Source organism: Umezawaea sp. (assembly GCF_036375055.1).
Lineage (GTDB): Bacteria > Actinomycetota > Actinomycetes > Mycobacteriales > Pseudonocardiaceae > Umezawaea.
On the sequence record NZ_DASUSQ010000080.1, the window covers coordinates 1 to 45,901 of the forward strand.

The 45,901-nt window shown below is 72.5% G+C and carries 36 protein-coding genes and 1 pseudogene; 26 read left to right on the top strand and 11 right to left on the bottom strand.

Annotated features, from left to right (window positions below; genetic code table 11):
* Positions 1–51: 51 nt before the first annotated feature.
* Positions 52–924 carry an IniB N-terminal domain-containing protein gene (locus tag VFZ92_RS21675; protein ID WP_330877826.1) on the bottom strand — a complete coding sequence of 291 codons (873 nt, stop codon included), beginning with the start codon at positions 922–924 and terminating at the stop codon, positions 52–54.
* Positions 925–1,168: 244 nt separating this feature from the next.
* Here VFZ92_RS21675 and VFZ92_RS21680 point away from each other — a divergent pair, with 244 nt between their 5' ends.
* The 5 genes from VFZ92_RS21680 (at position 1,169) to VFZ92_RS21700 (ending at position 9,683) form a co-directional block, all read left to right on the top strand.
* Entirely contained in the window at positions 1,169–2,464 is a 1,296-nt protein-coding gene (locus tag VFZ92_RS21680) for an Hsp70 family protein (protein WP_330877827.1), read from the top strand.
* The gene (locus tag VFZ92_RS21685; RefSeq protein ID WP_330877828.1) at positions 2,461–4,836 is read left to right on the top strand and encodes a helix-turn-helix transcriptional regulator; all 2,376 of its coding nucleotides are present in this window, start codon (positions 2,461–2,463) and stop codon (positions 4,834–4,836) included. Before VFZ92_RS21680 ends, VFZ92_RS21685 begins: the two co-directional genes overlap by 4 nt.
* 462 nt (positions 4,837–5,298) lie before the next feature.
* The gene (locus tag VFZ92_RS21690; protein WP_330877829.1) at positions 5,299–5,883 is read left to right on the top strand and encodes a TetR/AcrR family transcriptional regulator; all 585 of its coding nucleotides are present in this window, start codon (positions 5,299–5,301) and stop codon (positions 5,881–5,883) included.
* A gap of 63 nt (positions 5,884–5,946) precedes the next feature.
* Positions 5,947–7,431, top strand: a complete 1,485-nt coding sequence (locus VFZ92_RS21695; RefSeq protein WP_330877830.1) for a carboxylesterase/lipase family protein — start codon at positions 5,947–5,949, stop codon at positions 7,429–7,431.
* Between the two features lie 140 nt (positions 7,432–7,571).
* Complete coding sequence (locus tag VFZ92_RS21700; RefSeq protein ID WP_330877831.1) at positions 7,572–9,683, top strand: putative bifunctional diguanylate cyclase/phosphodiesterase; 2,112 nt, start codon at positions 7,572–7,574, stop codon at positions 9,681–9,683.
* 29 nt (positions 9,684–9,712) lie between these two features.
* Here the strand turns inward: VFZ92_RS21700 and VFZ92_RS21705 are convergent, their stop codons facing one another.
* Together VFZ92_RS21705 and VFZ92_RS21710 are read right to left on the bottom strand one after the other, a co-directional pair.
* Complete coding sequence (locus tag VFZ92_RS21705; protein ID WP_330877832.1) at positions 9,713–10,225, bottom strand: DUF2165 domain-containing protein; 513 nt, start codon at positions 10,223–10,225, stop codon at positions 9,713–9,715.
* A gap of 178 nt (positions 10,226–10,403) precedes the next feature.
* Positions 10,404–14,435 carry a WD40 repeat domain-containing protein gene (locus tag VFZ92_RS21710; protein ID WP_330877833.1) on the bottom strand — a complete coding sequence of 1,344 codons (4,032 nt, stop codon included), beginning with the start codon at positions 14,433–14,435 and terminating at the stop codon, positions 10,404–10,406.
* An 853-nt stretch (positions 14,436–15,288) separates the two neighbouring features.
* Here VFZ92_RS21710 and VFZ92_RS21715 point away from each other — a divergent pair.
* The 5 genes from VFZ92_RS21715 (at position 15,289) to VFZ92_RS21735 (ending at position 21,287) form a co-directional block, all read left to right on the top strand.
* Complete coding sequence (locus VFZ92_RS21715; protein WP_330877834.1) at positions 15,289–16,749, top strand: AlkA N-terminal domain-containing protein; 1,461 nt, start codon at positions 15,289–15,291, stop codon at positions 16,747–16,749.
* 14 nt (positions 16,750–16,763) lie between these two features.
* Positions 16,764–17,249, top strand: coding sequence for a methylated-DNA--[protein]-cysteine S-methyltransferase (locus tag VFZ92_RS21720; protein WP_330877835.1), 486 nt, complete (start codon positions 16,764–16,766; stop codon positions 17,247–17,249).
* 111 nt (positions 17,250–17,360) lie between these two features.
* Positions 17,361–19,205, top strand: a complete 1,845-nt coding sequence (locus VFZ92_RS21725) for a sigma-70 family RNA polymerase sigma factor (RefSeq protein ID WP_330877836.1) — start codon at positions 17,361–17,363, stop codon at positions 19,203–19,205.
* Between the two features lie 79 nt (positions 19,206–19,284).
* Entirely contained in the window at positions 19,285–20,730 is a 1,446-nt protein-coding gene (locus VFZ92_RS21730; protein ID WP_330877837.1) for a DUF1996 domain-containing protein, read from the top strand.
* Positions 20,730–21,287, top strand: coding sequence for a DUF305 domain-containing protein (locus tag VFZ92_RS21735; protein ID WP_330877838.1), 558 nt, complete (start codon positions 20,730–20,732; stop codon positions 21,285–21,287). Before VFZ92_RS21730 ends, VFZ92_RS21735 begins: the two co-directional genes overlap by 1 nt.
* Positions 21,288–21,350: 63 nt before the next feature.
* Here VFZ92_RS21735 and VFZ92_RS21740 read toward each other — a convergent pair whose 3' ends face one another.
* Entirely contained in the window at positions 21,351–22,793 is a 1,443-nt protein-coding gene (locus VFZ92_RS21740; protein ID WP_330877839.1) for a phenylacetate--CoA ligase family protein, read from the bottom strand.
* Between the two features lie 23 nt (positions 22,794–22,816).
* Between VFZ92_RS21740 and VFZ92_RS21745 the strand changes: the two genes are divergently transcribed.
* Positions 22,817–23,812 (top strand): hypothetical protein, encoded by a 996-nt coding sequence (locus VFZ92_RS21745; protein WP_330877840.1) that lies wholly within the window; start codon positions 22,817–22,819, stop codon positions 23,810–23,812.
* Here the strand turns inward: VFZ92_RS21745 and VFZ92_RS21750 are convergent.
* The gene (locus VFZ92_RS21750; protein ID WP_330877841.1) at positions 23,797–24,633 is read right to left on the bottom strand and encodes an alpha/beta hydrolase; all 837 of its coding nucleotides are present in this window, start codon (positions 24,631–24,633) and stop codon (positions 23,797–23,799) included. The genes VFZ92_RS21745 and VFZ92_RS21750 overlap by 16 nt on opposite strands.
* Before the next feature lie 74 nt (positions 24,634–24,707).
* Here VFZ92_RS21750 and VFZ92_RS21755 point away from each other — a divergent pair, with 74 nt between their 5' ends.
* Positions 24,708–25,265: a helix-turn-helix domain-containing protein gene (locus VFZ92_RS21755; RefSeq protein ID WP_330877842.1), complete on the top strand. Its 558-nt coding sequence runs from the start codon at positions 24,708–24,710 to the stop codon at positions 25,263–25,265.
* Entirely contained in the window at positions 25,258–26,142 is an 885-nt protein-coding gene (locus VFZ92_RS21760; RefSeq protein WP_330877843.1) for an SRPBCC family protein, read from the top strand. Before VFZ92_RS21755 ends, VFZ92_RS21760 begins: the two co-directional genes overlap by 8 nt.
* 3 nt (positions 26,143–26,145) lie before the next feature.
* Here VFZ92_RS21760 and VFZ92_RS21765 read toward each other — a convergent pair whose 3' ends face one another.
* Both VFZ92_RS21765 and VFZ92_RS21770 read right to left on the bottom strand, forming a co-directional pair.
* Positions 26,146–26,550: a VOC family protein gene (locus tag VFZ92_RS21765; protein ID WP_330877844.1), complete on the bottom strand. Its 405-nt coding sequence runs from the start codon at positions 26,548–26,550 to the stop codon at positions 26,146–26,148.
* Between the two features lie 38 nt (positions 26,551–26,588).
* The gene (locus VFZ92_RS21770; RefSeq protein WP_330877845.1) at positions 26,589–26,981 is read right to left on the bottom strand and encodes a helix-turn-helix transcriptional regulator; all 393 of its coding nucleotides are present in this window, start codon (positions 26,979–26,981) and stop codon (positions 26,589–26,591) included.
* A gap of 64 nt (positions 26,982–27,045) precedes the next feature.
* On the opposite strand from VFZ92_RS21770, the gene VFZ92_RS21775 reads away from it, so the two are divergent.
* Positions 27,046–27,714, top strand: a complete 669-nt coding sequence (locus VFZ92_RS21775; RefSeq protein WP_330877846.1) for a TetR/AcrR family transcriptional regulator — start codon at positions 27,046–27,048, stop codon at positions 27,712–27,714.
* Here the strand turns inward: VFZ92_RS21775 and VFZ92_RS21780 are convergent.
* On the bottom strand, positions 27,683–28,813 hold the full coding sequence (locus VFZ92_RS21780) for a metallophosphoesterase (RefSeq protein WP_330877847.1): 1,131 nt from the start codon (positions 28,811–28,813) through the stop codon (positions 27,683–27,685). The two genes, VFZ92_RS21775 and VFZ92_RS21780, sit on opposite strands and share 32 nt — an antisense overlap.
* Positions 28,814–29,687: 874 nt before the next feature.
* Between VFZ92_RS21780 and VFZ92_RS21785 the strand changes: the two are divergent.
* Positions 29,688–30,053 (top strand): annotated as a pseudogene (locus tag VFZ92_RS21785) (transglycosylase SLT domain-containing protein); the annotation flags it as partial.
* Between the two features lie 124 nt (positions 30,054–30,177).
* Here the strand turns inward: VFZ92_RS21785 and VFZ92_RS21790 are convergent.
* Both VFZ92_RS21790 and VFZ92_RS21795 read right to left on the bottom strand, forming a co-directional pair.
* The gene (locus VFZ92_RS21790) at positions 30,178–30,963 is read right to left on the bottom strand and encodes a hypothetical protein (protein ID WP_330877848.1); all 786 of its coding nucleotides are present in this window, start codon (positions 30,961–30,963) and stop codon (positions 30,178–30,180) included.
* A gap of 170 nt (positions 30,964–31,133) precedes the next feature.
* The gene (locus tag VFZ92_RS21795; RefSeq protein WP_330877849.1) at positions 31,134–31,886 is read right to left on the bottom strand and encodes a GntR family transcriptional regulator; all 753 of its coding nucleotides are present in this window, start codon (positions 31,884–31,886) and stop codon (positions 31,134–31,136) included.
* Positions 31,887–31,975: 89 nt separating this feature from the next.
* Between VFZ92_RS21795 and VFZ92_RS21800 the strand changes: the two genes are divergently transcribed.
* On the top strand, positions 31,976–32,962 hold the full coding sequence (locus tag VFZ92_RS21800; RefSeq protein WP_330877850.1) for a YeiH family protein: 987 nt from the start codon (positions 31,976–31,978) through the stop codon (positions 32,960–32,962).
* Positions 32,963–32,968: 6 nt separating this feature from the next.
* On the opposite strand, the gene VFZ92_RS21805 is transcribed toward VFZ92_RS21800, so the two are convergent.
* Complete coding sequence (locus VFZ92_RS21805) at positions 32,969–35,704, bottom strand: AfsR/SARP family transcriptional regulator (protein ID WP_330877851.1); 2,736 nt, start codon at positions 35,702–35,704, stop codon at positions 32,969–32,971.
* A gap of 155 nt (positions 35,705–35,859) precedes the next feature.
* On the opposite strand from VFZ92_RS21805, the gene VFZ92_RS21810 reads away from it, so the two are divergent.
* The 10 genes from VFZ92_RS21810 to VFZ92_RS21855 all read left to right on the top strand — a co-directional run bounded on the left by VFZ92_RS21810 (position 35,860) and on the right by VFZ92_RS21855 (position 45,889).
* Complete coding sequence (locus tag VFZ92_RS21810) at positions 35,860–36,258, top strand: hypothetical protein (protein WP_330877852.1); 399 nt, start codon at positions 35,860–35,862, stop codon at positions 36,256–36,258.
* A gap of 20 nt (positions 36,259–36,278) precedes the next feature.
* Positions 36,279–38,099: a PPE domain-containing protein gene (locus VFZ92_RS21815; RefSeq protein WP_330877853.1), complete on the top strand. Its 1,821-nt coding sequence runs from the start codon at positions 36,279–36,281 to the stop codon at positions 38,097–38,099.
* Positions 38,096–38,872: an ESX secretion-associated protein EspG gene (locus VFZ92_RS21820; RefSeq protein ID WP_330877854.1), complete on the top strand. Its 777-nt coding sequence runs from the start codon at positions 38,096–38,098 to the stop codon at positions 38,870–38,872. The genes VFZ92_RS21815 and VFZ92_RS21820 overlap by 4 nt, the downstream gene beginning before the upstream one ends.
* A gap of 26 nt (positions 38,873–38,898) precedes the next feature.
* Positions 38,899–39,462: a YbaB/EbfC family nucleoid-associated protein gene (locus tag VFZ92_RS21825; protein WP_330877855.1), complete on the top strand. Its 564-nt coding sequence runs from the start codon at positions 38,899–38,901 to the stop codon at positions 39,460–39,462.
* A gap of 70 nt (positions 39,463–39,532) precedes the next feature.
* Positions 39,533–40,396, top strand: coding sequence for a hypothetical protein (locus tag VFZ92_RS21830; RefSeq protein ID WP_330877856.1), 864 nt, complete (start codon positions 39,533–39,535; stop codon positions 40,394–40,396).
* Between the two features lie 41 nt (positions 40,397–40,437).
* A complete protein-coding gene (locus VFZ92_RS21835; RefSeq protein ID WP_330877857.1) occupies positions 40,438–42,642 on the top strand; it encodes a hypothetical protein in 2,205 nt (734 codons plus the stop codon).
* Positions 42,643–42,721: 79 nt separating this feature from the next.
* On the top strand, positions 42,722–43,318 hold the full coding sequence (locus tag VFZ92_RS21840) for a YbaB/EbfC family nucleoid-associated protein (protein ID WP_330877858.1): 597 nt from the start codon (positions 42,722–42,724) through the stop codon (positions 43,316–43,318).
* Positions 43,319–43,370: 52 nt separating this feature from the next.
* Positions 43,371–43,670: a type VII secretion target gene (locus VFZ92_RS21845; RefSeq protein ID WP_330877859.1), complete on the top strand. Its 300-nt coding sequence runs from the start codon at positions 43,371–43,373 to the stop codon at positions 43,668–43,670.
* 2 nt (positions 43,671–43,672) lie between these two features.
* Entirely contained in the window at positions 43,673–45,283 is a 1,611-nt protein-coding gene (locus VFZ92_RS21850; protein WP_330877860.1) for a hypothetical protein, read from the top strand.
* Between the two features lie 120 nt (positions 45,284–45,403).
* Positions 45,404–45,889: a hypothetical protein gene (locus tag VFZ92_RS21855; RefSeq protein ID WP_330877861.1), complete on the top strand. Its 486-nt coding sequence runs from the start codon at positions 45,404–45,406 to the stop codon at positions 45,887–45,889.
* The last annotated feature ends 12 nt before the right edge of the window (positions 45,890–45,901 follow it).

A 45,901-nucleotide genomic window follows, 5' to 3' on the forward strand; every position in this document is an offset into this window, starting at 1 on the left:
CCGTCTCAGGACGGAACCGACCCTCGGTAGAGCGACGAGATCGAAAAGAGATCAGAACAGCAGGTCGGTGACGCCCAGGAGGTCGCCGCCGGGGAGGTTCGCGTCGTGCACGGTGTCCGTGACGTTGCTCACCACGCCACCGAGTCCGGTGCCCGACACCAGGTCGCCCCCGACGGCGCCCAGGGTGTCGGCGCCGATCGGCGCGGAGGCGGTGAACGCGACGTCGTCGAGACCGCCGATGTCGAGCGTCTTGCCGAGGTCGACGCCCTCGGTGAGGCCACCGGTCACGCCGTCGACGACACCGTGCAGGGTGTCGACCGAACCGAACACGGAGCTGGTCAGGCCTTCCGTGCCCGGCAGCAGCGAGCCGGTGACCTCACCCGCGGTGGCGGTGGCGCCGTGGAGTGCGCCCGTCGCCGAGTCGGCGAGGTCGTCGACCTGGCCGTGCGCGGTGTCCAACGTCCCGTCCAGGGAGCCGGTCACGTCGTTCACCGCGGAGAAGTCACCGGGAAGAGTGATGCCCGCCGCCGCCGACGCGTCCGCCAGTCCCCACGCCGAGAGGCCGGTGAAGGCCTCCAGGCCGTTCTCGTCCGCCGCGATGGCACCCGTGGCGGCGAGGTTGACGTCCGTCGTGCTGACGCCCACGAGCTGGGTGACGGCGTGGAGCTGGCTGATCGCGGCAGCGGGGCCGTCCACGTCGACGTCGAGAGGCAGGTCGTCGAGCACGGAACCGTCGAGAGCGGGCAGGCTCCCGGCGGGCACGTAGTCGAGGACCAGGGGCAGAACCTCCTGGACGTCGAGTGCACTGATGTCGCCCAGTCCGGCCGCGCCGAGGACACCCTCGGCGTCGTTCTGGAAGTCGGCCAGCGCGGTCGGATCGCTGAGCAGACCGAGGACGAATTCGTGCAGCGTGTTCGAGCTCACTGGTGTTCTCCAAGGGTCATGCGGGGTGTCGGGGAGCCGGGTGTACTGCGGGTCCCGGCACTGGGGAGAAACCTACGAGCTGGGGGGCGCTCAGCCATCGGGGATGACTCCCAGTAGAGGGCGTATCCACTATGGGGTGATTTTCGTTCACCCCCTAGGGGATTAGGGGACGCGCTTGTGAGCCAATGACCACCCGTGTACGTACGTAGGACTGGTACGAACAGGTGAGTGAGGAGTCCTGGAGTTGCCCTATGTCCTTGGGGTCGATGTGGGCACCACCCGCACCGCCGCCGCGATCTGCCGCCTCGCCCGCGTGGGCAGGCCGGACGTCGAGGTGGTCGGGCTCGGCGGGCCGGGTGGCGGCGTCGCCTCCGCGGTGCGGATCACCCCGGACGGCGAGTTCGCCGTCGGTGAGGTGGGCGACCCCTGGCTCACCGCGACCGGCTTCGCCAGGCGGATCGGCGACGAGGTCCCGGTCCTGCTGGGCCAGGACTGGGTCGCCCCCGAGGACCTGACCGCGCTGCTGGTCGTCTGGGTCGCCGGTCAGGTGGCCGACCGCGAGGGCGAACCGGCCGCGCACATCGCCGTCACCCACCCGCCGGGGTGGGGTGCGCAGCGCAAGGAGCTGTTCCAGGAGGCGCTGCGCCACGCGGGCCTCACCCGCTGCTCACTGGTCGCCGAACCCCTGGCCGCCGTGGAGAACCACTTCGCCGCAGGCGGCGGCGGCGACGTGCAGGCGGTGTTCAGCCTCGGCAGCCACGCCTTCTCCGCCTCGGTCGTCCGCCGCTCGCTCGACCAGCCGCCCGAGCTGGTCGGCAGCGTCGAGGGCCACGACCACCCGGCGGGCGTCGACTTCGACGACGCCGTCCTCGGCCACGTCCGCACCACCGTGGGCCGGGAGCTGACCGACCTCGACCCGGCCGACCCGTGGGTCGGGCAGGTGCTCGCCAGGCTGCGCTTCGACGGCGAGGCCGCCAAGCGCGCACTGTCCGCACTGGCCGAGGTCGCCGTGCCCGTGCACCTGGTCGACGGCGTCCGCGAGGTCGTCCTCACCCGGCCACGCTTCGAGGACCTGATCCGCCCCGCCGTGGAACTGGCCGTGGACACGCTCGTCCGCACCACCACCGCCCACGGCGACCCCGACGTCGTGCTGCTCGTCGGGGGCAGCGCCCGCGTCCCGCTGGTGGCCGAGGTCGTGTCCGGCGCCCTGCGCGCCCGGATCGCCATCGAGGCCGCGCCGGAGACGTCGGTCGTCAAGGGCGCGGCGCTGCTCGCCCGGCGCGTCGTCGAGGGCCCCGACGCCGAACCCGAGGCGCGGGAGACGTCGGTGCTCCGCCGCTTCGACGACCCGTCGCTCCGCTTCCCGGTCGGCGAACTCGGTCTGCCCGACGACGAGTTCGCCGCCCCACCGCCACGACCTCCGGTGGACATCACCCCGCTCGACCTTCCGCGACGCTCCGTGAAGCGCGTCGTCCGCGGCCTCAAGCCCGCGGGCTCGCGCCGGAGCACCCACACCGCTGACGACGAGGACGGCCGTTGAGCCCCCGATCGACCACGTACCCCACGCTCCTGCCCGACGACGCCACCCGCCAGGTGCTGGCCGACATCGCCGCCGACCCGGCCGCACCGCTGCGGCTGGGGGTCGTCGCGCCCGGCGGCTACGGCAAGTCCGCGATCCTGCGCGAGGTGGAACGGCTCTACCTGGACGCGGGGCAGTCCGTGCGCCTGGTGGACGACGCGCACCTGCTGGACGAACCCCGGCTGCGCGACCTGCTCGACACCGACGAGCCGCGGCTGGTGGTGGCCTACCGGCCGTGGCCCCGGCAGCGGCTGCTGGCCGAGTCCGTGGGGCGCTGGCGGGCGCTGATGCCGCTCGCGTTCACGAAGGAGCAGGTCAAGGAGTTCCTGCCCGCCACGGCGAGCCGGGCCGTCGTCGACTTCGTGCACCAGCAGACCGCAGGTGTGCCCCGGTTCGTCGAACGGCTGGCCGGGATCTCCTCCGCCGAGGTGCCCGCCGACGCCGTGGCCGCGTTCCGCCCGGAGCTGGACTGGCTGGACGCCGACCTCCAGAAGTTCCTGCTGGTCGCGGAAGCGGGGGCCGGGCTGCGGCTGGACCTGCTGGGGGCGTTGCTGGGCAAGGACTTCGACGAGGTCGGCGAGGTGATCGAGGCTGGGCGGGCCACCGGGCTGCTGGCCCAGGACGGGACGCTGGTCCCGTTGGCCCGGCGAGCCGTGGCGCTGCTGAGCAGGGCCGAGCGCCGCATCGCCGTGCGGCAGCGGCTGGCGGAGCTGCAACTCGCGTCGGGCGGGCCCGTGCTCGACCTGGTCCGGCCGCTCATCGGCACCGGCGTCGGCGGCCCCGGCGTGGCCGCCGCGTTCGAGGCCGCCGCCGCGGAAGCCCTGGACACCGACCCCGCGCTGGCCGCCCGGCTGCTGGCCGCCAGCGCGTCCACCGGCACCCCCAGCCCCGAGGTCGCCGCCCGCTGGGCGACGGCGTCGGCCATGGCGGGCGACCTCGACGCGGCGCTGCGGCTGGCCGACCAGGTGATCACCGGGCCCGAGTCGCCGCACCGCGCCACCGCCGCCGAGGTCGCCGCGGTCGCGCTGGCGCACCGCGGGCAGCTGGCCCGCAGCACCGAGCTGTACCGCTGGTCGGCCGCACCGTCCGCCGCGGCGTTCGCCGTGGTCGGCCGGATCGGCACCGGACGAGCCCCGGAGGACGCGCTGCTGCCGACCGCGCCCCCCACGTCGTTCGACGGCGCGGCGGCCCTGATGGCGCAGGGGATGCGGGAGTCCGTCACCGCCGAGCCCATGACGGCGCTGTCCACGCTGGTGCGGGCGTCCGGACTGCTGGAGCCCGTGGGCAAGGCGGCCCTGCTGCCGGACAGCCCCGCCGCGCTGGCGGCGTTGGTGGCGCTGCACTGCGGCGAGTCCGGCGTGGCCGAGTCGGTGCTGGAGCGGGCCGCCACCGCGCGGGTGGGCGGCGCGCTGATGACCATCCGGCACGTGCTGCTGCGCGCGTGGATCGCCATGGTCAGGGGGCACCTGGTCGAGGCCAAGGAATGCCTGGTGGCGTTGAAGAAGACCGGCAAGCGGCTGGAGCCGCGGGACTGGCTGTTCGCGGTCGCGCTGGAGATCGGGGTGGCTCGGCGCAACAGCGACCTGGTCACGGTGAAGCGGACCTGGGAGCAGGCGTGCGAGGCGGTCCTGCGGCACCCCGTGGACCTGTTCACGTTCCTGCCGCTGGGCGAGTTCGCCGCCGCGGCGGCGCGGTTGCGGGACGAGCACCGGTTGGCGCCCCACCTGGCCGCGGCGCGGGAGCTGTTGCGGGAGCTGGGGGATCCGCCGCTGTGGGCCGTGCCGCTGCACTGGGGCGGGCTGCACGCGGCGATCATCGCTGAGCAGACCGGGGTGGCCGAGGAGCACGCCGCCGCGTTGGCCGTCCACCGCGAGCGGTCGCGGTACAACGCGATCGTGTCGGATGCGGCGGAGAGCTGGCTGGACGTCCTGGCCGGGAAGGTGGAGCCGGATCGGGTGGAGGAAGCGGCTCGGGGGTTGCACGCCGCCGGGCAGTGGTGGGACGGGGCCCGGCTCGCCGGGCAGGCCGCCATCCGGACCACCGATCGGCAGGCGATGGTGCGGTTGTTGGACTGTGCTCGGTTGTTGCAGGGGCGGCCTGGTGGGGTGAAGAAGGCTGCTGAGGCATCTCCCGCGGTGGAGGGCGGGCAGTTGAGCGACCGGGAGAGGGAGGTGGCTGAACTGGTCGTCGGGGGAATGACGTACAAGCAGGTTGGGGATCGGTTGTTCATCTCCGCCAAGACTGTTGAGCACCACATGGCTCGGATTCGGCAGAGGTTGGGGTGTGGGAGTCGGGGGGAGTTGTTGGCTCAGTTGAGGGAGATTTTGGGGTGAGGTTCTTGTTCGGCGGGATTGGGGTGGCTGCTGGTCCCGTCGAACTGGGGTAGTTGCTGGTCCGCTGGGGTTGGGGTGGCTGCTGGTCCAGTGGGGGTAGCTGCTGGTCCGGTATGGTCGGGGTGGCTGCTGGTTTCGTGGGGTCGGGGTGGCTGCTGGTTCCAGCGGGGGTGGCCGATTTGACTCGGGGACCCCTCGATTTGACCCTTTGATCGGGCTAAGGGCAGGTGGTAGCTACCTGCCCGATCTACTATTGTAAGGGTCAAATCCCCCGAGTAAAATCGGCCACTGGTTTAGGGAATGCCGTGGGTTCCTGTTTGTTTTTGCCATGGCCGGGATTCTAATTTCTGGTTGTCTGTGCATTCTTGCTTGCTGCTCCTTGCTCGCTGGTCGTGCGTGGGGGTGGGTCCTGGGGCTGTTGGGTTGTCGGTCTGGCTAGCTCAGTCGTGCTATGTTTTGCTCATGCGAGCAAAGTCTGGCTCGGGTGAGCTGACGGTGACGGAGCAGGCGCGGCGGGCGCAGATCGTCGGTGCGGCTATTCGGACCGTGGCGGAGTTGGACTACGCGAGTGCGTCGTTCAAGCAGATCGCGGTGCGGGCCGGGTTGAGCAGCACGGGGTTGATCTCGTACCACTTCGCAGGCAAGCAGGAGCTGGTCGACTCGGTGTTCGAGGAGATCCTGGCCGTGTTCGGCCGGTTCGTGCTGGAGCGGATGAGCGGGGGCGGGACGGCGGCCGAGGAGTTGCGGTTGTTCCTGCTGGCGAACGTCGAGTTCATGCGGAGCCACCCCGACCACCTGGTCGCGCTGGTGCGCCTGCGGGAGCACGCGACCGTCGGGGACGGTGCCGACTCGGACCACCGGGCGCTGGCCGAGCTGCTGCGGTCGGGGCAGCGGCGGGGGGAGTTCCGCTCGTTCGACGTGGACGTGATGGCGCTGTTCATCATGGCCCTGCGCAACGGGATCGTGGCCAGGGCGTCCGAGGTCGACCTGGAGGTCTGCGGGGACGAGTTGGTGGAGGTCGTGGAGAGGGCGACGAAGGGGGACTGAGCCGTGCGTCGGGGGATGGTGGCGTTGGTGGCGTTGGTGCTGGCGAGTTGCGGGGAGGCGACCGTGGGAGCTGAGGTGGTGCGCGTCGAGTCCGGTGACGTGCGGGGTGTGGTGCGGGGTGATCTCCGGGTTTTCCAGGGGATTCCGTACGCCGCGCCGCCGAGGGGGGAGTTGCGCTGGGCCGCGCCCGCCGGGGTGGAGCCGTGGCGGGGGACCAGGGACGCGACTCGGCCGGGGAGCCCGTGCCCGCAGGTTGGATCGTCCTATTCGGACACTCGCAGCACCGACGAGGAGTGCCTGTTCCTCAACGTGACCGCACCTCGCTCCGGGACGGGGAAGCCGGTGCTGGTGTGGATCCACGGTGACGGCGCGATCGGGGCGGGCCACCACTTCGACGCGGCCCGGCTCGTCGAGCGCGGTGACGTCGTGGTGGTGACGGTCAACTACCGCATGGGCGTCTTCGGCGGGTTCGGCCTGCCCGGTCTGGAGGGCTCGGGCGCGTTCGGGCTGATGGACCAGCGGGCGGCGCTGGAGTGGGTGCGGCGCAACGCGGCGGCGTTCGGCGGTGATCCCGGCAACGTGACGCTGTTCGGCGTGTCCTTCGGGGCCACGGCCGTCGCCGCGCACCTCGTGTCGGAGCAGTCGAGGGGTCTGTTCCACCGGGCCGTGATGCACAGCGCGTTCACGCTGGTCGACGTGCCCGCCGGGGCCTGGTTCCCCGACTTGGGGGCGCTGCCGTCACTGGCCTGGCGGCCGGTGGAGGAGCTGGAGGCGCTCGGCGCGGCGGTCGCGCGGGAACTGGGGGCCGAGGACCTCGACGCCCTCCGGAGGCTGCCCGCGGAGGAGCTGCTGGACCACCCGCGGGTGATGAACGTCTTCCAGGCGTTCGGCCACGGCGGCGCGGTGCTGCCGCGGCCACCCGGTGACGCGCTGGCGGCGGGGGACTTCGCGCGCGTGCCGGTGCTCGCGGGCGCGACCCGCGACGAGCACCGCGGCTTCGTGGCGCTGTTCCGCGAACTGGCGGGCAGGCCGGTGACGGCCGAGCAGTACCCGGAGCTGCTGGCGACGGCGTTCGGGGCCGACGCGCCCGCCGTCGAGGCCGAGTACCCGCTGTCGGAGCACCCGTCCGCGAGCGTGGCGTGGGCGACGGTGCTCACCGACCGCGTGTGGGCTCGGGCCACGATCCGGCAGCACCGGCTGCTGGCGGCGCACACCCCGGTCTACGCCTTCGAGTTCGCCGACCGCGACGCCCCGTCCGACTTCTCCGTGCCGTCGCTGCCGATGGGCGCCTCGCACAGCTCGGACGTCGACTACCTGTTCCCGACCGCGGAGTTCGACGCGCGGCTGACCGCGGGGCAGCGGGAGCTGTCCGACGTGATGGTCGACCAGTGGACGCGGTTCGCCCGGACCGGTGACCCGAACGGGGAGGGACTGCCGGAGTGGCGGCCGTTCGGCGACGGCGAGTTCGTGAACTCGTTCGCGCCGGGCGCCGTTCGGGGCGTGGACTACTCAGCCGAGCACCGGCTGGCGTTCTGGGCCTCGCGGTGACCGCCGAGCAGGTGAAATCCACTCACACGGGCGACATCCGTAGGCGGGGAACTCCTCTCGCGAGTAACGTTCCTCGTCGGCTCGAACCTGGTTAGAGACGCGTTCCGCGTCGGAAACGGTTCCCCAGCGGACGAGGTGGGATGAGCGCGGCCTTCCCCGAAGATGAGCGGACCGCTCCCGGCGTCGGTCGGCGGGAGCGGCGGGAGCTCGCCCGGAAGTGGGCGGTGGCCGTCCGGTCGACCGCGTACGTCCCGCTGTCGGCCGAGGAGCTGGAGCACGACCTGCGGCAGCTCGTGCACCGGCTGCACCACGCGGTGGCCTCGGAGCCGTTCACGCCGGAGCAGGCGTCGGTCGTCGGCGCGCGGCTGGTCGACCTGCGCTGCACGGGGTCCGCGAGCCTGCGCAAGTCGTTGGCCCTGCTGGGCGGCGCGCTGCCGGCGTCCGCGGAGCTGCGGCACGTCGAGGGGCTCACCAAGCGGGTCGCGGCGGTGCTCGGGTCGGTCGCGGCGGGCTACGTCGACGCCCTCCAGTCGTTCGTGCTCGACCAGCAGGAGAGCCTCAGCCAGGCGCTGCTCGGCGCGGCGAAGGCCGCCCGGTGGAACCTCGGGGTGAACGAGGCGCTGGCGGACGAGGTGTTCACGTCCTCCACCAGCGGCATCGCCGTGACGGAGCTGGACGGCACCCTCGTGCGCGCCAACACGGCGTTCGGGGGGATCGTCGGCCACCGGAGCCAGGGGCTCGAAGGGCTCGCGCTCCAGTCGTTCCTGCACGAGGCCGACGTGGAGGAGCTGGTGGCGGCGTTCCGCGACCTCCTCGACGGCGTGCACCAGCGGGTGCCGCTGCGGTCGAGGTTCGTCCGCGGTGACGGCGAGGTCGTGTCCGGCACGCTCGCCGTGGCGCTGCTGCGCGACGAGGCTGGTGAGCCGGGGCGGTTCGCCGTGATCGTCGAGGACGTCAGCGAGCTGACGCTGCTCGGCAGCAGGCTCACCCACCAGGCGCTGCACGACGCCCTCACCGGCTTGCCGAACCGGCAGTTCTTCACCACCCGGCTGGAGACCACGCTGCGGGGGGCCGACCCGGACGCGGGCGTGACGCTCTACCACCTCGACCTGGACGTGTTCTCCGTCGTCACGGACGGCCTCGGCCGCCGGGTCGGCGACCAGCTTCTCAAGACGGTCGCGCACCGGCTGAGCGCGGTGTTCGCCGCCGAGAGGGCCATGGTCGCGAGGCTGGACGGCGACGAGTTCGCGGTGCTGGTGGAGAACGGCCCGGAGACGCCGGACGTGGTCACCACGATCGGCCGGATCAACGACGAGCTGGCCGGTCCCGTGTACGTGGACGGCCAGGGGATCGCCGTGTCCGCCAGCATCGGCGTGGTCGACCGGCCCTCACCGGGGTTCGACCCGACCGAGCTGCTGCGCGCCTCGCACATGACGTTGCGCCGGGCCAAGAAGATCGGCCCGAGGCAGTGGGGCCTGTACGACGCCTCCCGCGACGCGGCCGACCGCGCGCGGCTGGCGCTGGCGGCCGTCCTGCCCGGCGCGTGGGAGTCCGGCGAGATCGACGTCGTCTTCCGGCCCGAACGCCGGTTGTCCGACGGCACGGCCACCGGCTTCACGGCGCTGCTGCGCTGGACGCACCCCGAGCGGGGCGTGATCGAGCACGACCGGTGCGTGGAGCTGGCCGAGGAGACCGGGCTGATGCTTCCGCTCGGCACGTGGCTGCTGCGCGGTGCCGCCGAGCGGTTCCGGTGGTGGCTCCAGCGCACGGGCGCGGACCTGCCGCTGTCGGTCGGGCTCCCGGCGAGCCAGGCGACCGACCCCGACCTGGTGGGCAACGTGCTGCGGGTGCTCGCGGACACCGGCCTGCCCGCCGGTTCGCTGCGGCTCGGGATCCCCTCGGCGCTGCTGGTCGCGGACCACGACGACGCGGTGGACAACGTGGCGGTGCTGGCCGACGCGGGGGTGCGGACGGCGATGGACCGCTTCACCGGCGCGGCGGGCGAGTTCGCGTGCCTGGAGGCGCTGCCGGTGCGCGAGATCCGGATCCCGCGGTGGGGCGTGTGCCCGGAGCGGAACCCGATCACGACCCGCGTGCTGGCCGACCTGGTCGCGGTGGCGCACCTGGCGGGCGCGGCGGTGTTCGTCGACGGGGTGGACACGCCGGAGCTGGCCGACTGGTGGCGCACCTCGGGCGCGGACGCCGCGACCGGCGCCCACTTCGGGGCCCCGGCGGCGCTGGTCGACCTGTAGGCCCCCGCCCGGTGGGCGAGGGCTGCGGATCAGGCCTTCTCGCGACTCGTGACGTACACCAGGACCAGGCTGATCCCGGCGATGATGAAGTTCTGGAGCGCGGCCTGGAGGCCGTTCCACGACTTCGACTGCCACATCGCGAACCACTCGCCGCCGATGGCGATGAACCCGCCGCCGAACAGCAGCAGCTGCATCACCAGACCGGTCGACGACAGCTGCCTGGCCGTGGTCGCGTCCCGCCCCTGGAAGATCACCCTGATCCACGCCACGACCCCGGCGAGGAGCACCAGCGCCGTCAGCGCCTCCCACGCGATGATCAGGACGTACGCGATGGTCACGAGCGCGGGCGAGGTGATCGCCCGCCACGTCGTCTCCGGCGAGCCGAACGTGGTGTCCATGGCGAAGACGTGCTCCACGAACGCGCGGTTCGTCCCGTAGTCGGTGATGTTGCCGAACACGACGAGGAGCAGGTAGAGCGCGGTGACGGCGGTGACTACCGCCGCCACGGTGTGCGGGCTGCCGACCCTGGCAAGAAGACGCATGGTCCGGACCCTACGCAGAGGGCTCCAGGCGGACCTCTGTTCGGCCTGAAGTGGCTTCGGCACCCGTTCGGCCCAACACCGTCCCACCACGGGTGATCAACCGTTCGCACGGCGTCGGGGACGACGGACTTCGCGCGGTGGGCGGGGCGCCGTGCACCGGCCGGTCCCGACCACCGCACTACGGGCACGGCGGGTCGTAGTTCAACTGCGGCAGGTACCGGTCCCACAGGTCCTCGGTGAGCACGCCCCTGCTGAGGGCGCAGATCCGGTCGATCGCGTGGCCCGCGTCGAGGTCCCACAGCCGGACCGTGGCGTCGAAGCTGGTGGACGCCAGGCTGCGCCCGTCCGGGCTGAACACGACGCCGCCGACGCCCCCGTCGTGCCCGGTGAGCGACTGGCCGACCGGCGTCGCGCGCGCCGGGTCGCTCACGTCCCACAGCCGGATCGTCTTGTCGTCGCTGGAGGTCGCGAGCCTGGTCCCGTCCGGGCTGAACGTGGCCCCGGCCGCCGACTCGGCGTGCCCGGTGAGCGGCAGACCGATCTGCCTGACGTCGCCCCGGTCGCTGATGTCCCACAGCCGCACGGTCTTGTCGTCGCTGGTCGTGGCGAACGTGCGCCCGTCGGGGGTCATGTCGCCGCCGCGGATCGGGGCGGTGTGGCCGAGCACGACCTGGCCGAGCCTGCGCACCGACAGCGGGTCGCGCACGTCGTAGAGGCGGATGCCCCGGTCGGCGCTGGCGGTCACGAGCGTCTCGCCGTCGGGGGTGAACTCGGCGTACTCGACGTACCCCTCGGGGCCGGTGATCGGCCCGCCCAGCTTCTTCGGCCGCTCGGGGTCGCTGATGTCCCAGAGCTGCATCGACTTGTCGTCGTCGCCGGTGAGCAGCGTGCGCCCGTCCGGGCTGAACGCGACCCGCGCGGTGAACCGGGTCCGCAGCACCAGCGGCTCCCCGACCGCCCTCGGCCGGGTCCGGTCGCTGATGTCCCACAGCCGCACCCTCCGGTCCTCGCCGCCGGACGCGAGCAGCCGCCCGTCGTGGCTGAGGGCGAGCTGCCACACGCCCGCCTCGTGCGCGGCGATCGGCGGCCCCAGCGGACGCGGGTCGGACCGGTCGGTGAGGTCCCACAGCCGGATGGTGCGGTCGTCGCTGCCGGTGATCAGCAGCCGCCCGTCGGCGCTGTAGATCGGGGCGCTGGTCTGGCCGCTGTGCCCGACCAGCACCGACGACGGCAGCGACCACAGCCGCACGGTCTGGTCGGCGCTGCCGGTGGCGAGGCTGCGGCCGTCCGGGCTGAACCCGACGGCGAACACCGTGCCGTTGCGGCCGGTCAGCGGTTCGCCGAGCGCCTGCGGCTGGGCCGGGTCCGTCACGTTCCACACCCTGGCGGTGCTGTCCGCGCCGCTGGTGGCCAGCAACCGCCCGTCCGGGCTGAACGCCACGGACCAGACGCTGCCCTTGTGGTCGGTGAGCGGACGGCCGAGCGGCCGCGGGTCGGCCGGGTCGGCGACGTTCCACAGCCGCACGGTCCGGTCGTCGCTGCCGCTGGCGAGGGTCTTGCCGTCCGGGGAGAACGCGACCGAGTGGATGGTGGAGTCGTAGCCGGTCAGGGTGCCCAGCAGCACGGGGGCGAGCCGGTCGGCGACGTTCCACAGCTCGACCGTCGTGTCGTCACCGCCGACCGCGAGCACCCGTCCCGCCGGGTCCCACGCGATCGAGCGGACCGCGGCGTCGTGCTGCCCGATCGGCCGGCCGAGCGGCTTCGGGTTCTCCCGGTCGCTCACGTCCCACAGCCGGGAGGTCTTGGCCTCGTTGGCCGTGGCGAGCGTCTTGCCGTCCGGGGAGAACGCGAGCAGGTAGACCGTGCCGTCGCCGCCCTCCAGCGGGACGCCCAGCGGTTTCGGGTCGGCGATGTCCGTGACGTCCCACAGCCGCACCGTCTTGTCGTCGCCCGCCGAGGCGAGCGTCTTGCCGTCGGGGGAGAACACCGCGGAGCTGACCCAGCTCCGGTGGCCGACGAGCGGCTCGCCGAGGGGTTTGGGGTGGCGCCGGTCGCTGACGTCCCACAGCCGCACGGTCTTGTCGTAGCTCGCGGTCGCGAGCGTCCGGCCGTCCGGGCTGAACGTCGTCAGGTACACCGCGCCGGTGTGCCCGGTGAGCGGGGTGGCCAGCGGTGACGTCCCGGTCGACACGAGTCGCGTGTAGACGTCCTGGTCGTCCGGCCGCATCCGGTGGGCGACCAGGTCGAGCTGCGCGGACAGCGACGGGTCGGTGTCCTGCAACCGGTTCGCCTCCGCCACGACGCCGCGGAACACGGCCTCGTCCCGCTCCCGCACGGCGAGCACGGCGGCCGTGCCCGCGATCAGGGCGAGCACCACCACCACGGACACGGCCGCGCGGCGCACCCACGTCGACCGCCTGCGCTGCTGGCCGGACACGGCGAGGAACGCGGTCGCGGTCGCGGTCAGCGAGCCCGGCCCCGCGCCGTCGGCCCACTGCCGGGCGGTCTCCAGCCGGGCGCCGCGGTAGAGCAGCGAGGAGTCCCGGTTCTGCGCGGACCACGTGCCCGCGTCCTCCTCCAGGCGCTGCCGCAGCAGCGCGCCCTCGCGGTCCTGGTCGACCCACGTCCGCAGTCGCGGCCACGCCTGGAGCAGCGCCTCGTGGGTGATCTCGACCGACTCCGCGTCCAGCGTCACGAGCCGCGCCCTGGCCAGCACCTCCAGGGCCTCCTCGGCCGCGGACCGGTTGGGCGCCTGCTCCACCAGTTCGTGCCTGGTCGAGCGCCTGCGGGTGTCCTGCGTGTCGTCGCCCACCCGGACCAGCCGCAGCAGCAACGGCCGCGCGGCCCGCTGGGCGGCCGGGTCGAGGTCGGCCCACGCGCGTTCGGCGGTGGCCGCGACCGCGCCCTGGATGCCGCCCGCGGCGCGGTAGCCGCTGATCGTGAGCTTCCCGCCCTGCCTGCGCTGCCACGTGGCGAGCAGCGCGTGCGACAGCAGCGGCAGCGCGCCCGCGTCGTACGCGCCCTGCCTGCCCTGCGGTCTGCCGCCGCGCACGCCGAGGTCGCGCAGCATCAGCTCGATCAGGCCCGGCTCCAGCTGGAGCCCGGCCGCCTTGGCGGGCCGCGACACCGCTTCGCGCAGTTCGGCCGACGTCATCGGTCCCAGCACCATCTGCCGGTCCTGCAACGCGTCGGCCAGCTCGGGGTAGGCGAGGCAGCGGCCGTAGAAGTCGGCGCGCACGCCGAGCACGACCAGCACCGGGGGCGTGCCGCCGGGGATCGCCGGGGTGCACGCGGCGTGCAGCGCCTGCACGAACACCTGGAGCCGGGTCTCGTCGCCGCCGAGCGTGAACGCCTCCTCGAACTGGTCCACGACCAGGACGAGCCGGTCGGCGCCGTGCGCGCGGGCGAACGCCGCGAACGCCGCCCGGATCTGGGTGGCGAAGCGCATGACGCCCATCAGGGTCTGGTTGATGAACGAGTCCAGCCCGGTGTCCGCCTCGTGGCCCAGCCCGTCGTGGTCCAGGGCGAGGTCGAGCGCGTCGCTGAGCTCCGGAACCTGGTGCGCCAATTCTTTGAGCGGATCGGCTCCCGGTGTCATCAGCACCACCGGCCAATTCGCGGAACCCTCGACGCCGAGATCGCCGCGAGCGATTGCCGGAATCATTCCGGCGCGCATGAGAGAGGATTTACCGGCTCCGGAAGCGCCGACCAGCATCACGATACCGCTGGTGTCCGCCGCATTTCCCAGTCGATTGACCAATGAGGCCGTGCTGCGTTCCCTGCCGAAGAACCAACCGGAATCCTCGGGGCGGAAAGCGGCCAGCCCCCGGTAGGGGCAGAGGCCGCCCTCCTCGGTGTGCGACTCCTCGTCGGAGGACTCGACGGCGCCCGCCGGGCTCGCCAGCGCCTCCTCCCACAGCGTCCGCCACGCGGCCACGTCGTAGAGACCCGGCACGGCCGGGGCCGACCGCAGTTTTCGGGCTTCACCGATCAAGATCTCCAGGACGACGGACAACGCCGCGAACCTGGCCGGGACGTTGCGACCCCGGCGCCAGTCGCTGACCCGCTGCGCCGTCGCGCGCACGGGGCGGTCCTTCTCATCGGTGCGGCGGGCCCGCGTGACCGACTCGGTGACCTTCTTCAGGGGCGGGTCGCCCGCCTCGGCGTAGAGCAGGGCGAACCTCTCGGCGAACACCCCGCGCGGTCCCATCCCCGGACCGGAACTGCTCATCCGCTGGCCTGCCATCCGTCGTGGATCCGGACCGGAAAACCCGATTGGTACATGTGATCAGGTCTTTTGTCGGCCGTGGAAACTCTGGGCACTCCAGCCTATCGACTTCCCCTGCCAAGCTGCTCCACGACGTTCCGCTCATCCGCCGCCAGCGTGAAGGAGACCTGATACCCGTGGTTTCGAAGTCGGCAGGCGAATGCCGCGGATCGTTCTCCGCTGAGAGGTCCTGGGGGTCTTCTCAGCGGCCGTGCGTCGAGCGACCAGGTCGCTGGCACGGTGCGGCCACCTGACCGGAGGCCGCTCGGTCCCGCGGCGGTCCTACCCACCGCTGAGGGAGCTCGGGTGTGCCCGGTGCTCCGGCTCGTCCTCGACACGCGGACACGTGGACGGGTCGACATCCCGTTGGCGCGGTTGGCCGCTCTGGTCACCGCGCGCTGAACGCCGGAGCGGTCGCCGCGGGAACCCGGTGGTTCCCGCGGCGGCTCCGGCGTGTCCTGCGCCACCGCGGACGACCGCGGCGATCGGTCGTCCCCGGTCGCCTTTCGGGCTGTCGGGATAACCGCCACCACCGTGCCGCGGCACGGCACGGTCACCGCGGCACGGCCCGTTCGGGATTGGGTCGATCAATCGTCGCGACCAGTTCGGGAACAGTGTTTATGAACTAGGTGCGGCGCTCCGGGACTCGGTGCCGGCGTTGACGAACGGACGCCCGAGGAATCCCCTCCCGTCGATCCGCGCACCGAAAAAGGGGGACCGGACCACCGGTGCGGGCCGCCACCTCCACGTCGTTTTCTCGCGAGCCACCGGGCTCGGCCGCGCGCAGACTGGTCGCATGCACACCGACCGCGAACGTTGCGTCCGCGCCGTCCAGTCCAGGGACGAGCGGTTCGACGGCTGGTTCTTCACGGCCGTGCTGACGACCGGCATCTACTGCCGTCCGAGCTGCCCGGCGGTGCCGCCCAGGGTCGAGAACATGGTGTTCCACCCGAGCGCGGCGTCCGCGCAGCAGGCCGGGTTCCGGGCCTGCAAGCGGTGCCGCCCCGACACGTCGCCGGGGTCGCCGCGGTGGAACGAGCGGGCCGACCTGGTCGCCAGGGCGATGCGGCTGATCGCCGACGGGCTGGTGGACCGCGAGGGCGTGCCGGGGCTCGCGGCGCACCTCGGCTACAGCGTCCGGCAGGTGGAGCGCCAGCTCCTCGCCGAACTCGGCGCCGGTCCGCTGGCCCTCGCGCGGGCCCAGCGGGCGCAGACCGCGCGGCTGCTGATCGAGACCACCGCGCTGCCGATGGCGGACCTGGCGCACGCGGCGGGGTTCGCCAGCGTGAGGACGTTCAACGACACCGTCCGCGAGGTCTACGCGCTGACGCCGACCGAACTCCGCGCACGGGCGGGCACCCCCGGCCCCCGGACGCCCGGCGTGCTCTCGCTGCGGCTGCCGTTCCGCCGCCCCCTATGCCCGGACAACCTGTTCGGGCACCTCGCCGCGACGGCCGTGCCGGGCGTGGAGGAGTGGCGCGACGGCGCGTACCGCCGGACCCTGCGGCTGCCCCACGGCCACGGGATCGCGTCGCTGCGGCCCGCGCCGGAGCACGTCGACTGCACGCTCGCGCTCACCGACCTGCGCGACCTGACCACGGCGATCAACCGGTGCCGCCTGCTGCTCGACCTGGACGCCGACCCGGTGGCCGTGGACGACCAGCTGAGCACCGACCCGGTGCTCGCGCCGCTCGTGCTCAAGGAGCCCGGCAGGCGGGTGCCGAGGACGACCGACCCGGAGGAGTTCGCGATCCGCGCCGTCCTCGGCCAGCAGGTGTCGACCGCCGCCGCCCGCACGCACGCGGCCCGGCTGGTGCGGGCCCACGGCGAGCCGATCACCGACCGCGACGGCGGCCTGACCCACCTGTTCCCGACGACCGAGGCGCTCGCGGACCTCGACCCCGAGGCGCTGGCGATGCCCCGCAGCCGCCGGGCCACGCTGATCGGCCTGGTCGCCGCGCTGCCGGACCTCGACCTGGGTCCCGGCGGCGACTGGGACCGGGCCAGGGCCCACCTCGGCGCGCTGCCCGGCATCGGCCCGTGGACCGTCGAGACCATCGCGATGCGCGCCCTCGGCGACCCGGACGCCTTCCTCGCCACCGACCTCGGGATCAAGGCGGCGGCCGAATCGCTCGGTCTGCCGACCAAGCCCGCCGAACTGGTCCGCCGCTCGGCCTCGTGGTCGCCGTGGCGGGCCTACGCGGTCCAGCACCTGTGGGCGACCGGTGACCACGCGGTCAACCGGCTGCCCGCCTGATCGGGAGAAGACCCTTGCACACCACCATCGACAGCCCGGTGGGTCCGCTGACCCTCGTCTCCACCGACGGGAACCTCAGCGGCCTGTACATGCACGAGCAGCGCCACCGGCCGCCCGCCGAGGCGTTCGGCGAGCCCGACGCCACGCCGTTCACCGCCGCCGTGCGGCAGCTCCGGGAGTACTTCGCGGGCGAGCGCACCGAGTTCGACCTGCCGCTCACCCTGCGCGGCACGCCCTTCCAGCGGTCCGTCTGGGACGAACTGACCAGGATCCCCTACGGCGAGACGATCTCCTACGGCGAGCTGGCCGCGCGCCTGGGCAACCCGGCGGCGTCACGGGCCGTCGGCCTGGCCAACGGCCGCAACCCGGTCGGCGTGATCGTGCCGTGCCACCGGGTGGTCGGGTCCACGGGCGCTCTCACGGGTTACGGTGGCGGCGTCGAGCGCAAGCAGCACCTCCTCGCGTTCGAGCGCACGGTCAGCGGCCTGGCGCCCCGCTGATCGACCGGGCCGGGGGACTCCGGGGAAAAGTCCCCGAGATTTTCTCGTTATCCCCGATCGTCGGGGACATCTCCTGGTCAGAGGACCTGGAACCCGGCGAGTGAGGTGGGCATGGCGGTACCCGTGGAACCCGGAGTCGCGACGGTGGTGGCCGCGCGCGACGGTGACCAGCGCGCCCTGGACGAGCTGGTCGCCGGGTACCTGCCCCTGGTCTACAACATCGTCGGCCACGCGCTGGGCGGTCACGCCGACACCGACGACGTCGTCCAGGAGACGATGCTCCGCGCGGTCAACGGGCTGTCGTCGCTGCGCGACCCGGCGGGCTTCCGCTCGTGGCTCGTGGTGATCGCGATGAACCAGGTCCGCGAACGCCACCGCGCCCACCAGCGCGTCCCCGTCACCGGCGAGGTGCCCGAGGACCTGGCCGACCCCGGCGCCGACTTCGTCGACCTGACGATCATGCGGCTCCAGCTCTCCGGGCAGCGGCGCGAGGTCGTCGCCGCGACCCGGTGGCTCAGCGAGGACGAGCGCGAACTGCTGTCGCTGTGGTGGCTGGAGGCGGCGGGCAGGCTGACCCGCACCGAGGTGGCCGAGGCGCTCAACCTCACCCCGCAGCACACCGCCGTGCGGGTGCAGCGGGTCAAGGGCCAGCTCGACGCGGCCCGGATCGTGGTGCGCGCGCTGGAGAAGCAGCCGCGCTGCCCCGAGCTGGCGGAGGTCGTGGCCGACTGGGACGGCGACCCGAGCGCGCTGTGGCGCAAGCGGATCGCCCGCCACACCAGGGGCTGCCGCCGGTGCGAGCGCGTGATGAGCGACCTCGCCGCCGTGGAGGGCCTGATCGCCCGGCTTCCGCTGGTGCCGCTGCCCGCCGCCCTCGCGTTCTCCCAGCCGCTGCTCACCGCGACCGGCACGTCCGCCGTCCTCACCCAGGTCGGCACCGCACCCGTCGCCACGGGCAAGGTCGCGCTCCTGCTCCAGGGCGCGCTGGCCAAGCCGATCGCCGCCGCTGCCGCCGCCGTGCTCGCCGCGGGTGTCGCCGTGACCGTCGTGCTGCCGTCGGGTGAGGAGCCCGTGGCGCAGGCCGTGTCCGTGACCACCAGCGCGACGCCCACGAGCATCCTGCCGCCGGAGACCGCGCCCTCGCCTGGGTCCAGCTCTTCGGTGCCGCCCACGACGACCACGACGACCGCCCCCGCCCCGCCGCCCGCGGCCGAACCGGTGGTGGCGTCGGCGAAGAAGGGCGTCAGCACGTGGAACTTCGACGGCGTGACCAAGGCCCTCGGCGACGTGCGCGCGGGCTGGTACTACACCTGGGGGTCGACGCCCGAGGGTGTCGTCGCCCCGCCGAACGTGGAGTTCGTCCCGATGGTCTGGGGCGAGAAGTCCATGGACCAGGCCAACCTGGACCGGGCCAAGGCGAACGGGAAGGTGCTGCTCGGGTTCAACGAGCCGGACTTCCCCGAGCAGGCCAACATGACGCCGGAGCGCGCGCTCGACCTGTGGCCCCGGCTCCAGGAGACCGGCCTGCGGCTCGGCGCGCCGAGCGTCGGGCACAGCGGTGACAAGGAAGGCGCGTGGCTCGACCGGTTCATGACCGGTGCCGCCCAGCGCGGACTGCGCGTCGACTTCATCCCGATCCACTGGTACGGCTCGGACTTCAGCGCCGCCGCCGTCGACCACCTCAAGAACTACGTCGAGGCCGTCCACGCCCGCTACGGCAAACCGGTGTGGCTGACCGAGTACGCGCTCATCGACTTCTCGGGCGGCACCCCGCGCTACCCGAGCCAGCAGGAGCTGGCGGCCTTCGCCCGCGGTTCCAGCGCGATGCTGGAGGGCCTCCCGTACGTGGAGAGGTACGCCTGGTTCGCGCTCCCCGCGGACAAGCCCGGCACCGGCCTCTACGCACCCGGTGGCACCCCCAACCAGGCGGGCGAGGCGTACCGCGACGCGGGCTGAGCCCTGCCGCTTCCCCCCTTCCCATCCCCGAAGAACGTCATTCCTCCGGCATTCCCCCGTGCCTGTCGAAAGGACAGCCATGTCCCACGTCCTGCCCCCGTCCACGTTCAAGCGCTGGCGAGGCCGCATCGCCGTGCTCTCCGCCGTCGTCGTCGCGGGTTCCGCCGTGACCGTGAACGCGATCTTCGCCGCGACCGCGCCACCGCCACCGGACCTGCTGTCCAAGGGCGGCGCCGTGACCGCGTCCTCCGTCGAGGGCGGCGCCTTCGCGGCGAACCGCGCCGTCGACGGCGACACCGGCACCCGCTGGTCCAGCGCCTTCCAGGACCCGCAGTGGATCCAGGTCGACCTCGGCTCGGACGCGGCGATCTCGAAGGTCGTGCTGAACTGGGAACACGCCCACGCCGAGGACTTCACGCTCCAGACCTCCAGCGACGGCGTCCGGTGGGCCACCGTCGCGAACGTCGAGGACAGCCGGGGCGGTGTCGAGACCCTCGACCTGTCCGCGACCGGCCGCTACGTGAAGCTGCACGCCACCAAGCGCTCCACCCAGTACGGCGTGTCGCTGTGGGAGTTCGAGGTGTACGGCAAGGCGGGTGCGGTGAGCGGCCCGACCGCGCCGACCGCGCCGCCCGGATCGTCGTCGACCTCCGCCACGCCGACGACGGCCGCGCCCACGACCACGACCACGACGACGGCCACCGCGGCCCCCGGCACCACGACCGGCAGCCCGACGACCCACACGCAGAAGCCGATCCCGCCGAACGCCGTGCGCGTGGCGGAGTTCGTCGCCGAGTGCGGGTTCAGCCACCGGCTGCCCGACGACCCGATCGTCTTCCCGAAGCTCGCGGGTGCCTCGCACCTGCACACGTTCTTCGGCAACACCTCCACCGACGCGCACTCCGACACGGACTCGCTGATGGCGGCCGACACCAAGTGCGACCCGGTCGAGGACAAGACCGCCTACTGGACGCCGACCGTGCTGGTCGACGGCCAGCCGGTCGACCCGCCCACGTCGACGTTCTACTACCTCGGTGAGGGCGTGAACGACGAGGTGACCAAGCAGATCCAGCCGATCCCGGTCGGCCTGCGGATCATCGCGGGCAACGCGAAGGCCACCAGCGCCGAGGGCACCAGGACCCGCTGGGACTGCAACGGCGCGAGCGTGACCCCGTCCAACGACTTCGTGAGCTGCCCGGCTGGCGCGAAGCTCCAGTCCTACCTGGACTTCCCGCAGTGCTGGGACGGCAAGAACCTCGACTCGGCCGACCACAAGTCGCACATGGCCTACCCGGTGCACCCCGGCGTCTGCCCGCCCTCGCACCCGGTGCCGCTGCCCAAGATCCGCCAGGTCGTGAACTTCCCGATCTCCGGGGTCGACGCGTCGCGGATCACGCTCTCCTCCGGGCCCGGCTACACCTACCACATGGACTTCATGAACGGCTGGCCCGCGGCGGAGATGGAGCGGCGGGTGCGCGACTGCATCAACCGCATCGTCAAGTGCGGCCACAACGGGAACCCGTGATGCGGGCGCTGAGCGCGGTGGTGGTGCTCTGCCTGGTCACCGCTGGGTGCGGTGGTGCGCCGGACACCGGCCCGGTGGGCGCGTCGAGCGCCGTCAGCACCCCGCCGTCCGGGGGGCTGACGCCCACCGACGTGGCGTTCGTGGAACTGGCCATCCCGCAGAACGAGTCGGCGCTGGCCGCGGCGGAACTCACGCTGAAGCGGTCCGGGTCGAACCCGGAGCTGGTCGCGCTCGCCGAGCGCGTCGACAGCGGCTACCGGGTCGAGCTGGACCGGCTCAACGGCGTGCTCACCGCCGCCGGGCTGACGAGGAGCGACCAGCACGACGGCCACGACATGCCCGGCATGATCACGGCGCTGGAGCTGGCGGCGCTCGACCAGGCGCAGGGCGCGGCCTTCGACGAGCGGATGCGCGAGGCGTTCCGCGCGCACCTCCGGGAATCGCTGACGGTCGCCCAAGCCGAGCTGTCGTCGGGGACGGCGAAGTCCGTGCTGGAGCTGGGCTCCGACATCGAGCGGACGCGCACTGAGCTGCTGGGGCGGCTCGGGGCTCCGTAGGGACCGGCCGCGGGCGGTCGGGTGCTCGCTCCCCGACCGCCCGCGGTTCCCACCCGCCTGCGGCTACGACGACGAGCGCGTGTAGCGGTGCTTCACGCCCACCGGGAAGTGCTCGGGGTCGCCCGCGGGCTTGAGCACCACCTCGGGCGTCCGCCGCTCGGCGGGGACGTAGTGGGCGAACTCGCTGTTGAGCCGCAGGAGCTGCTCGCGCACCGAGTTCGCCAGCAGCGCCGGGTCACCGGTGCGGCCGGGGGCCAGTTCGACGGTCACCCGCAGCCGGGTGTTCTCGTCGGTGTCGGACACGGTCTCCAGCACGAACTTGCCGGTGACCCAGTCGCTGATCCCCGGCTGCTCCAACCCGACGGTCACGTTCTCCGGGTAGACGTTGGCGCCGAAGAACGACACGGTGAACAGCGACCGCCCGAACACGAAGACGAACGGCAGGTCGTTGTCGACCTCGGGCGCGAAGCCGTTGCGGGAGCAGAAGTCGAGCATCTCCGCCGAGCTGAGCACGCCGCCCTCGTCGGCGATGTGGTAGCGGATCAGGGGAACGCCGTTGTCGCCGGAGAACAGCAGCGTCCCCTCGTGCACCTCGAAGAACCGGCTGTTCGGGTCGTACTGCACGAGGGTCGGCAGGCGGGAGTCGCCGAACAGCTCGCGGGCCAGGTCCGGGCGGCCCGCCAGGAAGCGGCGGATCGAGACCGACAGCGGCGTCTCGTTGCCCAGCACGCCCGCGTCCGCCGTGCCGTAGAGGGACGCGGAATCCCGTGCGGGGTCGGCCATCCCGACCCGGCGCCCGACCAGGTCGCGCCACTGCTCGCTGAACACCTCGCCCGCCAGCACCAGCTTCACCGCGTGCCGCGACCAGTCGAACCCGGCCGCCAGCCCGGTGTCGACGACGTCCTTCACGAACGGCGGGTAGCCCAGCAGCACGACCTGGTCGAAGTGGTCGGCCAGCTCCGGCAGCACGCGCAGGACCTCCGCCTTGTCGTTGCCCGGCGCGACGACGGTGATCGGGTAGCCCTTGGCGGCCAGGTGCCGCGTGCACGCCAGCGTGAACAGGCCCCCGACCCACGTGCCGAGCGGGAAGCACACCACCGCGAGGGTGCTGCGCTCGTGGGCGCGGAAGCCGTCGCGGAACACCTGGTCGAAGCGGCGCGCGACGGCCAGCTCGTCGACGAGCGAGCGCGGCCACACCGTCGGCCGACCGCTGGAGCCGGACGACACGGCGATCACGTCGCACCCGTCGAGGCGGCCGTCGCGGCAGAGCTCCGGCAGCGGGTAGCGGCGGTGGTAGGTCTCCTTGTCGATCATCGGCAGGGACCGGAAGTCGTCCATCGTGACGACGGTCGCGGGGTCGATCCCGTGCTCGCGCAGGAACTCCCGGTACGCGGGCACGGTCGCCGCCACCCGCTGGAAGAGCTCCAGCACCGACTCCTGGGCGCGGACGTCCGCGAAGAACGCCTCGAACCCCTTGACCACCCGTGTCCCGCGATCGACGTCCACCCGACCACCCTAGGGTGATCCCGGTGTGGCGGCGGATACCGATCGACGACCGGGTGCTCGGCAGACCGAAGCACGTCAGGGGGATCACCAGCAGCCCGCGGTCGCGCGTGTGGTCCGCGGAGTTCGACGGCGTGCCCGCGGTGGTCAAGCAGTCGGTCGGCGGCTCGGACGCGGAACAGCGGTACCGGCGGGAGCTGACGGCGCTGCGGCTCGCCGGGCGCGCCGAACCCCGGCTCGCGCCGCGGGTGCTCGGCACCGACCCCGAGCGGCGGATCGTGGTGCTGGAGCGCCTGCCCGTCCGCAGGCGCACGATGCCGGACTGGGTCGTCTACGCCGAGGGCCTGGCCCGGCTGCACGAGGTCACCACGGCCGCCGACGCCGGTTCGCTGCTCCCGGCGGACGTGCCCACCGACGCCGACCTGGCCGCGTTCCGGGGGCTGTGCGCCGACTTCGGCCTGACCACCCCGGACGACGAGCTCGACCCGTTGCCGCGGCGGCTGTCCGGTGGGCACGACCTGGTCCACGGCGACCCGTGCGTCGGCAACGCGCTGCCGGTCGACGGGCGGACGTGGTTCCTCGACTTCGAGCACGCCGCGCTGGGCAACGGGCTCACGGAGCTGGCCTACCTGCGGATGGGGTTCCCGACGTGCTGGAACCTCAACGTCGTGCCCGCGGACCGGCTCGCCGCGGCGGAGGCCGCGTACCGCGCGCTGCGCCCGGACGCGCCGGGCACCGTCGCCGAGCACTGCGTCGGCTGGCTGGTGCGCGGGGACGCGCTGGTCCAACGCGCCCACCGGGACGGCCGCGACCACCTCGGCAGGCTGCTGCGCGAGGACTGGCGGTGGGGCTTCGTCGGTGCCCGCCAGCGCTTCGCGCACCGGCTGGGCGTGGTCGGGGCGCTGACCGACCCGGCGGTCGCGGGCACGGCCCGGCTCGCGCGGGCGCTGCGGGAGCGCGTGCTCGCGCGGTGGCCGGACGCCGCCCGACCACCGCGCAAGGCGGCTCACACCTCGGAGTGAGCCAGGATCGCGGGCACCACGACGTCCCACGAGGACTTCGGCAGCTCGTGGCCCACGCCGTGCAGCACGACCAGGGAGGCGTTCGGGATCAGCTCCGCCAGCGCCTCCCCGTGGGGCAGCGCGAAGAGCGGGTCGCGGTCGCCGTGCAGGACCAGCGTCGGAGCGGTGACGGCCTCCAACCCGCCCTCCCAGGACGGGCCGCCGTGGAGCAGGTCGTGGTTGGAGGCCGACCGGAAGCTCGACGTCCGGTCGAGGTCGTGCTCGACCCCGGCTCGCACGGCCTCCTCGTCGAACTCGCCGGTGGTGAACCAGCGCTGCACGCCCACGACGTGCTCGACCACCGCCGAGCGGTCCGACCAGTCGGGCTCGGCCAGGGTGGAGAAGTACTCCAGCGCCTCCGGGGACAGCGGTGGGAGGCCCTCCGTGCCGGGCGCGGCGGGGCTGGTCGCGACCAGCGTCAGCGAGGCGACCCGCTCCGGGTGGTCCACGGCCAGCACCTGGGCGATGCCGCCGCCCATCGACAGGCCGACGACGTGCGCGGAGGCCACGTCCAGCGCGTCCAGCACTCCGACGGCGTCCGCGACCAGCTCGGGGAACCCGTAGCCGGGTTCGCCGGGCGGGTAGGTGACCGACCGCCCGGTGTCGCGGTGGTCGTAGCGGATCACGTACCGGCCGGTCAGCCGCGCGCAGAACTCGTCGGGCCAGGACGTCATGGAGCTGTTCGACCCCGCGACCAGCAGCACCGCGGGGTCGGCCGGGGCGCCGAGGGCCTGCACGCACAGCTCGACCCCGTTGACGGGGAGCAGTCGTTCACCGGTCATGGGGCAGAGCCTGGACGACCACCCGGCCGACCGCATTGACAAGACAGATTTTTATGTACAAACTTATTTTTGCGATGAGAGACGTCCTGTACCTGGATCGGATCGAGCAGGCCGAGACCCTGCTCAAGCCGCAGCGCGTGGAGGTGCTGCGGCAGCTCGCCGAGCCGCACTCGTGCGGCGAGGTGGCCGAGCAGCTCGCCCAGACCCCGCAGCGGGTCTACTACCACGTGAAGCGCCTGGTGGACGCCGGTCTGGTGACCCTGGTGTCCGAACGCCGGGTGCGCGGCATCCAGGAGGGCGTCTACCAGGCGGCGGCCCGCTCGTACTGGCTGTCGCCCCGCCTGGTCGGCGTCCTCGGCCCGCGCCGGGCGCAGGACGAGCTGAGCCTCGGGCACCTGCTGACCCTCGTGGAGGAGGTGCAGGCGGACATCGCAGACCTGGACCGGACCGCTCCCGAGTTGCCGTCCATCGGCGTGTCGGGGGAGATCAGGGTCCGGCCTGAGCAGCGCCAGGAGTTCCTGGACGACCTGAAGACCGTGCTGCGGGACCTGTTCACCCGCTACGGCGGCGCGGAGGGCGACGCGTTCAAGCTCGCCGTCGCCTGCTACCCGAAGGGAGATCGTGATGACTGACCCGATGAGGATGACGGCCCGCGTCGAGGCGCCCCTGTCCGACGTGCGCGCGGCGCTGACCGACCCGACGGCGCTGCGCACCTGGTTGGCCGAGCACGTCGAGGTGGAGCTGCCGGGCACGTTCGAGTTCTGGGGCCGCTACACCCCGGAGGGCGACGCGCCGCACCAGCGCCTGCTGCACGTGGACGACCGCACGCTGCGGTTCTCGTGGCTGGTCGGCGGCGAGGACACCACCGTGGAGATCGTGCTCGACGAGGAGACGGCGGACACGACCACCGTGACGCTGAGCCAGTCGCACGTCCCCGACTGGGAGGAGGTCGCGGCGGGCACCAGCCCCCTCGCCGTGCTGCACACGTTCTGGGCGCTGTCGATCACGAACCTGGTCGACCACGTCGAGGGCCGCGACCTCACCCCGAAGTGCGACTTCACGTCCACCGACCTGCGGGCCGAGCTGTTCATCGACGCCGTCCCGGAGGAGGTGTACGAGTCCCTGCTCGACCCGGTCGCGTTCAGCAGGTGGTTCGGCGCCAAGGTCGACATCGAGCCGCACGTCGGCGGCCGGTTCGCCATGGGCGGCTTCGAGTTCGAGAGCAACCCGGCCAAGATCCTCGACCTCGTCCCCGGCCGCCGGATCCAGCTCGCCTGGGAGGGCGGCGACGGCTTCGTCGACACGTGGGAGCTGGCCGGGTCGAACGGCGGCACGAGGCTGACGTTCGTGCAGAGCGGCTTCGACGAGCCGGACCACGGCGCCTGGGCGGGCTGGCTCGGCGGGCTGGCCGAGCTGCGCCGCTACCACGAGCTGGAGAACTGGCGCCCCCTCTGGCTGTCCGTCGACATGACCGGGCTGCCGGAGGGGATGCTCACCATCGGCGAGTAGCGCTCAGCGGCGGCTGGAGAAGCGGATCGAGTTGCCGGACGGGTCGCGGAACGCGCAGTCCCGCACCCCGTACGGCTGGTCGACGGGCTCCTGCATCACCTCGGCGCCGGACGCCCTGATCTTCTCGAACGTGCCGTCGAGGTCGGTCGTGGTGAAGATGACGGTGCTCAGCGACCCCTTGGCGAGCAGGCCGCGCATCGACTCGGCGTCCTTCTCCGGCCGCCCCATCCCCACGGCTTCCAGGACGATCTCCACGTCGGGCTGCTCGGCCGGTCCGACGGACAGCCAGCGGTACTGGTCGAAGGGCTGGTCCACGCGCAGCTCCAGCCCGAGCACGTCGCGGTAGAACGCGAGCGCCTCGTCCTGGTCGTGAACGGGGATGAAGGTGTGCGAGAGCTTGAGGTCCATGCCCGAGAACGTAGGACGGGACCCCGGTCCGGCGCTTCTCAGATCCTGCTCGGTCTCGTCATCGTCTTCGAGTAGCAGGCGGGCACCGGCTCCGCGGCGGTGTGGTCGCGGGCCCGGTAGGCGCTGGGGGTCTCGCCGACGAGTTCGGTGAACCGGGAGCTGAACGACCCGAGGGACGTGCAGCCCACCTCCACGCACACCTCGGTCACGCTCAGGTCCCCGCGCCGCAGCAGCGCCATGGCCCGCTCGATCCGCCGGGTCATGAGGTAGTTGTACGGCGTCTCCCCGTACTCGGCCCGGAACCGCCGGGAGAAGTGGGCGGGTGACATCAGCGCCGCGCGCGCCAGCGAGGGCACGTCCAGCGGCCGCGAGTACTCCCGGTCCATGAGATCACGGGCTCGGCGCAGGTGGGCCAGGTCCTCGAACGTCACCGCGACAGCATCGCACCCGCGGTTCCGGGGCGGGAAAAGACCGACGGGCTGATAAATTCCGACCGTGACCTTCCAACGGGCCCGCCGACCGGAACAGGTCCAAGCCCGGCGAGCGGCCATCCTGGAGACCGCCGCCGCGATGCTCGCGGAACGCCCGGTGGCGGACATCAGCCTCCGCGAGCTGGCCGACCGGGTGGGTCTGGCGAAGTCGAACGTCCTGCGCTACTTCGACAGCCGCGAGGCGATCTTCCTGGAGGTGCTGGACGGCGCCTGGCGGGCCTGGCTGGACGACGTCGAGGCCGACCTGCGCGCCCTGGCCGTCGGCGGGGGCGAGTACGCGAGGGAGACGGCGGTGGGGCGTGCCGTCGCGGCGTCCGTGACCCGCCACCGGCTCCTGTGCGAGCTGATGAGCACGATGGGCGGGGTGCTGGAGCGCAACATCTCCCAGGAGTTCGCCAGGGTCTTCAAGCGCCGCGCCGTCGGCAACACCGCCCGCCTGGCGGAGCTGGTGACCCGCGAGCTGCCCGGCCTGAGCCCGGAGCGGGCGACCCACTTCGCCGGGGCCGTCCTCGTGCTCGTCGCGGGCCTCTGGCCGTACGCGAACCCGACGGACGAGGTGGCGGCCGTGACGGCGGAGATGGGCATGCCCCACGGTGGCGACCTGTTCACCACCGGCCTCTCGGACGGGCTGGTCTACCAGCTCATCGGCCTGACCGCAGCACCAGGACGCTGATCTCGCTGGGTGCGAAGACCCGGAACGGCGGCCCCCAGAACCCGGACCCGCGGCTCGTGTAGAGCTGCGTGCGGTCGCCGTGCCCGCTCAGGCCCTGGAGCACGGGCTGGTCGACCCGCACCAGGAGGTGGAACGGCCAGATCTGCCCGCCGTGCGTGTGGCCGGACAGCTGGAGGTCCACCCCGGCCCCGACGGCGACCGGCACCTGCTTGGGCTGGTGGGCCAGCAGCACGACCGGGTCGTCGGGGCCCACGCCCTCCAGCGCCGCCGCGATGTCCGGCCCGTGACCGGTCAGCGTCGACCCCGTGCCGGTCGGGTCGTCGATGCCCGCGAACACCAGCCGGTCGCCGCCGCGCTCCACCACGTGGTGCCGGTTGTGCAGCGGGTCCCAGCCGAGGTGCTCCATGTGGTCGAGCCAGCCCTGGGCCTCGTTGTAGTACTCGTGGTTGCCGGTGATGTAGAGCTTCGCCTCCGCCGCCCGCACGGTGCCCAGCGGGGCGACCTGGCCGCGCCGCTGCTCCACCGTGCCGTCCGCGAGGTCGCCGGTGTGGCAGACGACGTCGGCGTCCAGCTCGTTGATCTTGGCGGCGAGCCCCTCGGACCACCTCGTCCGCTCCAGCGGGCCGTAGTGGGTGTCGGTGATGACCACGACGCGCAGCCCGTCCAGCCCGCGCCCGAGCCGGGGGAGCACCACCTCGGTGGTCCGCACCCGCGGCACCCGCATCGCCTCGACGTAGCCGTGCAGGAGGAGGACCGCCACGACCGCCAGCGTCACCACGGCGGTGATCCGCGCCCGGTCGGGGTTCTCCACGCCCGCCAGCGCCAGCACGGGCCGCAGCAGGAGGCCGAGCAGTGTCCAGGTGAACAGCACCCAGACGGCGCCGAGCGTCGTGTCGGCGATCTTGGCAGCCCAGTCCGCGTGCCGCCGCCCGTGGCCCCTCGCCATGAGGAACGGGAACGCCACCAGCGCCACGGCGAAGAGCGCCGTGCCGAGGGCGGTGACCGGGGCGGGCCAGTCGGGGCCGACCGCGACCAGCGCGGCCCACGGCGTCCCGAACAGCAGCGCCAACACCAGGACGAGCACCAGTCCGCGGCGCATGTGTTCCTCCGTCTGCCGTGTGGAGCGTCCACACGTGGTCAACGGTACGGAGGGCCCGCGCGGGACCGCCCCGCGCCGGTGGCGGCGGGTCGGTCTGCGCGAATTGTGAACCGGGGTGCCCGCCGCTCCGTAGTACCCGTCGTGGCACACCCGAACCCGCAGGTAACGGCGATCTCCCGTTCGTGGAGCTCGTCCACACCCTCAGTAGCAGTACCTGGGGCAAACGTGATGAGAGTCACCTATAGGGTGTCGATCGGTTGCCTTAGGCAGTGACATCAGGTTACGTTCCCGGCCGCAGGTCACGGTTCGGTCACTGAATGGACACGGCAGTCGCCCCCGAAGCGGCTCCACCTGGATCCCCCGCCAGCGGTCCACTCGGCCGAACTCCCCGACGCAGGAGGATCGTTTGTCCCGGCATGGAAAAGCCGCTGGTCGCACCGTGTACACGGTCGCTCCCCAGCCTGCGGCAGCAGTCGCGTCCCGCCCTGCCTCGCACCGCGTGGAGACGGACTGGGCGCCCCTCGGCACCAAGGTCTCCGCCTTCGTCGTGGCAGCCGGTGTGCTGGCGGGCGCAGGTGCCGCCGCCAACGCGATGGCCAAGGTGGGTGGCCCGGCCTCCGGCGCCGCCATGGACCTGTCCTCCGGTCCGGAGATCCAGACCCTCTCCTCCGACGTCCACGCGAAGTCCGCTTCGCTGAAGACGATCCAGATCGCGAACCCCGCGATCGAGGTGGGCAAGCTCCTCCAGCTCGACAAGCGCCAGTCGATCCAGCAGTTCCAGACGGTGGCCAAGTCCGCCGCCGACACGGTCGAGTCGAACCGCAAGGCCGAAGAGGCCCGGATCGCCCGCGAGAAGGCCGACGCGGGCAAGTCCCCGCACCAGCGCCAGGTCGAGGGCTGGATCCGCGAGGCGATCACCATCCTCGCCGCCAACGGCACCGCGATCGACGAGAGCAGCGTCGACGAGATCTACCTGATCATCCAGAAGGAGTCCGGCGGCAACCCGAACGCCGTGAACAACTGGGACTCCAACGCCGCCAAGGGCACGCCGTCGAAGGGTCTGATGCAGTGCATCGACTCGACGTTCAACGCGCACAAGCTGCCCGGCCACAACGACATCTTCAACCCGGTCGACAACATCATCGCGGGTGTCCGATACACCTACGACCGCTACGGCGGCTTCGCGGGCCACCCCGGCCTCGTGTCGATCAGCGTGGGCGGCGGCTACCAGGGCTACTGAGCCCCTCTGCGCGACCGGGAGCGAACCGACCGGCGCAGGCGCCCGCGCCGGGGCGACGGGCGCCGTGCTCGCGGACTTCCCGCCGCGGGACGTGCACTCGGCAGGCCGCCCGTGCCTGCGCGGATCAAACCTGACCGGTGAACACCGCTTTGTCGGAACCGAAACCGGGCTGGAGCACCAGCTGCATTTCGCCGGGCTCCGCTCCGACCGAATACGACTGCTCGAAGGTGAAGGTCTTTCCGGGCATCACGGTGCTGGATTCGAATCCGCCGCCGCACCCGCCGTTGGAGTCGAAAACGCTTTCGGCTTTCTTTCCCGCGAACTGCGCGTCGCTGCCGAACGAGAGGCCCGCGGTCTCGAACGGCTTGTCGGTTCCGTTGGTGATGACGATCGTGAACTTCACCGCGCGCACGACGCCCTGGGGAGCCGCGAACTCGCCCGGCGTGCACGCCGCGGGGGCCGCGACGTCCACCGCCAGGCCGTCCTTCCAGGTGTAGCGCGTGCCCCACGTCGGGCTGCCGGCCGCGGGCGCCTGCGCGACGGCGGCGGGTTCACCGGTCCCGCCGGGGCTGACCCGTCCGTCGTTCGTCGTGCCCGCGAAGATCTCATCGAGCTTCTCCGCCGTGCTCGACTGGACCGAGACGGTGATCGCCACGCCGGCGACGCACAGCACGACGCCGATCGCCGCCAGGATCTTCTTGCTGCCGAAGAGCGCGATGGCGCCCAGCACGATGCCGACGAACGCGATCACCGCGGTGAGGTTGTTCAGGAAGATGACCGGGGAACCGACGACGCCCACGATCCCGAGGATGAGTGCCGTCCAGGCGAGTGTGCCGAACTTCGTCTTCGCGGGCGGTGCGAGCGGTGCGGACGGCTGCGGGTGGGGCGCCTGCTGCTGCGGGTAGGTCATTTCGTCTCCTGCGGTCGATGCCTGTCCCGTGGAGTCGCCGCCGAAGGTGTGCTCGTTACCCGAAAAGGTCACTCTCGGGCGCTTCGGGTGGAGCTGTAACGGAATGCTTCCGCAATTCGATGGGAAAGCGCATCAATGCATTTGGTTAGAATGCAGATCGCTTTCTCGTCCTATCCGGACGACCCGGTCAACTGGTACCCCGCGTGCGCCGAGAAGGCCGCCGTGAGCGCGAACCGGTCCCCCCGCACGAGCGTGTGCCGCCACTCCACGGGCCTGCCGTGGGCGTGGCTCAGGCGGTTGATCGAGAACGCCGCGGCCGAGGCGGGGCAGCGCAGCCGAGCCCGTTCGGCCGCCGTGGGCACGACCGCGTGCACGTCCTCGTGCCCGTGGTCGAGGCGGATCCCGGCTCGGGCGTGCAGTTCGGTGTACAGGCTGGTGTGGGTGAAGTCGGCGTCCAGCAGTGGCGCGGCCAGGTCGGCGGGCAGCCAGACGCGGTCGAGCGCCAACGGCTCGTCGCCCGCCAGGCGGATGCGCTCCAGGTAGACGAGCGGGGTCGAGCCCTCCAGGTCCAGGCGTTCCGCGACGAGGGCGTCGGCGCGCACGTCGAGCCTGCGCACGATGCTGTGCTGCGGCAGCCCCGAGGCCTCGACGGAGGCGAAGAGGCTGTACAGGGCCCCCATCGGCTGCTGGATCTCCGGCGGAGGGGCGACGCGCGGACGTCTGCCGCGCTCGGCGACGACGACCCCGTCCGCGCGCAGGCCGCTCAGCGCCTGCCGGACGGTGTGCCTGCTCACGCCGTAGTGCTCGACGAGCGCGAGTTCGCCGGGGAACCGGTCGGCGAACTCTCCCGCGTCCACGCGGGTCAGGAGTTCGCGCTGAAGTTGCCGCCACAGGGGGGTCGATCCGCCGCGGTCCAGCGCCATGTCCCCTCCTCCGGTCACGGCGAACGCTACCGTTTGTGAAATGTCCGTACATATCGTACTTTCGCTGTACGGACATCAAGGGAGTGGCGGTGCTGGAAACCAAGCGGTCCCGCCTCGCCCGCACGGCGCCGGGGCTCCTGCTCTCGCTGGCGGTCGCGGCGGTCGCCACCGGGCTCGGCGCGGTGGTGCCGGTCGTCGGCGGCCCGGTCTTCGCGATCGTGCTCGGCGCGCTCGCCGCTGCCCTGGTGAAACCCCTCCAGGACCCCCGCTGGGCCCCCGGCCGCGCGACGGCGTCCACCACGGTCCTCCAGCTGTCCATCGTGGTCCTCGGCACGGGCCTCCAGGTGCGCCAGGTGGTCCGGGTCGGCACCGAGTCGCTGCCCGTCATGCTCGGCACCCTCGCCGTCGCGCTCGGCGGGGCGTGGCTGCTCGGCAGGCTGCTGGACGTCCGCGGCGACACCCGGACGCTGATCGGCGTCGGCACGGGCATCTGCGGCGCGTCGGCCATCGCCGCCACGACCGCCGTGCTCAACCCGAAGCAGACCCACGTCGCCTACGCGCTCGGCACGATCCTCACCTGCAACGTCGCCGCCGTCCTGCTCTTCCCGCCGATCGGCCACCTGCTCGACCTGAGCCCGCACGCGTTCGGCCTGTGGGCGGGCACCGCGATCAACGACACCTCGTCCGTCGTCGCCGCCGCGTACGCCTACGGCGGCGACGCGGGCGAGTACGCGCTGGTCGTGAAGCTGACCCGCACCCTGATGCTGGTCCCGGTGATCGCGTTCCTGGCGATCAGGGCGAACCGCCGCGGCGCGCTGCCGTGGCACCGCGTGGTCCCGCCGTTCCTGCTCGGCTTCGTCGCCGCGGTCGTCCTCGGCAGCCTCGGCGTCGTCCCGGCGGGCGTCTCGGCGCTGGGCCCGTTCCTGATCACCACCGCCCTCGCGGGCATCGGTCTGTCCCTGCGCCCGAACGACCTCCGCCGGGCGGGCGGCGCTCCGCTGCTGCTCGGCGTCCTGCTGTGGCTCGCGGTCGCGGGCAGCAGCCTCGGCCTGCAAGCCCTCACCGGCACCCTCTGACCCCGCCTAGCCCGCCGCGGGCTCCCGCCGCGCCAGCTTCGCCGTCAGCTCCTCCGCGTCCGCCAGCCGGAGTTCCCGGTACAGCCGGACCGCCGCCTGCCAGTGCGGCGTGGCGACGTGCGCCCCGCCGATCTGCTCCAGCGCGTCCCCGATGGCCCGGTGGCACGCCGCCGCCTGGTACTGGTCGCCCAGCTGCTCCGCGAGTTCCAGACCGTCCACCTGGAACTGGAGGGCCTCGGCGGTCCGCCCGAGCTGCCACAGCGCCGACCCCGCCGTGTGCAGCGCGGTCACGTGCGACGTGGACAGCGCCACCGACGCGAGCAGCCACAGCGCTTCCTTCATGCACTGGAGCGCCTCGTCGGCCTCGTTCATCCCGAGCAGCACGTTCGCCAGGTTGTTCAGCACGGTGGCCTGCGCGCGGACGTCGCCGATGTCGCGGGCGACGGTCAGCGCCTCCGTGGTGCGGTCCCGCGCCTTCTCGAACTCGCCCGCCGCCAGCAGGCTGTAGCCGAGGCTGTCGAGCGCGGCGCACTCCAGGTGGGGGTCGCCCGCCGCGAGCTGGACGGCCCGCGAGCTCTCCCACACGGCGTCCTCCAGCCTGCCGAGGTCGGCGAGGGTGGCGCTCATGCGCAGCAGCAGCATCGCCTCGGCGTGCGAGTCGTCGAGCGCCCGCGCGGCGTGCAGGCCGACGCGGAACGCGTTGAGCCGGTCGACCCGGTTGCCGCGCCGGAAGTAGAACGCGTCCAGGCACAGCGCGAGCTTCCACGTCCGCTCGTGGTGGCGGTTGTTCGCGGCGATCTCCAGGACCAGCCGCAGGTTCGCCTCCTCCAGGGTGAACCAGTGCACGGCGTCGTTGTGCGAGGACAGCACCGGGAAGCTCGCGGGCGGGTGGACGGGGTCGCCGAACGGCCGCACGTGGTCGGCGAGGTGGGCGCGGGCGGTGTCGGCGACGTGCAGGTAGTAGTCGAGCAGCCGTTCGGTGCTGACGGCGTTGTCCTCACCCGGCTCGGTGGCCACGAGGTGCCGCGCGAACAGCCGGACCAGGTCGTGCCGGGAGTACCGGTCGGGCGTCGACTCGTGCAGCAGGTTCGCGTACGCCGCCGTGCGCAGGTGGGTGCGGGCGGTGGCCACGTTGATGTCCAGCAGCGCGGCGGCGGCGTAGCAGTCGAGGTCGGTTCCGGGGTGCAGGCCGAGCCTGCGGAACATCCGGGCCGCGCCCTCGGGGAGCTCCCGGTAGCTCACGGCCAGCGCGGCCCGCACGCCCCGCCGGGCCTCGGGGAGGGACAGCGCGGCCAGCCTGCTCTGCTCGTCGTGCAGCTCGTCCACCAGCGACCGGATCGTCCAGCGCGGCCGTGAGGTCAGCCGGGCGCCCGCGATGCGCAGCGCGAGCGGCAGCCGGTCGCACAGCTCCACCAGCTCCGCGGTCGCCTCCGGTTCCAGGTCCGTGCGCCGCCGTCCCAGCATCCCGACGAGCAGGTCGGCCGCCGCAGTCCTTTCCAACGTTGTAACAGGCACCACCGACGCGCCCTCGGTGACCACGAGGTCGTTCAGCCCGTGTCTGCTGGTCACGAGCACGAGGCAGTGGGCCGACCCCGGCAGCAGCGGCCTGACCTGACCGACCGAGCGGGCGTTGTCCAGCACGACCAGCACCCGCTTGTCCGCCAGCAGCGACCGGTACTGGGCCGCCTGCTCGTCCAGGGTGCTGGAGATCTGCGAATCGGCCAGGCCCAGGGTGCGCAGGAACCCCATCAGCGCCGTGCGCGGGTCCACCGGCTCGGTCTCGTCGAACCCGCGCAGGTCGAGGAAGAGCTGGCCGTCGGGGAACCCGGGCGCCACCCGGTGCGCCCAGCGCAGCGCCAGCGCCGTCTTGCCCACGCCGGGCGGCCCGACCAGCAGGCCGATCGCGGAGTCCTGCCCGGTCAGGCAGTCGTCCAGGTCCGCCAGCTCCGTCTCGCGCCCCACGAACCCCCGGTGCTCGCGCGGCAGCTGCGCGGGCCCGCCCGCGACCTCCGGCGGCTCCTCGACCGCCAGCACCGCCTGGTAGGCGGCCCGCAGCTCGGGGCCGGGGTCGACGCCCAGCTCGTCCACCAGCCGCTTCCTGGTCCGGTGGAACAGGGCCAGCGACTCGGCCTGCCGTCCCGCTCGGTGCAGGGCGAGGACCAGCTTGGCGACCAGCGGCTCGCGCAGCGGGTAGCTCTCCGCGAGCGGCGCCAGCGCCGTCACCGCGTCGCCCGCCCGGTCGAGGCGCAGCAGCCGCTCGGCCATGTCCTGCACGGCCACCAGCCGCAGCTCCTCCAGCTTCGCCGCGGTCGCCTCGCCGAGCCCCGGTGACGGCACGTCGGTGAGGAACGGACCGCGCCACAGCTTCAGCGCGGCGGTGAGCTGCTCGACGGCGGTCTGGTCGTCGACGGCCTCCCTGGCACCGCGCACCAGGTCCTCGAAGACGAAGACGTCGACCGCGCTCCGCTCGCCCTCCAGCAGGTAGCCGGGGGCGCGGGTCACCAGGTCGAGGCCGGGTCCGAGCACCTTGCGCAGCTGGGCGACGTGGCCCTGGAGAGCGGCCTTCGCCTGCGGCGGGGGAGCGCCGTTCCACACGATCGAGAGCAGCCGATCACCTGAGACGACCCTGTTCAGCTCGAGCGCCAGTGCCGCGAGCACCGTGCGGCGCTTCGCCGCCCCCAGTTGCACCGGGGCGCTGCCAGCGGAAACGAGCTCAACAGTGCCGAGCAGGTTCACCCGCATCCGGAATTCCTATCGGCCATAGATGAAGTTCTCCGTGGAAATATTGGCACAGCGCCTGCCGCTGACCGCGTTGGAGACACGTTGGTGTGGCGTTGGCGGTTCACCGGAGGCTGGACCCACCACCGGAGAACCGTGCCCGCAGGGGGACACCCGCAATGCAGAACACGAATGAGACGACGCCGCCCCCGACCATCAACGGTCAAGCGATCGAGCTGCGAGAGAACATCAAGTCCGGCAAGGTCATGCTGGACCCCGTCACGGGCGAGGAGCTGCGGAAGCTGCTGCGCGAGCAGGTCGAGCAGGTCGACTCCTGGCTCGCCCGCGCGGGCAGGCTGGCCCGCCCCGCCCCGCTGGGCGCCAACCCGGTCAGCGACGCGATGTCGAACAAGTTCGAGTCCCGCGCCGAGGGCGACCCGCTGTCGTTCGTGAACGTCATGACCGCGTACCGCAAGGTGTTGCAGGACACGCACGACCAGGTCAGCGCGGCGATCACCAAGTACCAGCAGGTCGACGAGGACCACCGTGCCGCACTGACCAAGCTCGAAGGCATCTGAGGCGAGAGGCGCACCGCATCATGACTCCCGAGGTCGACCCGGTCCTCAAGGACACGCAGAACTGGGAATCGCACTCCCACCGCACCCTCTACGAGTCCGTGCACATCAACAACGACCCCGGCCAGTCCGGTGAGATCGGCTCCGAGTGGGCGCAGTTCGCCACCGAGCTGGCCGAGTCGGCGCAGGTCATCACGGAACGCATCGTGGCGACCGAGAGCGGCTGGACCGGTGACTCGGCCGACGGGGCGCGGACCGCCATCAAGAAGCTCTCCGACTGGATCTCCGGCACCGCGCAGACGGCGGGCCAGGTCGGCGACCGGGTCATCGACCAGGGCCGCGTCATGCAGGACGCCCGCGCGAGCATGCCGGAACCGCTCGAGTTCACCTGGAACGGCGCCACCGCCGCGATGGTCGGCGGCGGGATCTCCACCCTGCTCACGTCCACGGCCGACGTGCAGGCCGCCAGCGCCGCGGCGCAGGCCGCCAAGGAGCTGGCCGTCACGGTGATGACGAACATGGAGGCGAACTCCCGCGCGATCGACCAGACGACGCCGGTGTTCACCGCCCCGTTCAACCCGGTCACCGGTCAGACCGAGGAACCGCAGGTCGTGACCATGCGCGGCGTGCAGGCGCCCACGGCGGGCGGCGCGGTCGACGGGCTGGCGATGCTGACCCCGACGCAGCAGGGCCGGATGCTGCCGGACGGCGTGGAAGCCGGGGTGGCGCAGGCGCGGCAGGCGGGCCTGGAGCCGGGTGCCGGGCAGCAGGGGGCCTACACGTCGGACGGGAGCACGGCGGCGGCCGCCGCGATGGCGCCGGTCATGCCCGCCGCCTCGTTCGACGGCGGCGCGTACGGCGCGGGCGGTGCCGGTTCGGGCGGTTACGCGGGCGGCGCGGGTGCCGGTGGTTACGCGGGCGGCGCCGGTGGCGCGGGCGGCTTCGCCAGTGGCGGCTTCGCGGGCGGCGGCGCTGTCGCCGCTGGTGGCGGTGGCTACCGGGGTACCACCGGTGGCAGCGGCTCCGACGACTTCGAGTCGTACCGGCCTGCCGGGACGACCACGGCCGCCGACGCGGCGGCGTCGATCCCCGTCGCGAACCCGTACTCCCCGTCGGTGGGCGGCGGCTTCGGCGGCGCGGGCGGGTCCTCCGACCCGAACTACGCGGGCGGCGGCGCCGGGTACGGCGGTGGCTTTTCGGGCAACGGCGGAAAGGGCTCTGCCCCTTCGCGCAATCCTGCCCCCGGAACTGCGGGCAACCCTGCCGGTTACCTCGGCGCCCCCGGCGCCAGGCCTCCCGGCGTGCCGATCGAGGGCATCGGCGGCGCGGGCTCGCCCGGCCGTCCCGGCTTCGGCGGCGCCGGCGGCTTCGGCGGTGGCGCGGGCGCCGGTGGGTTCGGCGGCGGAGCCGGAGCCGGTGGCTTCGGTGGCGGCGCGGGCGCCGGTGGCTTCGGTGGCGGCGCGGGTGTCGGTGGCGGCGCGGGCGGCGGCTTCGGCGGTGGCGGTGGCGCGGGTGGCGGCTTCGGCGGCGTCGGCGGTTCCGGCGCGGCGGGCGGCGGTGGCCAGATGGCCGCGGGCGGCTCGACCGGCGTCGTGCAGCCGGGTCGCGGTCCGGTGCCGACCGGCGCGTACCCCGTCGGCGGTGTCGGCGGCGCGGGCATGACCGGCACGCCCATGGGCGGCGCGCCGATGGGTGCCGGCGCGGGCGGTCGCCAGGAGGACAAGGAGCACAAGGCCGCCTCGTACATCATGGGCGGTGACCTCTTCGACGTCCCCGGCGAGAACCTGCCGCCGTCGGTGATCGGCGGCGTGAAGCCGAAGAAGAAGAGCGGTGAGCAGTCTTGATCACCCCCGAGTTCCTGCTGAGCCCGGCTGAACTGGACGTGCTCTGGCACGACCTCGGACTCGGCAGGCTGCCGTACCCGCTGGACGTCCCCAGCTTCGGCAGCACGATGGAGGAGCGGGCCCGGCTGCGGCTGGACGTGCTCGACGGCCTGCGGCGGCGCGACCTGGCGACCAACGCGCGGTTGCAGGACCTCCTGCGGCTGCTGAGCGACCACGAGGTCGCGGTCGACGCCGTGGCCAACATGGAGCGGCGGCCCGTGCGGGCCGTCGCCGCCTCGGACGGCAGCCAGGCCGTGCTCGCGATCATCGACGAGGAGCAGATCGGACTGGTCGAGGTCCGGCCCACGGCGTTGGCGAAGTCCATCGTCGGCGTGCTGACCGACGCCTCGGCTGGGCCGGGCAGCGCGCTGTCGCTGCGGCTGGAGACGTTGGCCTCCGCCGTGGCGATGCACGACGAGCCGGACGAGTCCGACGACCCGTGGGGCGACGACGACCTGGACGAGAAGCAGGCCCTCCAGCGCGCGGGACTGTCCAAGCAGGACGCCTCCGTCATCAGCGAGCTGGCGGAGAACCGCGTGGCGGGCGGCCAGTTCGGGGTCACCCGCCGCGGTGGCAACCGCTACCGCACCGAGCGGGCCGGGGTGTTGATCAACTGGTTCGACACCCCGCAGGGGCGCTACCTGATGGTCCGCGAGAACGGTTGGCTGAGCCTGTCGCCGACCGACAACGAGCGGATCGCGAACCGCATCGACTCGGTGCTGACCTCGGTCTGAGGTCTGTTCGACACGAGGGGGAAGACGTGGACCCGGACCAGTGGCTGAAAGACGTGGAGACGCGGCTCTCCGACCTGAGGCAGAAGTCCGAGGTGCTGGTGGAGAACCTCGCGACGGCCACTGCGACCGCGACGTCCGGGGACGGGGCCGTGACCGTCACCATCGCGCCGAGCGGCGCGCTGCAGAACCTGGAGCTGACGCAGCGCGCCGCGGGCATGAGCCCCGGCAAGCTCACGGCGTCGATCATGGAGGCCGTCCGAAGAGGACAGCGGGCGGCGTCGGCGAAGATGGCGGAGGCGTTCGCCCCCCTCGGCGGCGGCACCGAGTCGATGGACCTCGTCCGGAGCTTCCTACCGCCCGCGGAGGACGAAGGTGAAGAGGAGAACGAGGAGCGCGACCTCAAGGCGGTCGACGCCCTCGACGAAGAACCCGCGCCGCCGCGGCCGTCCTACCCGCCGCGGCCCCCAGCGCCGCCGCACCCGCCTGCGTACCAGCAGTTCGTCCCTCCGCCACCCGCGCAGTCGCCACCGCCCGCGCGTCCCGCGCGCGGTCAGGCGGATTTCGAGGAAGACGAGAACCACCCCTGGTGACCGCGCGGCCCCGAGTGCCGCGCTCCCGGTCCCGCTGCCGTCGACGCCGTTCCCCAGGAAGGTCCTGATCATGGTCGATTCGCCCCCCGGCATGGAGATCACCGAGGAGAACAAGTTCAAGGGCTCCTTGTTCATCTCCGCCTACGCCGACCTGATCGAATCGGTCGGCAAGGACGCCGAGTCCGAGACCGAGCAGGTGCTGGACATCACCTTCGCGGCGATCGGTGCGGCGTCGTCGACGGCGATGCTCGCGATCGACCCGTTCGGCACCCTCCTCGGCGCGGGCATCGGCTGGCTGATCGAGCACGTGAGCTTCCTCAAGGAGCCGCTCGACCAGCTCATGGGCGACCCGGACGAGATCAAGGCCAACGTCGAGGCGACGAAGAAGACCGCGGCGGAGATGGCCGTGCTGGCCGAGACCCACCGCAACACCCTGGCGCAGCCGCAGGGCTGGACCGGCCAGTCGTCCGAGGCGTTCAAGGCCAACATGGACACGCTGGGCCAGGAACTGGACGCGCTCGCCAGCGCGGTGGAGAAGAAGGCGAAGATCGTCGCGATCTGCGGCGTGCTCGTGTCGGTGCTGCGCGACATCATCCGCGACCTGATCGCCCAGCTGCTCGGCTCCCTGCTGGCGGGGGCCATCGCCGCCGCGGCCGCCGCGTTCTTCACCTTCGGCGCCTCGATCGTCGCGTTCGTCGGCGTCGCGGTCGGCAAGGCCGTCGCCCTCGGCGTGAACATCGCCTCGCGCATCGCGCGGCTGGTCGCGGCCATGTCCCGGCAGATGGGCCGGATCAAGAACCTGGACGAGATCACCGAGAACGTCGGCAAGGGCTGGAACCGGTTCGAGGGCGCCGCTGACGTGGCCGAGGTCAGCTACGAGTCCTGGAAGGCCCAGGACAAGGTCGACAAGGCCGTCGACAAGGCGACCGCCTAGCCCTCACCCCCACCCGTCCCCGCGATCCCGAAGGCCCGATCATGGCGCGCAACGGCAGTCCGGACACCACCACGACCAGCAACCCCGGCAGCACCCCGCCCGCGGCACCCCCGCCTCCGCCGCCGTCGGCGCCGACCGGGCCCACCGGCACGGCGGGGTTCTCGCTCGGGGAGTCGTCGATCTCGACCCTCCAGAAGCACGCCACCGACCTGGAATCCCGCTACGAGGGGATTTCGGCTCAGCTGTCGTCGCAGACGCTGGCCGTGAACGCGCTGGGCGTGTTCGGCATCCCCATGGCGGTCGCCGTGAACGGCTCCAACTCCCACTCGATCGACAAGGCCAAGCAGGCCGCGGCGACGATGGGGAAGGTCAACGACGGGCTGAAGGCCACCGCGGAGACCCACACCAAGACGGACCAGTTCGCCGCCGACCAGTTCGGCAAGATCGTCCCGGACAGCGGCGCGAAGAACCCGACGGGCGGTCCCGCCGCCACGCCCAGGACGCCCGCGCCCGCCGGGCCCGAGGTGTCCGAGTTCGACCCGCCACCGGGTGGTCCGCTGGACGCGCCGCCCGCCCAGCAGGGTCCGGCCGGTCCGCAGGTGTCGCAGTTCGAGCCGCCGCCCGGCGGCCCCGTGACCACTCCGCCCGCCGCGCAGGGCCCGGCGGGCCCGCAGGTGTCGCAGTTCGAGCCGCCGCCCGGCGCTCCCGCGGTCACCCCGCCCGCCGCGCAGGGCCCGGCGGGCCCGCAGGTGTCCCAGTTCCAGCCGCCGCCCGGCAACGCGGACACCACCACGACGACCGCCGCGACGCCGCCGCCCGGCGCGCCCCCGATCGCGCCGCCCCCGACCGTCCCCGGCCCGGTCGGCACGCCCCCGCCCAACCCCGGCGCGACCGTCCCCGGCGGGCCTCCGATCGCCCCGATGCCGATCATCCCCGGCGGCTCCCCGAAGGCTCCCGCCGTGCCGCCGACCACCGACACCACCCAGGTGAGCGCCATGTGGCCGCCCGCGGGCCCCCGGCCCGGCGGTGTGCCCTACGTCCCCGGCGCGGCAGGCCCGGTGATGGGTTCGTTCACGCCCACGCCGCCCGCCGTCGACTCGCTGGGCCCCATCGCGGCGAACAACCCGCCGACGAACCCGCGTCCACCGGTGACCCCCAACCCCTACGTGCCTTCGCCGCCCCCGCCGCCCAAGTCGCCCGCCGTCGACTCGCTGCGTCCCGTCGCGGACGCCAACCCGCCGTCGGCGAAGCCGCCCGTGACCCCGCCGCCCGCGTGGTCGCCCCCGGCTCCGCCCGCTGGTGGCGTGCCCGGCTTCGGCGGTCCCAAGGCGGAACCCGCGCCCCCCGTGGTCACGGGTCCCTCCCCGGACGGCCCGCCGAAGGGCACCTTCACGCCACCGCCCGGCGCGAACCCGTTGGGCCCCATCGGGGACGCCAACCCGCCCGGCCACGGCCCGAGGCCCGACCCGGCGGCACCCCCCGGCACGACGCCGACGCCCCCGCCCCCGGGAGCGCCCGGTCTGCTCGACCCGAAGGGCTACCCCGGCGGCGAGAACCTGCCCGACCAGCCCGGTCCCAAGGGCGAGCCCGCGCCGCCCGTCACCACGACCACGCCCGACCCGGCCCTGGTCAACCTGCCGCCGACGCCGCCGAAGGTCGAGCAGGTCATGGCGCCGCCGAACATCCTCGACCTGCTCGACCCCCGCGGGTACCCCGGCAGCGAGAACGCGGACGCGACCGGCCCCAAGGCGGACGGCGCGTGGCCCGCGACCACGATCGACGGCAAGCCGTGGTCCGACCTCCAGACCCTCACGCCGGAGCAGAGCCAGAAGTGGATCGACAACCTGCGCAACATCCTGGCCACCAAGGAGGACGGCGCGTTCTTCTGGTCGGGCAGCGTGTACGACTCCGACGGCAACCGGGTCTCGGTGATGAACGAGGCCGAGTACATGGCGAAGGCCGACGGGCGCAGCACGCTGGAGGGCACGCTGGACGACAAGGGCATCAAACTGCCGTCGTGGGGCAACACCAGTCCCGAGGGCAAAGCCGTGTGGGACAGTGTCTCCGCGAGCCTGGCGCACGGCTCCAGCGGTGACGTCTACGTCCTGCTCGGACCCAGCAGGCGGCCGGACAACGTCTTCCACATGACGGAGTTCCCGATCCTCGAACAGAACCCGAACGTGAACCGCGTGATCGCGATCGACGTGCAGACCAAGGAAGAGACGGTCATCTTCACCCGTCCCTGACCGACCCGAGAGGTAAGACGTGGACCCGCTGGGCCCGATTGACGCGAACCGGATGAAGAACGTGGATCCGGATCAGTGGATGAACGACATGCAGGCGAAGCTCACCGACCTCAAGCAGAAGTCCGAGGACCTGGCGGAGAACCTCGCGACGGCCACCGCGACCGTGACGTCCAACGACGGAGCGGTCAAGGTGACCATCGCGCCCACCGGCGCGCTGCAGAACCTGGAGCTGACCCAGCGGGCCGCGGGCATGAGCCCCGGCAAGCTCACCGCGTCGATCATGGAGGCCGTCCGGAAGGGACAGCAGGCGGCGTCGGCGAAGATGATGGAGGCGTTCGCACCCCTCGGTGCGGGCACCGAGTCGATGGACCTCGTGCGCAGCTACCTGCCGCCCGCGGAGGACGACGACGAGGACGACGTGGAGGAGCGCGACCTCAAGGCCGTGGACGCCTTGGACGACACGCCCCCACCCCCTCCGCCTGCCGCGCCGCCGTACCAGCAGCAGTACCCGCAGCCGCCGTACCCGCAGCAGCCCTACCCGCCGCGGCCCCCGATGCCGCCGCAACCGCCCGCGCACCAGCCGTACGCGCCACCGGCGGCCCAACCGCCGCCACCGCCCGCGCGCCCCACGCGCGCGCAGCCGGATTTCGAGGAAGACGAGAACCACCCGTGGTGACCGAGCGGCCGACCTGCCGCACGGCGCCCGACCAGAGCGGAAGGAACACCTGATGGCTGCTGGATTCGAGGTGAGGCCGGACGACCTCGACACGTTCTCGACGAACCTTCAGTCGTTGGTGGACTCGCTGTCCGAGTCCAAGGACGTCCTCAACGGCGTCCACTTCGATCCGCTGGTGTTCGGCATCATCGGCCAGTTCTTCAGCATCGCGGCCCGCAACAAGGTCGCCGAGGCCAAGGAGGTCATCGGCAAGTACGAGACCGCGCTCTCCACGGCCAAGGACAACACGAAGCTGACCGCCGAGAGCTACCGCATCACCGACCAGGGCAACGCCGACACCTTCAAGGGGTAGTGATGGCCGAAACGGCCACAGAAGAGAAGAAAGACGGCGGAATCCCCGGCCTCACCCTGACCCCCGGCTTCGGCGAGGGCACGGAGTGGGTGGACGGCTTCTCCGGCGCGGGCATGGTCGACACCGTCGCCGGCCTCGTCAAGGCGATCCAGGACGGCAACACGGCGGCCATGGCCGCCTACGGCGTGGGCCTCGGCTTCGACGTCGTCGGCGCCGTGCTCAACCCGTTGGGCGCGCTGCTGGGCGCGGGCGTCGGCTGGTTGATCGACCACCTGTACTTCCTGCGCGAGCCGCTGGACCTGCTGATGGGCGACAACATCGCCGTCCGGCAGGAGACCGAGAAGATCAAGAACGACGCGGACAAGTACCAGGCCCTGGCCACGACCCACGTCGAAGCGCTGAAGAAGCTCGACCCGTGGACCGGCCAGACCGCGGACGCGTTCAAGGCCAGCATGAAGAAGGTCGCCGACGAACTGGCGGCCATCGGCATGGCCATCAACGGCTCGGCCGAGACCATGGCCACGATGGGCGCCTGCGTCACGGCGTTCCGCTCACTGGTCCGCGACATCATCGCCATGGTGATCGGCAACCTCATCGGCGGCGCCCTGGTCGCGGCCGGTCTGGCCCCGTTCACCTTCGGCGCCTCGATCGTCGCGTTCGTCGGCGTCGCGGTCGCCACCGCGCTGGAGGCGCTGGGCCGCATCCTCCGCCACATCACCAACCTCAAGTCCCTGCTCACCGCCAACAAGGCGGCGGGCGACCAGCTCGGCACGGCGCTCACCAAGATCGCCGACGACGCGGGCAGGCTGAACAGGAGCGGCGGCACCACCACGCCGTCCGGCGCACCCCCGGTCGCCCCGCCCGCGAGCAAGCCACCGGAGGTCCCCGGCGGCGGCGCACCCGCTCCGAAGCCCCCGGACACCCCGCCGGCGCCCCCGGTCTCGAAGCCCCCGGAGGTTCCGGGCGGCGGCGCACCGGCTCCCAAGCCCCCGGACACCCCACCGGCACCTCCCGTGTCGAAGCCGCCGGAGGTCCCTGGCGGTGGTGCGCCTGCGCCGAAGCCGCCGGACACGACGGTTCCCGCTGGTGCTCCGCCGGTGTCCAAGCCCCCGGAGGTCCCAGGAGGCGCTCCGAAGCCACCGGGCGGCACCACGACCCCGTCGGGCGCTCCGCCGGTCTCCAAGCCGCCGGAGGTCCCAGGGGCACCCGCCCCGAAGCCCCCGGACCCGAAGCCGCCGACACCCCCGGTCAACCAGCCGCCCAAGTGGTCGCTCCAGGACATCAAGGACATCGCCAACAAGATCAAGAACGGCCGCAAGGACGGCATGGAGCAGTTCGGCAAGTTCGGCAAGGGCAAGCTGGAGGCCAAGCTCACCGGACCGCCGCACAACAAGACGCCCCAGGAAGCCGCCGACATCGCCCGCTGGGTGAAGAACTTCGAAGAACTGGCCGCACCCGGCGGCACGGTCAACGTGGGCGGCAGGGTCGTCGCCACCGGCACCCTGCTCCACCTGGCGCACGAGCTGTGGAAGGAAATGTCCGCCGACGTGCAGAGCCAGAAGGAGAACGAGGACTACATGCAGGACATCAGGGACTACAACAAGACCAAGTAGGCCCCTGACGACGACGGGCGGCCCCAGGCACACTCCTGGGGCCGCCCGTTCGCGTTCCTGAGGTGGCGCTTTCGGCGTTCGTGCCTAGCATTGGTCCGTGCCCGAGCCGGAGGAGCCGCCATGGTGTTCAGAAGCGCCTTCCGCCGCGGCCTGGAGTCCCACGAGGCCCGGATAGCCCACCAGGTCTTCGGCGACGCACTGGACACCAGCGCCCTGAGCTTGGCCGAGGGCGGCCTGCTGGGCAGCTTCGGTGTGGCCCGCACCCTCCCCAGCCTCGTCACGTTCCCCAGGGGAGTCCTCACCACACCCCAGCACCAGGCCAGGTACGAACGCTGGCTAGTGCACGAACTGACCCACGCCTACCAGTACCAGCACGGCCGCAGCGTCCTCAGCCTCCTACCGACGGCGTTCGCGGGCTTCTTCGTCAAGGGCCTCTACGACTACGGCGGCCCCGAGGGCTTGCGCGGGAAACCGTTCACCGCCTTCAACACCGAACAGCAGGCCAACATCGTCGCCGACTACTACTACCTGAGCACCTACGAACCCCACCGCGACCTGTCGGCCTACGAACCGCACATCAACCACGTGCGCTCACAACCAACCTGAACCCGCCGGACT

Bases quoted from the DNA above. Each gene is read 5' to 3' on its own strand.
- VFZ92_RS21835 (WP_330877857.1), top strand. From the start codon at position 40,438: ATGGCGCGCAACGGCAGTCCGGACACCACCACGACCAGCAACCCCGGC.
- VFZ92_RS21715 (WP_330877834.1), top strand. From the start codon at position 15,289: ATGCACACCGACCGCGAACGTTGCGTCCGCGCCGTCCAGTCCAGGGAC.
- VFZ92_RS21850 (WP_330877860.1), top strand. From the start codon at position 43,673: ATGGCCGAAACGGCCACAGAAGAGAAGAAAGACGGCGGAATCCCCGGC.
- VFZ92_RS21710 (WP_330877833.1), bottom strand. From the start codon at position 14,435: ATGGGACCGCGCGGGGTGTTCGCCGAGAGGTTCGCCCTGCTCTACGCC.
- VFZ92_RS21840 (WP_330877858.1), top strand. From the start codon at position 42,722: ATGAACGACATGCAGGCGAAGCTCACCGACCTCAAGCAGAAGTCCGAG.
- VFZ92_RS21755 (WP_330877842.1), top strand. From the start codon at position 24,708: ATGAGAGACGTCCTGTACCTGGATCGGATCGAGCAGGCCGAGACCCTG.
- VFZ92_RS21845 (WP_330877859.1), top strand. From the start codon at position 43,371: ATGGCTGCTGGATTCGAGGTGAGGCCGGACGACCTCGACACGTTCTCG.
- VFZ92_RS21760 (WP_330877843.1), top strand. From the start codon at position 25,258: ATGACTGACCCGATGAGGATGACGGCCCGCGTCGAGGCGCCCCTGTCC.
- VFZ92_RS21790 (WP_330877848.1), bottom strand. From the start codon at position 30,963: ATGACCTACCCGCAGCAGCAGGCGCCCCACCCGCAGCCGTCCGCACCG.
- VFZ92_RS21705 (WP_330877832.1), bottom strand. From the start codon at position 10,225: ATGCGTCTTCTTGCCAGGGTCGGCAGCCCGCACACCGTGGCGGCGGTA.
- VFZ92_RS21830 (WP_330877856.1), top strand. From the start codon at position 39,533: ATGGTCGATTCGCCCCCCGGCATGGAGATCACCGAGGAGAACAAGTTC.
- VFZ92_RS21735 (WP_330877838.1), top strand. From the start codon at position 20,730: ATGCGGGCGCTGAGCGCGGTGGTGGTGCTCTGCCTGGTCACCGCTGGG.
- VFZ92_RS21805 (WP_330877851.1), bottom strand. From the start codon at position 35,704: ATGCGGGTGAACCTGCTCGGCACTGTTGAGCTCGTTTCCGCTGGCAGC.
- VFZ92_RS21765 (WP_330877844.1), bottom strand. From the start codon at position 26,550: ATGGACCTCAAGCTCTCGCACACCTTCATCCCCGTTCACGACCAGGAC.
- VFZ92_RS21725 (WP_330877836.1), top strand. From the start codon at position 17,361: ATGGCGGTACCCGTGGAACCCGGAGTCGCGACGGTGGTGGCCGCGCGC.
- VFZ92_RS21795 (WP_330877849.1), bottom strand. From the start codon at position 31,886: ATGGCGCTGGACCGCGGCGGATCGACCCCCCTGTGGCGGCAACTTCAG.
- VFZ92_RS21730 (WP_330877837.1), top strand. From the start codon at position 19,285: ATGTCCCACGTCCTGCCCCCGTCCACGTTCAAGCGCTGGCGAGGCCGC.
- VFZ92_RS21750 (WP_330877841.1), bottom strand. From the start codon at position 24,633: ATGACCGGTGAACGACTGCTCCCCGTCAACGGGGTCGAGCTGTGCGTG.
- VFZ92_RS21780 (WP_330877847.1), bottom strand. From the start codon at position 28,813: ATGCGCCGCGGACTGGTGCTCGTCCTGGTGTTGGCGCTGCTGTTCGGG.
- VFZ92_RS21855 (WP_330877861.1), top strand. From the start codon at position 45,404: ATGGTGTTCAGAAGCGCCTTCCGCCGCGGCCTGGAGTCCCACGAGGCC.
- VFZ92_RS21690 (WP_330877829.1), top strand. From the start codon at position 5,299: ATGCGAGCAAAGTCTGGCTCGGGTGAGCTGACGGTGACGGAGCAGGCG.
- VFZ92_RS21700 (WP_330877831.1), top strand. From the start codon at position 7,572: ATGAGCGCGGCCTTCCCCGAAGATGAGCGGACCGCTCCCGGCGTCGGT.
- VFZ92_RS21815 (WP_330877853.1), top strand. From the start codon at position 36,279: ATGACTCCCGAGGTCGACCCGGTCCTCAAGGACACGCAGAACTGGGAA.
- VFZ92_RS21810 (WP_330877852.1), top strand. From the start codon at position 35,860: ATGCAGAACACGAATGAGACGACGCCGCCCCCGACCATCAACGGTCAA.